Origin of the sequence: Mesorhizobium loti (assembly GCA_014189435.1) — a bacterium.
In the GTDB taxonomy this organism is placed as follows: Bacteria; Pseudomonadota; Alphaproteobacteria; order Rhizobiales; family Rhizobiaceae; genus Mesorhizobium; species Mesorhizobium loti_G.
On record CP050295.1, the window covers coordinates 288,357 to 346,027 of the forward strand.

Annotated in this window: 38 protein-coding genes and 17 pseudogenes (2 of these 55 cut by a window edge); 39 read left to right on the plus strand and 16 right to left on the minus strand. The window is 59.6% G+C overall.

Going from position 1 to position 57,671, the window contains the following annotated elements; genetic code table 11:
- From HB777_38315 to HB777_38340, 6 genes are all read left to right on the plus strand, one after another.
- A protein-coding gene (locus HB777_38315; protein QND69502.1) for a SycD/LcrH family type III secretion system chaperone crosses the window boundary here: on the plus strand, positions 1–389 show its 3' portion. The gene continues 148 nt to the left of window position 1, outside the view; the window shows 389 of its 537 coding nt (coding positions 149–537); its start codon lies beyond the left edge, outside the window; it ends in the stop codon at positions 387–389.
- Positions 382–1,401 carry a type III secretion system translocon subunit SctE gene (sctE, locus tag HB777_38320; GenBank protein ID QND69503.1) on the plus strand — a complete coding sequence of 340 codons (1,020 nt, stop codon included), beginning with the start codon at positions 382–384 and terminating at the stop codon, positions 1,399–1,401. The genes HB777_38315 and sctE overlap by 8 nt, the downstream gene beginning before the upstream one ends.
- A gap of 48 nt (positions 1,402–1,449) precedes the next feature.
- Entirely contained in the window at positions 1,450–2,565 is a 1,116-nt protein-coding gene (locus HB777_38325) for a hypothetical protein (protein QND69504.1), read from the plus strand.
- A gap of 41 nt (positions 2,566–2,606) precedes the next feature.
- On the plus strand, positions 2,607–3,137 hold the full coding sequence (locus tag HB777_38330) for a hypothetical protein (GenBank protein QND69505.1): 531 nt from the start codon (positions 2,607–2,609) through the stop codon (positions 3,135–3,137).
- Between the two features lie 304 nt (positions 3,138–3,441).
- Positions 3,442–5,310: a hypothetical protein gene (locus HB777_38335; GenBank protein ID QND69506.1), complete on the plus strand. Its 1,869-nt coding sequence runs from the start codon at positions 3,442–3,444 to the stop codon at positions 5,308–5,310.
- A 1,948-nt stretch (positions 5,311–7,258) separates the two neighbouring features.
- Positions 7,259–8,938 carry a trehalose-6-phosphate synthase gene (locus tag HB777_38340; GenBank protein QND69507.1) on the plus strand — a complete coding sequence of 560 codons (1,680 nt, stop codon included), beginning with the start codon at positions 7,259–7,261 and terminating at the stop codon, positions 8,936–8,938.
- Between the two features lie 263 nt (positions 8,939–9,201).
- Here HB777_38340 and HB777_38345 read toward each other — a convergent pair whose 3' ends face one another.
- Positions 9,202–10,542: an IS1380 family transposase gene (locus tag HB777_38345; GenBank protein ID QND69508.1), complete on the minus strand. Its 1,341-nt coding sequence runs from the start codon at positions 10,540–10,542 to the stop codon at positions 9,202–9,204.
- A 347-nt stretch (positions 10,543–10,889) separates the two neighbouring features.
- On the opposite strand from HB777_38345, the pseudogene HB777_38350 reads away from it, so the two are divergent.
- Positions 10,890–11,159: pseudogene (locus HB777_38350) on the plus strand (IS6 family transposase).
- A 102-nt stretch (positions 11,160–11,261) separates the two neighbouring features.
- Here the strand turns inward: HB777_38350 and HB777_38355 are convergent.
- The 3 genes and pseudogenes from HB777_38355 to HB777_38365 all read right to left on the minus strand — a co-directional run bounded on the left by HB777_38355 (position 11,262) and on the right by HB777_38365 (position 13,776).
- A pseudogene (locus tag HB777_38355) lies at positions 11,262–12,909 on the minus strand (IS66 family transposase).
- A gap of 64 nt (positions 12,910–12,973) precedes the next feature.
- Complete coding sequence (gene tnpB / locus HB777_38360; GenBank protein ID QND69509.1) at positions 12,974–13,327, minus strand: IS66 family insertion sequence element accessory protein TnpB; 354 nt, start codon at positions 13,325–13,327, stop codon at positions 12,974–12,976.
- Positions 13,324–13,776 (minus strand): transposase, encoded by a 453-nt coding sequence (locus HB777_38365; protein QND69510.1) that lies wholly within the window; start codon positions 13,774–13,776, stop codon positions 13,324–13,326. The genes tnpB and HB777_38365 overlap by 4 nt, the downstream gene beginning before the upstream one ends.
- 97 nt (positions 13,777–13,873) lie before the next feature.
- Here HB777_38365 and HB777_38370 point away from each other — a divergent pair.
- The 17 genes and pseudogenes from HB777_38370 to HB777_38450 all read left to right on the plus strand — a co-directional run bounded on the left by HB777_38370 (position 13,874) and on the right by HB777_38450 (position 28,422).
- Positions 13,874–14,302 (plus strand): annotated as a pseudogene (locus HB777_38370) (IS6 family transposase).
- Between the two features lie 907 nt (positions 14,303–15,209).
- Entirely contained in the window at positions 15,210–15,932 is a 723-nt protein-coding gene (sctQ, locus tag HB777_38375; protein QND69511.1) for a type III secretion system cytoplasmic ring protein SctQ, read from the plus strand.
- Positions 15,929–16,591: a type III secretion system export apparatus subunit SctR gene (gene sctR, locus HB777_38380; protein ID QND69512.1), complete on the plus strand. Its 663-nt coding sequence runs from the start codon at positions 15,929–15,931 to the stop codon at positions 16,589–16,591. The genes sctQ and sctR overlap by 4 nt, the downstream gene beginning before the upstream one ends.
- On the plus strand, positions 16,591–16,854 hold the full coding sequence (gene sctS, locus HB777_38385) for a type III secretion system export apparatus subunit SctS (GenBank protein ID QND69513.1): 264 nt from the start codon (positions 16,591–16,593) through the stop codon (positions 16,852–16,854). The genes sctR and sctS overlap by 1 nt, the downstream gene beginning before the upstream one ends.
- Before the next feature lie 103 nt (positions 16,855–16,957).
- Complete coding sequence (gene sctT, locus HB777_38390) at positions 16,958–17,755, plus strand: type III secretion system export apparatus subunit SctT (protein ID QND69514.1); 798 nt, start codon at positions 16,958–16,960, stop codon at positions 17,753–17,755.
- Positions 17,752–18,531, plus strand: coding sequence for an EscU/YscU/HrcU family type III secretion system export apparatus switch protein (locus HB777_38395; GenBank protein ID QND69515.1), 780 nt, complete (start codon positions 17,752–17,754; stop codon positions 18,529–18,531). The genes sctT and HB777_38395 overlap by 4 nt, the downstream gene beginning before the upstream one ends.
- Positions 18,532–19,229: 698 nt before the next feature.
- Positions 19,230–20,354, plus strand: coding sequence for a type III secretion system gatekeeper subunit SctW (gene sctW, locus HB777_38400; protein ID QND69516.1), 1,125 nt, complete (start codon positions 19,230–19,232; stop codon positions 20,352–20,354).
- Positions 20,351–20,713 (plus strand): hypothetical protein, encoded by a 363-nt coding sequence (locus HB777_38405; protein ID QND69517.1) that lies wholly within the window; start codon positions 20,351–20,353, stop codon positions 20,711–20,713. The genes sctW and HB777_38405 overlap by 4 nt, the downstream gene beginning before the upstream one ends.
- A gap of 147 nt (positions 20,714–20,860) precedes the next feature.
- Complete coding sequence (locus tag HB777_38410; protein ID QND69518.1) at positions 20,861–21,082, plus strand: hypothetical protein; 222 nt, start codon at positions 20,861–20,863, stop codon at positions 21,080–21,082.
- A 5-nt stretch (positions 21,083–21,087) separates the two neighbouring features.
- Positions 21,088–21,468 carry a hypothetical protein gene (locus tag HB777_38415; GenBank protein QND69519.1) on the plus strand — a complete coding sequence of 127 codons (381 nt, stop codon included), beginning with the start codon at positions 21,088–21,090 and terminating at the stop codon, positions 21,466–21,468.
- Positions 21,465–23,558 (plus strand): type III secretion system export apparatus subunit SctV, encoded by a 2,094-nt coding sequence (gene sctV, locus HB777_38420; protein QND69520.1) that lies wholly within the window; start codon positions 21,465–21,467, stop codon positions 23,556–23,558. Before HB777_38415 ends, sctV begins: the two co-directional genes overlap by 4 nt.
- An 8-nt stretch (positions 23,559–23,566) precedes the next feature.
- Positions 23,567–24,928 (plus strand): type III secretion system inner membrane ring subunit SctD, encoded by a 1,362-nt coding sequence (gene sctD / locus HB777_38425; GenBank protein ID QND69521.1) that lies wholly within the window; start codon positions 23,567–23,569, stop codon positions 24,926–24,928.
- Positions 24,925–25,179: a hypothetical protein gene (locus tag HB777_38430; protein ID QND69522.1), complete on the plus strand. Its 255-nt coding sequence runs from the start codon at positions 24,925–24,927 to the stop codon at positions 25,177–25,179. Before sctD ends, HB777_38430 begins: the two co-directional genes overlap by 4 nt.
- Before the next feature lie 2 nt (positions 25,180–25,181).
- Entirely contained in the window at positions 25,182–25,424 is a 243-nt protein-coding gene (locus tag HB777_38435) for a hypothetical protein (GenBank protein ID QND69523.1), read from the plus strand.
- A gap of 106 nt (positions 25,425–25,530) precedes the next feature.
- The gene (locus HB777_38440; protein ID QND69524.1) at positions 25,531–26,007 is read left to right on the plus strand and encodes a hypothetical protein; all 477 of its coding nucleotides are present in this window, start codon (positions 25,531–25,533) and stop codon (positions 26,005–26,007) included.
- A gap of 74 nt (positions 26,008–26,081) precedes the next feature.
- A complete protein-coding gene (locus tag HB777_38445; GenBank protein ID QND69525.1) occupies positions 26,082–27,107 on the plus strand; it encodes an IS110 family transposase in 1,026 nt (341 codons plus the stop codon).
- Positions 27,108–27,432: 325 nt separating this feature from the next.
- The gene (locus tag HB777_38450; protein QND69526.1) at positions 27,433–28,422 is read left to right on the plus strand and encodes an IS5 family transposase; all 990 of its coding nucleotides are present in this window, start codon (positions 27,433–27,435) and stop codon (positions 28,420–28,422) included.
- A 27-nt stretch (positions 28,423–28,449) separates the two neighbouring features.
- On the opposite strand, the pseudogene HB777_38455 reads toward HB777_38450, so the two are convergent.
- Positions 28,450–29,181: pseudogene (locus HB777_38455) on the minus strand (IS110 family transposase).
- A 91-nt stretch (positions 29,182–29,272) separates the two neighbouring features.
- Positions 29,273–30,960, minus strand: a pseudogene (locus HB777_38460) (IS1634 family transposase).
- 197 nt (positions 30,961–31,157) lie between these two features.
- Between HB777_38460 and HB777_38465 the strand changes: the two are divergent.
- Positions 31,158–32,789, plus strand: coding sequence for a transposase (locus HB777_38465; protein ID QND69527.1), 1,632 nt, complete (start codon positions 31,158–31,160; stop codon positions 32,787–32,789).
- A gap of 43 nt (positions 32,790–32,832) precedes the next feature.
- Here the strand turns inward: HB777_38465 and HB777_38470 are convergent, their stop codons facing one another.
- The 3 genes and pseudogenes from HB777_38470 to HB777_38480 all read right to left on the minus strand — a co-directional run bounded on the left by HB777_38470 (position 32,833) and on the right by HB777_38480 (position 34,711).
- Complete coding sequence (locus HB777_38470) at positions 32,833–33,084, minus strand: IS110 family transposase (GenBank protein QND69528.1); 252 nt, start codon at positions 33,082–33,084, stop codon at positions 32,833–32,835.
- A gap of 1,083 nt (positions 33,085–34,167) precedes the next feature.
- Positions 34,168–34,542, minus strand: a pseudogene (locus HB777_38475) (recombinase family protein).
- The gene (locus HB777_38480) at positions 34,529–34,711 is read right to left on the minus strand and encodes a hypothetical protein (GenBank protein ID QND69529.1); all 183 of its coding nucleotides are present in this window, start codon (positions 34,709–34,711) and stop codon (positions 34,529–34,531) included. Before HB777_38480 ends, HB777_38475 begins: the two are co-directional and overlap by 14 nt.
- A gap of 312 nt (positions 34,712–35,023) precedes the next feature.
- On the opposite strand from HB777_38480, the pseudogene HB777_38485 reads away from it, so the two are divergent.
- Together HB777_38485 and HB777_38490 are read left to right on the plus strand one after the other, a co-directional pair.
- Positions 35,024–35,225, plus strand: a pseudogene (locus HB777_38485) (IS66 family transposase).
- 47 nt (positions 35,226–35,272) lie between these two features.
- A pseudogene (locus tag HB777_38490) lies at positions 35,273–36,351 on the plus strand (IS5 family transposase).
- Between the two features lie 577 nt (positions 36,352–36,928).
- Here the strand turns inward: HB777_38490 and HB777_38495 are convergent.
- Both HB777_38495 and HB777_38500 read right to left on the minus strand, forming a co-directional pair.
- Positions 36,929–38,083, minus strand: a complete 1,155-nt coding sequence (locus HB777_38495) for a HAMP domain-containing histidine kinase (GenBank protein QND69530.1) — start codon at positions 38,081–38,083, stop codon at positions 36,929–36,931.
- Complete coding sequence (locus HB777_38500) at positions 38,080–38,736, minus strand: response regulator transcription factor (GenBank protein ID QND69751.1); 657 nt, start codon at positions 38,734–38,736, stop codon at positions 38,080–38,082. Before HB777_38500 ends, HB777_38495 begins: the two co-directional genes overlap by 4 nt.
- Before the next feature lie 162 nt (positions 38,737–38,898).
- Here HB777_38500 and HB777_38505 point away from each other — a divergent pair, with 162 nt between their 5' ends.
- The 5 genes and pseudogenes from HB777_38505 (at position 38,899) to HB777_38525 (ending at position 46,505) form a co-directional block, all read left to right on the plus strand.
- Complete coding sequence (locus HB777_38505; GenBank protein QND69531.1) at positions 38,899–39,405, plus strand: PepSY domain-containing protein; 507 nt, start codon at positions 38,899–38,901, stop codon at positions 39,403–39,405.
- Positions 39,406–39,987: 582 nt separating this feature from the next.
- Positions 39,988–41,142 carry an efflux RND transporter periplasmic adaptor subunit gene (locus HB777_38510; protein ID QND69532.1) on the plus strand — a complete coding sequence of 385 codons (1,155 nt, stop codon included), beginning with the start codon at positions 39,988–39,990 and terminating at the stop codon, positions 41,140–41,142.
- Positions 41,143–41,146: 4 nt separating this feature from the next.
- A pseudogene (macB, locus tag HB777_38515) lies at positions 41,147–43,094 on the plus strand (MacB family efflux pump subunit).
- 319 nt (positions 43,095–43,413) lie between these two features.
- Positions 43,414–44,775 carry a TolC family protein gene (locus HB777_38520; protein QND69533.1) on the plus strand — a complete coding sequence of 454 codons (1,362 nt, stop codon included), beginning with the start codon at positions 43,414–43,416 and terminating at the stop codon, positions 44,773–44,775.
- A gap of 566 nt (positions 44,776–45,341) precedes the next feature.
- Positions 45,342–46,505, plus strand: a complete 1,164-nt coding sequence (locus HB777_38525) for an IS110 family transposase (protein QND69534.1) — start codon at positions 45,342–45,344, stop codon at positions 46,503–46,505.
- Positions 46,506–46,802: 297 nt separating this feature from the next.
- Here HB777_38525 and HB777_38530 read toward each other — a convergent pair.
- Positions 46,803–46,877 (minus strand): annotated as a pseudogene (locus tag HB777_38530) (IS6 family transposase).
- Positions 46,878–46,951: 74 nt separating this feature from the next.
- On the opposite strand from HB777_38530, the pseudogene HB777_38535 reads away from it, so the two are divergent.
- Positions 46,952–47,117, plus strand: a pseudogene (locus HB777_38535) (transposase).
- A gap of 137 nt (positions 47,118–47,254) precedes the next feature.
- Here HB777_38535 and HB777_38540 read toward each other — a convergent pair.
- Together HB777_38540 and HB777_38545 are read right to left on the minus strand one after the other, a co-directional pair.
- Positions 47,255–47,849 (minus strand): annotated as a pseudogene (locus HB777_38540) (hypothetical protein).
- Positions 47,850–47,889: 40 nt separating this feature from the next.
- A pseudogene (locus HB777_38545) lies at positions 47,890–48,912 on the minus strand (LLM class flavin-dependent oxidoreductase).
- A gap of 200 nt (positions 48,913–49,112) precedes the next feature.
- On the opposite strand from HB777_38545, the gene HB777_38550 reads away from it, so the two are divergent.
- On the plus strand, positions 49,113–50,318 hold the full coding sequence (locus tag HB777_38550; GenBank protein ID QND69535.1) for an ROK family protein: 1,206 nt from the start codon (positions 49,113–49,115) through the stop codon (positions 50,316–50,318).
- 4 nt (positions 50,319–50,322) lie between these two features.
- Here HB777_38550 and HB777_38555 read toward each other — a convergent pair.
- Positions 50,323–51,017: pseudogene (locus HB777_38555) on the minus strand (family 20 glycosylhydrolase).
- Positions 51,018–51,223: 206 nt separating this feature from the next.
- Between HB777_38555 and HB777_38560 the strand changes: the two are divergent.
- Both HB777_38560 and HB777_38565 read left to right on the plus strand, forming a co-directional pair.
- A complete protein-coding gene (locus HB777_38560) occupies positions 51,224–51,478 on the plus strand; it encodes a hypothetical protein (protein ID QND69536.1) in 255 nt (84 codons plus the stop codon).
- Positions 51,479–51,496: 18 nt separating this feature from the next.
- Positions 51,497–52,021, plus strand: a pseudogene (locus HB777_38565) (IS110 family transposase).
- 291 nt (positions 52,022–52,312) lie between these two features.
- On the opposite strand, the pseudogene HB777_38570 reads toward HB777_38565, so the two are convergent.
- Positions 52,313–53,459 (minus strand): annotated as a pseudogene (locus tag HB777_38570) (IS1595 family transposase).
- Between the two features lie 1,197 nt (positions 53,460–54,656).
- On the opposite strand from HB777_38570, the gene HB777_38575 reads away from it, so the two are divergent.
- The 3 genes and pseudogenes from HB777_38575 to HB777_38585 form a co-directional block, all read left to right on the plus strand.
- The gene (locus HB777_38575) at positions 54,657–55,007 is read left to right on the plus strand and encodes a transposase (GenBank protein QND69537.1); all 351 of its coding nucleotides are present in this window, start codon (positions 54,657–54,659) and stop codon (positions 55,005–55,007) included.
- A gap of 57 nt (positions 55,008–55,064) precedes the next feature.
- Positions 55,065–56,323: pseudogene (locus HB777_38580) on the plus strand (DNA repair exonuclease).
- A protein-coding gene (locus HB777_38585) for an AAA family ATPase (protein QND69538.1) crosses the window boundary here: on the plus strand, positions 56,320–57,671 show its 5' portion. The gene runs 2,122 nt beyond the window's last position; the window shows 1,352 of its 3,474 coding nt (coding positions 1–1,352); its start codon is at positions 56,320–56,322; the stop codon falls past the right edge of the window. Before HB777_38580 ends, HB777_38585 begins: the two are co-directional and overlap by 4 nt.

Below are 57,671 nucleotides of genomic sequence, written 5' to 3' on the forward strand. Positions count from 1 at the left end.
CGGTCTACGCGCTCGGCCATCGTTTCTATTCCGCCGGTAGATACGGCGAGGCGCTGAGCTTCTTTCGTTTCCTGTGCATACACCGGTACATCGACCCGAGATTTTGGTTCGGATTCGGTGCTGCCAGTCAAATGTTGGGCGATTCAGCAAATGCCGTGCGTGCCTACGGACTGGCTGCGCTGCTGAACGACGAGGATCCGCAGATCCCGCTTCGCGCTGCGAAATGTCTCATCAAGCTCGATCAGCCGGCGGCAGCCGTGAGCGCGCTTGAGAGCGTTTTGGCGCTTAGCGGCGGGAACCCTGAGCATAGAGCTTTCGCTCAGCACGCGTCGCTGATGCTGCGCCAGCTCAGGCCCGAATCAGCATGTGAAAGAGGCAGCGATGCATAACGTAAGCATGACGGAAGCGATCGGTGGAATGCTACTTAAAGCCGGGGTGCTAACTCAGGTCGACGCTCCCCTCAGCAATTTTTCGGCTGGTTTTAGCAAGTCGGGCGCTGAACTTGCGCTACCACCGGTCTCTGGCGGCGCTCCGGCGTCGGATGCGGTCCCAATGCTACCCCCACCACGGGCTTTTGATGCGATGGAACTGGCTGCGAAGTTTCTAGCCCTCAAGATGAAGATGGCCGACGGCCAGGCTGCCGCGGGTATGGAGGATATACGGCACCGGGGTGAACTGCAGAAGCAGCAGAACGAGAAAATCGCCCGAAACATTATCGACGCGGCGGAGAAGTTGAGGGAAGCGAAGAAGAGTTCGAGCGCCGCGAGGATATTTGGATGGATTGCGGTCGCGCTGTCGGTGGTAGCGGCGGTGGTCACCGGCGGGATTTTCGCCTTTTCGGCCGCGGCAGTGGCAGTGGCAGTGGGGACCCTGACCGAGACGGGGGTCATCGAAAGGATGACGCAGGCCATTGCGAAGAGCCTCATCGAAGACCAGGGGATGGCGGAGGATTGCGCCGTGATTTGGGCCTCTATCATTACGGCTCTCATCATCCTTGCTTCTTCGGCGGCATGCATGGTGGGTGCCGGTGCCGTGTCTGGTGGGTGGAATGCGGTGACGAGCATTGCCACGAAGATCACAAGCCAGGGCGATAAGCTGGCGAAGATTGCTAATGTAAGTCAGCGGCTTGCGACCGCGGCTCTGGCGGGCGAAGGTACTGCTTCGGCAGCCGAGTCCTGCGCAGGGCTCGTGAGCGGAATCTTCAAGTATCAGGCGACGAACGCCCGGGTGGAGACGCTGGATATCAGGAAATTCCTCGGCAGGCTGGCCCAACTTCAAGAGGACGAAATGGCGCGCATCCAGGAATTGGTTGTCGGCATCAAGACCATGACGCAAAGAGTTGTCGATGCCATCGAGGCGCAGTGTCGATCCGCGTCAACCGTCATACGGCATATCGGCTGACGAGCGATAATAGCTGTCCAGACCTACCAGAACGCTAGGAGAGTATGCATGCTACACACTGTCGTACAAGCAAACGACAGTCGCGGCCCTCGTCTGCCGGGCGGGGATTTGGATGAACATTGGCCCTTTTTGCCTATGTCCGCGACGTCTAATGTCATGGGTGTGAGGTACGGCGAACTGATAACAACACCGGCCGATCTTTTCAAGTTGGCATCGGCCGGTTCGCCAACGCTGGCAGACATCGTCGTCCAAAACAAGGGTGCCGAAACCGGTCTGGGAGCACGGCTCGCCTCGGTCGATATATATGCAGTTGGTGCGTTGCTGCACAGCCTCAGTCTGAAGTTGCGGGAATCTGCAAGACTGGACCGGCAGGCCGCGCGTGACTGCGATATTGCCGCACAGGAAGCTGCTGCCAAGGCGCTTCGCGCTTCTGGGATATGTGAACTGGTCGGCACGCTCCTAACCTCGGCCTTCGCGATAGCCGGTGCGGGCGTCAGTATTATGGGCGCGAGCAAAGCACAGACTCGCTTCGATGCGAAGCTCAGCGGTTTGAACGGACCGGGTTTTCGGGCCGCAGAGCCATCTCCGAAGGCCAGCCAACCGCCCGCCGTTGACCAGAATAGGATCTACAGAGCGCTTCGCGCTTCTGGGATACGTGAGCTGGTCGGCACGCTCCTAACCTCCGCCTTCGCGATAGCCGGTGCGCGCGTGAGCACTAAGGGCGCGAGCAAAGCACGGACTCGCCTCGATGCGAAGCTCAGCGGTTCAAAGGAAGCGAGTTTCCGGGCTGACCTGCAGCAGCCTGAACCGAAGCTGGTCCCAGAGCCATCCCTACAGGCTAGCCAGCCGCCCCCCGTTGACCTGACTAGGATCTACAAAGCCCAGCAAGTCGCCCACGAGACGACCATGATCTGGAGCGGCCTCGCCACGGGCATGAACGAGGTCGGTAAGATCCCAGGTGCCGCATTCAAAATGGGGGCAACCGGTGAGCAGGAGAAAAAGGCAAAGCTGGAAGCGGAGGGTACCAAGATGCGCTCTCGCGCCGACGACGAGAGTGAATTCAAGTTAGCGTATGAAAAGATGATCCAGGATGTTCTGGAAAAGCTTTCCGAAGTGAGACGCGCGGACGCTGACACGAGGAGCAAGATCGTCAACATGGGGTGAGAGCAGGAACAAGGTAATCTGCGCAGGAAAGGCCAGTGGCAATGTCAAACGTGATCCCCCCAAATCAACTTTCTCGCGATGCGTCCAATATCCCCCGGGCCGGGGGCGACTTGAGCGCGTTGGCACTGCTAGTCCAGATAGAACGGTTTAGTCTTCTTGAGGATCAAGTTAGAGATGAATTCGACGACATGCAGAAGCGGAACGATTGGCTAAAGACCGCGAACTCCGCTCTGGCCGCGCTACGCGCTAACCGGCCTGACGACAAGGGAATACGGTCGTATGGCGAGTTTGTGGACGCGCACGGCGAGACCCAGAATACCCATCAGTGGATGCTCGCGAACGGCATCGCTATCGAGCAGAAAGCAGGCGATACCTCCGGTGTTCAGTCGGATTTCGATGCCGCTATCTCCAACCTGAAGGCGCGCATCGATACCGAAAATAGCGAATCGCAGATGGCGCTCATTCGCCTGCAGTCTCTATTGGACAAAGTAAATCGGTGTGTTGAACTCGCGACCAACTTGGTGGCCAAGGATGGCAAGGCCAAGGAGAATATCATCGCCAATATCAGGTAATGAGCGGATTGGTTGCCGAGGCGGACAGGATAAAAATCCCCGGTTCGCGAATCTAAGCTGAGAGAGCGGGGTGTGTGTACGGATGGCCATTACTGGCAGGGATACTGCATTACTTTGTCTCTCCTGTTTACTATTACCTCTATGGGGGTGCTACGGCGGTGGTACGATTGCCGAGCGTGGGATTTTGCTGAATTCGCCGTCCTTCGTCCCGTCCGATTCCGCTCATGTGCGAGAAACTAGCGGGCCTCAGAGTCGAGGCTTTGAAGTGCCCGGGCAGAGGCCGGCGCAGCCAGTCGCAGCCACAGTGGAACGGAAGCTGCCGGTGGTATCGGATAGCAGGCGCGTAAGCCTCGACTATTCCAATGCGGACATCCGCCAAGTCGCGCAGGATGTCGTACGCGACGTTATGGGCATGCCCGTTACCATCGATCCTGGAGTTGGAGGGAAAATGACCCTTCATACAGCCCGCCAGGTGCCCGCGAGTGAGGTGCCACGGCTGCTCGATAAAGCACTGGCGCCGCATGGCTATGGACTGGCTGCAGGAGATCAAGGAGTTCGGGTAGGGCGCTTGGTCGACCTCGCCGGCGGCGTGCAGAGCAACGTTCAAGTTATTCCTGTGCGGTATGTAGATCCGGCTGAGGTCATCGGGGTAATCCGACCGAACTTGGAGGAGGGTGTGCATCTTACGCCAGCGCCCGGAGGGAGGGGGATTGTTGTCAGTGGGCCGCCCGGATCCGTGAGTTCTGTGCGGGAACTGGTCGGCCTTTTTGACACCGACGCTATGCTTCACAAGTCATTCGCGCTGTATAAGCTGTCTCGAGCGAGCCCGGCCGACATTGAGCGAGAACTCAGTTTGCTGTTTACGAAGAATGGCCAGGACAGAGTCCTTGTCCAATTTGCGGCGTTAGAGCGACTGAATGGTATCCTTGTTGTGGCAGAAGATTCTGCAGCTCTCAAGCAGGTCCGCCGAGCGATCATCAAACTGGATAGTTCGTCGGAGGCGACGGCTAACATTCACGTGCGCCCACTGCTGTACCGGCGGGCTTCGGAAATGGCCCAGGTGCTGGCGCAAACGTTCGGCGCTGACGCGATCAGTGCCGTCTCGCGTGCACAGCCTGCGGGAAGGTTCGGGAACCTATCCGTGGGAAGTGGCGTATCCAATCAAGCAAGCCTGCCGGTAAATGTGCCAGGGTTGCCAGCCGAAATGCCCGATTCGAATGTCCCAAGTACACATCCGGTGGACGAAAGGGGGATGTCACCGAACCGCCTTGGCCTCTCGGCGCCGGTGCGTATCCAGGCGGACCAAGGACAGAACGCGCTGGTAGTGCTGGCAGCACCGCACGACTACAAGATCGTGGAGGCCGCGATCCGTCAGCTCGACGTCAAGCCTCGACAGGTTCTCATCCAAGCCATCATCGCCGAGGTGCGGCTGAACGATAGTCTGCGCTACGGGGTGGACTATCTTCTCTCCACCAGGAGCTTGGGAGCAGTTCCAAATGGTTTGTCGTATGTGTTTCCCAGCACGGACGTCAACATCGTGTTACATGGGTTAAGCGCGCTTGGGGAGGTTAAGGTTGTATCGGCTCCTCGCATTCTGGCGGTCGACAATCAAACCGCCACGATCCAGGTGGGCGATCAGGTCCCGATCCTCGTCCGATCATCGCAATCTAACATAGGCGAAAACTCACCCATCGTGAGCGATGTCGAGATGCGCGACACAGGGGTGATCTTGGCTGTTACGCCCAGAATTGGTGCCGGTGGTAGTATAACACTCGACACGTTTCAGGAGGTCAGCACCGGCAACAGGAACACGCTTACCAATGTTCAATCCCCGGTGATTTCGGTGCGCCGCCTCCAGAGTACCGTATCGATGCGAAACGGCGACACGATCGCTATCGGCGGATTGATGCAAGATAGCACTAACCAAGCCGATTCCGGGGTTCCTGTGCTGAAGGACATTCCGCTTTTAGGGGGACTGTTCCGCAGCACGGAATACGGCAAGGAACGGACTGAGCTCTTGATATTGCTCAACCCCCGCGTGGTTGACAGTGACGCCGACGCAAGAGCGCTGACGCAGGAGCTGCGTGAAAAGTTCGAGTTGCTGGCCCCCGACCTGGGCCGCCGGCTAACGCCGGCAGCTCAGCCGCAACGGCCGGTCCCAAGGCGACGGTGAAATGGGAGCAGCTGACCAACCGGCGGTGGTTTTTCTCACTGGCTCGGCTGCGGATTGGGGCGCGGGCTGTCCATGGGTCGCTCAACTCTGTGCTGCAGGGGTCGCTATGCGAGGCGAAGCCGCCGCGTCCTCTCAACGGAAATGCGCGCGTTCGACTCCCGGGCAGATCGACTACTTCAAATGGCTAAACTTTTATGCCGTGTTGCCGCAACTGATTTGGTGCAAGTGTAATGCGCCAAAAACAAGGTCTCGGCTAACCACAAGTCGCTTCCGTCAGACGAGTCGCACGAGCATGTGGACACCCAAAGCGTGACAATTCGGAAGGAATGACCGTGGTCAATTGCATTCTCGTTTGTACTTGTTTTGGAGTATGACGGGTATTGGTCGACTTGGCAGCTCGTACAGTTGGCAAGTCAGAGTCAGCGGCGCGGAGGACACAGCTGGGCCCCGCGATCCTGCCTCTGGAGAAGGTGGCCCACAGTTCAATTCGCTCATGGATCGGACGCGCTCGGACCTTGAAACTCCAGAGGGTGGACCCGTTCGCACCGGTAATATCGTGCACGACGCGTCTCCCGATCCCTCTGTTGGCGCACGTGGGAGGCGGCGTGGTTTGCGCAGGGAGGAAAGCTGCTCGCATTTCGGAGACAAACCCTGGCACGGCGATCAGGCGGCCGAGGGCTCGCAATCGGTCGTGCGCCCGCCCCAGCGACACGATCGTGGCGCACTCAATCGGGAAGAAGGCTCCTCGCGCTCCGGTGACGAGCATTGGCGCGGCGATCGGACGGCCGTAGCCGCGCCGAGTGTCCATGCAAGCTTTGAGCGACCTGCTCCACCCTATTCAGACGAGCTTCTTGCCGCACTAAGAGCAATTTATCAAGCGCGCAACATCTGTGGATTCTCGACAGAGGTAGTAAAGTGTTCCAACCGCCTGCGGATGCCGGATAAAACTACGTTTCTACAAAAGGCAGCCGTCGATTTTGACAGCAAATACCTCTTGCGGTTGGAGGACGATATCGTCGCGGGGCGGTCATGGGGATACGCCACCACATGCAACGCGGTGAGCAAGGATGCGGGAGGGCAGGCGGGAATAGAAGCTTGCAGGGCCCTTGCTGCTCGGATATCGGGGCTCGATCTCGCGCTGATGAGGCAGATCGAACCCAAAGCGCACTCACTCCTCGCATTGTCATTCGGTCGGGACCCATTGTCGACGAAATGTCGCGACGGAACGATCAGAATCGCTCAAATCTGTCACCAACAAAGCGGAGCACTTGGTGAGCTGAGTGGTCAAGATCTGTCGTTACGGGCAAATGGTTTCAGAAGGTGGCCGGAAGAGGCGCACTGTCGCCAAGCCACAGCCGCAATCGCAAATGAGATCGTTCGCCGCGGGACCCGGATCGCTGGGTTTATTCCGCAGGACCTATCGCATCTCGCAAATGGATTCAGCAACTGGCCGAAGGACGAAGGCTACTGCCAAGCCGCAGGCGCGATCGCCAGTGAGGTTGTTGTCCGCGCGAAACGCGCCCGTGGGCTCTCTCGCTTTTTTCCACTCGAGTTGGCGACCCTTGCGAACGGTTTCAGCAAGTGGCCCGAAGAGCCGAACATGCGTAGAGCTCGCCGTGGACGGGTCACGCAGGCACGTTTATTGCCGGAAGACCGCTACGGGGGAGCCAGGAGGGGGAGGCCACCCCGCAGATCGGGCGAGCCACTGATGCTGGTGCTCAACCCCGCAGCGATCCCGGTCCGTCGTCCTGCGTACGGGTGTAAAGCCCCGCTTGCGTATCAGGCAGGGGTGCTCGGCCGCTCATAGGGCCAATGAACGGGCCCATCAATGGCTCTCAGTCTCGTCAGCTTCTCGAAAGCTGACCTCCTAATGTGAGCTCAAAAGTCCGCGACTAGCTGCTGCAATCTCCAAGACTGCATCAACTCGAGATCTAGACGGAGATGTAAAATGGATAGAATCAATAACACTGTTTACGCGGCAGCCTCACCCATGCAGCATGCAGCCTTTGATCACCACATGCGCGAGGCAGCACAGCACCCAGCGCCGGCATCCAGCGCAGATCCTTCCCCTTGTGTTGGCTCTACCCAGCAAGAGGACCATCTCGGTGAGGCAGCCCAGCAACCAAAGCTTGTCGTCATCTCAAACCGCGTTTCGACATTTGACCCCCTGCAACCGAAGACGGGCGGCCTAGCCGCGGCCCTCGAGCCTGTCGTGGGATGTTTAGGCGCCCTCTGGATGGGGTCCTCGGGCAATTTGAGCGATGACAACGCCGCGACTGTGCAACTCATGCCACGTGGCGAGGGGCATGTGGCGAGGCTCGATCTGCCGAGCGCGCACTATCCTGGGTACTATGGAGGTTTTGCGAATTCGACATTGTGGCCGGCGTTTCACTCGCTGCCCGACCGAATTTCGGGTTCGCGGCAGCATTATGAAAGCTATTGCGAGATCAACGCCTTCATGGCTCGCGCGGCGTTCGACTTTAGGGATCGCGACGCATTCTGGGTGCATGATTATCACCTTATTCCGTTAGGCGCTGATCTGCATAGCCTCGGCATGGAGCGTCCGATCGGCTTCTTCCTACATACGCCATGGCCGGCGCCTGACATGGTGGAGCGAGTACCCAATCATCGTGAACTAATGCGATTGATGCTGGAGTACGATCTGCTCGGCTTTCAGACCAACTGTGATCTGAATAACTTCCTTGCCTGCCTACGTTCCCATCTTGGATTGGAGAGCAAGAACGGCATAGTGATCTCGGAGCGTGGTCGGACACGTTGCCAAAAATTTCCGATCGGTATCGATCCCAAGCAGTTCTCAGAATATGCTCCGAAGTCGCTCGTGGAGCACGAAAAGGATATCTCGGTTGTGCGGAAGAAGTGCGATGGCGCGAAGCTTGCCATCGCCGTTGATCGACTCGACTATACTAAGGGTATTGACAACCGGATCGAGGCCTTCAATCAGGTGTTCGCAGCCGAGCCGCGTAGCATTTCGCTCTTACAGATCGCCTTGCCCTCACGCGCCGACGTCCAAGGCTATGGAGAGTATCAGGAGAATGTCGACAGGTTGGTCGCCCAGGTCAATAGCGAGCATCGCATCGGCGAATGGGAGCCGATTCAATATCAAAAGGAACCTTTCTCCCAAGCTAAACTCGCGGGTTATTACCGCGCCGCGCACGTCGGGGTAGTGACACCCTTGCGTGACGGCATGAATCTGGTAGCGAAAGAATATGTCGCTTCGCAAGATCCGAGCGATCCCGGCGTTCTGGTCTTATCGAAGTTTGCAGGTGCGGCCGAAGACTTCAATCACAACGAAGCGCTGGTGGTGGATCCGAACCGCCCTGACGAGATCGCGACCGCGATTTCCAAAGCGGCCAACATGCCATGCGAAGAGCGCGTCCAACGCTGGCGGGGGATGATGGATAAACTTGAAGCATATACGATCCGCGATTGGTCGGCGGACTTCGTTCGGGAACTGGACAAAGGCCGGGTCACGGTGCCAGCGGATCACTTCCGAAATCTCGGCTTCGGCTGGATCAACGAGGCGCAATTGCCCTTGTACAGAACCGGCTCCGAGTTGGACGCCGCGCTGAAGCGCGCAATGGATAGACATTGGGTCCTGCCGACGTGAGCGTAGCAGACCATGTGTCGTGTTGCCTCACCTAATTTTGTTACCGAGTGCCTCATCAGGAATGTTATTCGCCTTCACGGGTAACATTTTAGCCGCCTTGATGCACGGCGATCGGCTTTCGGCGGCCTGCATCGGCGATCTGGCCGCCCTCGGGGTGCATTTTGATAAGCCTCGTCGGGCGCCGGCGATGATCCGTCGTGATGGCAGGCGGGGTTTGCAGGTTGCGGTCGGCGGGTTCGTTTCGGGGCGCCTGCGCCCCATCGTTATGTCGCGAGTTGGGGGATGCGATCGAGGACGATGCGCAGAATACGCTGGTCGGGGCAGGATGTCGGCAGGTGCAGGCGGATTTGCGTTTTCATCTCGACCACCCGCGCGGCGATTTTGATGAGGCGCAATCGCAGCGTGTCAAATTGGGCGACGGCAAAGCTCGAGCGCCTCGGCATCGCAGCGCGCAGGCTCCACATCAGCCAGTAGGCGCCGGCATGCAGGAAGAGCCGGAACTGGTTGGCCGTCGCTCTTGTGCAGGATGTGCGGTCGGCGGCAAGATGCGTCTTCCAGGACTTGATGTGGTTCTCGGCCGCGCCGCGCCGGCAGTAGAGGTCCTCGTAGAGCGCCTTGGCCTTGCCACTGGCCAGATTGGTGACGATGAAGCGGGTGTCGGCTCCTTTGGCGCCGACCTCGACCCGCGCGATGATGCGCTCCACGCGGCTCCAACTAGCGGCGCCGTCAAAGAACTCCTTGAAGCGGCGGACCTTGTTCGATTTCGCCGACGCCTCAAAACGCGCCAGCGTGGTGGCTTCCAGATGCGCGACATGCTCGCGCAGCGTCGTGGTGGGCGCCACGCCGAGGATGAAGTCTACACCGTTGGCGCGGCACCAGTCGATGACCTGCGGACCGCAGTAGTGGCTGTCGGCCCGGATCAGGATCCGTGTGTTCGGCCAATTGCTCCGGATCGCCCGCACCAGGCGGCGCAGATGGGGGCAGATCTCAGCCCCGCTCGGCCGCCTGGCCGGTCGCAGGATCGCGCTGACGAACCGGCCCGCACCGTCGAACACTACGATCGGCTGGAAGCCGTATTCGTCGTAATGCGCGTTGAACAGGCGCAATTGCTGGCCGCCATGTACGGCATCAAACGTGTCGTCGATGTCGAGCACAATCCGCTTCGGCACCTGCCGGAAGGAGGCGCAGTAAAGGTCGATCATCGCTCGCCCCATGGCGACCAGCTCCCGCACGCCGGGCAGGTTCTCCAGCCGGCAGATCGTCGATTGCGAGGCCAGATCCCGACCCGACGGCAGCGCATCCTGGGCCATCTTGAAGACCGGATCGGAGCGCAGCCGGTTGGCGTCATTGCCATCCTCATAGCCGGCGGCGATCATCTTCATGCGAAAGCCGATCATGTCCGCCAGGCTGTGGACGACCTGGTCCGGGCAGCGCGGATCATCGATGCAACGCGCCAGACGGTCGGCCACCCGCAGTCGTTTTTCCACCTCGGCCAGCACCAGAACGCCACAGTTGGAGGACAACATGCCGCCGTTGAAACGGGCGACGACGGACTTGCCGCCCACTGATGACAAACCGCTCAGCGGCAGGGTAAGATCATTCATGGCGGGTGTGGTCTCCGGGAAATGATTCGGATCGGCTTTAGCAACCAAATCCTACGTCATTTCAACGGCTTGCGCCACATCCGCCAACCCGCCGTGAATTTTTCGGGCTAGGTGAGGCAACCAAGCCGCGCGGTAACATTTTCCTTGAGGCAACGCGACAACCATGCGGGAAGCGTCTCTGAACAATCGATCAGGCATTTCCCAAGGGACAGCGGTTCGCGCCGCGGCGAAGCAAACCCGTCCAACAGAGGACGCCAAGCGGGGGCGTAAAGGCTAAGCTCCGAAAGATCGCCAGGGGTGCTGTCACATTGATTGAGGGGTAAGGAAATTGAGGTAGCAGCGCGCCCATGACCGTGAGTGCACCGACCTACAAGAACCACCGCTATCCGATCGAAATCGTGGCCCGTGCTGTCTGGCTCTACTTCCGCTTCAATCTGAGCCTGCGCGATGTCGAGGAAATGCTGCTCGATCGCGGGATCGTCGTTTCCTACGAGACCATCCGCCGATGGTGCCGAAAGCACGGCCCTGATTATGCGCGCCGCATACGCCGCAAGGCACCAACGAAAGACGATGTCTGGCATCTGGATGAAGTCGTGGTGCGCATCAACGGTCAGAAGTGCTGTATGCGGCGTCTCCGCCCCATTGATTTTCTTGTTGCAACGGTCAGGTGGAGCGCTTGCAGATGGTCCTATGAGCACGTTGGGGAATCCCGGACGTGCTCATTGTGATGCGCTGATCCGTTGCGCATAGGCCCAGGGCATGAGGGCGTCGATGTCTTTGGCGAGGTGGCCATTTGCGAGGCTGATGAAGAGATCGCGCAGGTAGGCGTATGGTTCAACGCGGTTCATCTTGCATGTGCCGATCAGGCTGGCGAAACGGGCCCAATTACGGCCGCCTTCATCATGGCCGGCAAAGAGAGCGTTGCGGCGGTTCATGGCCGGACTTCTGATCGCGTTTTCGACGAGATTGGAGTCGATGTCGACGCGGCCGTCGTCCAGGAACAGCCGGAAGCCGACCTGGCGTTTCAGCATATAGGCCATGGCCTCGCCGAGGTCGGACTTGCGCGATACGCGCGCGGCCTGAACTGTCAGCCAGGTGAAGAACTCGTCCACCAGGGGGCAGGACAGGTGCTGGCGGACAGCCCGGCGATGATCGGGGTCACAACCTCGGATGCTGTCCTCGATCTTGTAGAGGGCGGCGATGCGCAACAACGCCTCGTCGACGATGGGCGAACCCTTCTTCGGCTGGGACTTGATCAGTTTTCTGCGGCCATGCGCCCAGCAGAAGGCCAGCCTCAACGGATCGCCGCCCGTGCGTTTTGGCGTTGCGAGGTGGGAGTAGCCGCCATAGGCATCGACCTTGATCGTGCCGTTGAAGCCGTCGAGGATTTCTGCGGCATATTCACCTTTACGCCCAGGCCGATAATGGAACACCACGCCCGGCGGCGCAGATCCGTTCCAGCCGCGGTCGTCGCGCAGAATAGCCCAGAGATAGCCAGTTTTCGTCTTGCCGCGCCCGGGATCCAACACCGGAGCCGTGGTCTCGTCGACATATAGTCGTGAGCTACATCAGGATCATGGCCATGTGGTCTACCACCGGCGCGATCACGGCGCCCGTCCGACCCAGCCAGTCGGCCAGGACCGTGCGGTCGATCGGCACTCCGTGTCGGGCCATGACCGCGGCCTGCCGGTTCAGCGGCATGTGTTCGGAATGCTTGGACACGGCGATCTGCGCCAAGAGGGCTTCGGTCGGCCAGCTACCTTCCAGCAAATGCGCCGGCGCCCTGGCCCGAACCACTCCCGTGCGCCCCTTGGGGCAAGCATATTTCGGGCGGATCGCGACGATCACCTGATAGCGCGCCGGGATATGATCGAGCCGCTCCGTCCGGTCTTCGCCAATCCGGACCATGTTGCCGCAACCACAGGGGCAGGCAATGCTATCAGGCTCGATCACCTGTTCGACGCGCGGCAGGCTCTGGGGCAGAGCACGCGCCTTGCGTTGCCTGCGTGAAGCAGTCTTTTCGCAATTGGCTGTGCTGGCCGCGATCTTTTCCTCGACGAAGGCGATCTGGGCCTGTGTTTCGGCAATTGCCGTCTCCAGGTCCTCCAGCGCCAGTTCCATCTGCGTCGGATCGAGCTTTTCCGATTTCGGCCCGAACTTCGTGCGGCGGTAGTCCTGAACCTGGCTCTCCAGCTTCTCGATCAGTTCCTTCAACTCGGTGATGAAGGCGTCCTTTTCAGCCACCACCGCCTGCTCATGCTGACGGGCCGCACGCTCGACCGACAGCTCGAACTGTACGGCCGCAAAGGCGTTCACCACCTCTGCAGGCAGGTCCGGGAAGTGGCTGAGATCAATGGGCGCAGACATGCGCCTTCGTAGCAAATCGAAGCAAAAAAGCCCAATAAAACAACGCCAAAACCGAACGGGTGAGTCATCCTGCCGCAGCGGGCGGCGCTACCCGCTGCGCTACCACGCGTCGCCAGTCGAGACCTTCAAACAAAGCTTCATACTGCCCCCGCGACAGCCGCATCGTCCCATCCTGCACTTTGGGCCAGGCAAAGCTGCCCTGTTCCAGGATTTTGTAGGTCAGCACCATTCCGGTGCCATCCCACACCAGGATTTTTACACGATTCCCGCGCTTCGACCGGAAGATCACGGTGACCCCGGAATGCGGATCAAGCTTCAACTCGGTCTGCACCATCAATGCCAGCGCCTGATGGCCACAGCGGAAGTCCACCGGCCGCGTCGCGATCAGGATCGGCAATCGTTGGCCCGCGACGATCATGCCGTCCCGCGCATCGCACGCACCAAGGCCGCAACCCGGTCAACCGGCACATCGCCGGGAACCCTCACCACGAGGTCTGCGCCTATTTCCACGGTCATGATCCCCAAAATGATCTCGACCGGCTCCGGAACCGGCAAAGCATCGGCAGCCTCCTTCGGCTCCGTCGTAATCGCCAGGGGCACGAAGGCAGGCTCGAATGGGCCGCTATTCTCGCAAGGCACCGGCATCAGTTCCGCAGGCAGCGCCAAAAGACCCTGACGCGCCTGCCGTCGCCAGTCCGAAAGCTGATGCGCAATGAGATCATGACGACGCGCAACATCAACAACCCGCGCACCGCGTTGAAGGCTCTCCGCGACAATCCGCGCCTTCAGATCATTAGGCCATCGTCGGTTTCCACGACGAGGCTCGACAACTTCGCATCGCCCAACAAATCCCTCGCCATCCGCCATGCCAAATCTCCAGCTCCTGCCGAAAACCTTCTGGCAGAAACCTCAATGTTCAGAAACAAGCGAAATCAATGGGGTGTGGGCGGCGCATACGAAGTGCTGGTTGTGGAGAGCGGTTGATCAGGACGTATATGTGCTCGACGAGATTGTCCAGAAGCGTCGCAACACCAAGGCCGCCAGGCGCCTGCTGACGCGACTTCTGAAGAACAGGGTCTGCCGCCAAAGCGTATGATCACCGACAAACTGCGCTCCTACGGGGCGGCCCAACGCCAGCTCATGCCGAACGTGGAACACCGCTCGCATAAAGGCTTGAACAACCGGGCGGAGAATTCTCACCTGCCATTCCGAAAACGGGAACGAACGCGACAGGGTTTCCGGTCGGTCGGCTCATTGCAGCATTTCGTGTCGATCTTCTCCGCCGTCCGAAATCTCTTCGTCCCATCCCAGACCAACCGCTCCGCAGCACAAATTCGAACCCATCGCCCAGGCAATGGCCGCGTGGGAGGCCGTGAGTGCACGGCCTGCCTGAAAAGCGCGGTGTCGGCCTCACGCGGCCACAAACGTGACAACGCCGCCGCTGCCTATCAAGAGCACTCAGGGTGGATGCATATCAGGTCTCATTCATAAGAAGGGCAGATGATCCAATATCGACATAGTATTTGCTTCTGGCCCGCGTTGAGTAGATTGGAATGTGAAAGACAGCTCGACGATTGAGCGGGCGCCCCTTCCTGGCGAGCGGAGTGATTTCGGGATTCCGTCGCCATGACGGGGAATGATCATTGGACCGAAAATGACTTGAATCGACAGCCTGTCCGAACCGATCGAGTCCATTGCGACGGCCGTCCGCATCGTTAGTCATCGACGTGATGCGAGGGTGCTCGCTAGTAGGTATGCTGCGTTGGCGGCCGTCACGAAAAGTGACCGTTCCGCCCCACCCGCGGGGCGGGCTACCGCCTCGCTGTGCCCGCACTTTGGGAGGTCGAGTGGGGCTCGTAAACGCTCAAGAAGCGATGTGGGCCCTTGGAGGATGTCCCGGCAAGGGTCTCGGCAGTCACGAGCTTGAGATAAAGCAGCGACGAGGCGCGGACTAAAACTCCATTTCCTTGGCGGCCCAACCGACGGTCGCGCGGGCTCCAGCGAGTTCTTCACTATGTAGCCGAGAGGTGCACGTGATCGATCTGCCTTGCTATAGTTCACGAGAGGCCGCCGCCATTTCGCGTCTTGCAACTCGCTTGCCGGCCGCTTTCAGCCTCGCTGGCATCGACGTGGCAGCCGTCATGCCCGATTGGACACCTCCGCCTGTCCCGGCAGATTGCCGCCGGCTTATGGTACGCCTACACGGGCACAATTTCCGCATCGCGATCCACTCGACTCTCCTTCCGCCCGTAGCGGTGACACATTGGCCAGACATCACGACGCTGCCACTGGATCCCGGCTTGCGGGAAATCCTGTTCGACATCGTTCTACGCGAGGTGGCGATCCAGGTGGAACGATGGTGCGGTCAGCGGCCCATCTGGTCTTCGTCCGAGATCACCGAAGTGCTCCCCTACGCGATTGGGATTGTTCGCTTGGACGGTCCGGACAAACTCCTCGGGCTAGTAGAATTCGATGCCGACGGACTCGAATGGATCACCATCTGCTGCTGCGATCGGATGCCGGTCGTGTGCGCACTCCTCGACGATCTGGCGTTGTCTCTCGATCTAAGAGTCGCCCGTGTGAGCCTTAGCTTGGCGGAACTACAGGCACTGGCGCCGCGCGACGTCATCCTGCTCGACGCCTCACCGGTCGCTCGTGACGGCGCGATGACCGTTCTACTGTGCCTGTCTGGCAATGCACGATTTCGCGCCTCGATCCTGGATGGCCGCCTTGCAGTACTCTCAGCGGTGGATCACATGATGGGTAAATCAGACTCTCTCCCTTCGGAAACCTTCGACAGCATCGACCTAGTGGTCGATGTGGAGGTCGGACGCCTGACCATGTCTCTCAAGCAGCTTCGTGAACTCGCTGTGGGCCAGGTATTGGATCTCGGCTTCGACGCCACGACCAATATCACTTTGCGAGTCAATGGTCAGGTGGTCGCTGCGGGCGAGTTGGTGCGCATCGCCGATCGGACAGGTGTGCGTGTCGCAGACATCCGCCTAAAACGCGCCGAGTCATGAACACCGGGTTGCCTGATCCCGTTACAATGATCGCCTTGATCGGCGCGATCGCGGTCGTCCCGTTCCTTGCGATTACGGTTACGTCGTACGTCAAGCTCGTGGTCGTGTTCGGCCTGATCCGAAATGCCCTCGGCGTCCAAAACATCCCGCCGAACATGGCGATGAATGCGGTCGCCATCCTGCTCTCGGTATATATCATGCAGCCAGCGGCCAAGAACGCATATGAAGCAGTGCGGCACAAGGAGATCGTGTTCGAAGATCTCCGTGGGCTCGGCGAAACGATACCGCTTGCTGTAGAGCCCTTTCGCAATTTTCTCCTGAAGAACACGTCGCAACAGGAACGACAATTCTTCGCTAATGCGACCCGTGAATTGTGGAACGAACGGGACGCCGATGCGGTAAGCGATAGCGATTTTATGATTGTGATCCCGGCATTCATAACATCCGAGTTGGCGGACGCGTTCAAGATAGGTTTCCTGCTGTTCCTGCCCTTCATCGTCATCGACCTCGTGATTTCGAACATCCTTCTGGCGATGGGTATGATGATGGTTTCGCCGATGACGATCTCCCTGCCCTTCAAACTGTTCTTGTTCGTCTCTGTGAACGGATGGCAGCGCCTGATTCACGGTCTCGTCTTGTCCTATGCGGGACCATCGTGATGAGTACCGCCACTCTGGCCAACATGGCCGTCGACGCGCTGAAACTGACTCTGGTTTTGTCGATGCCCACGATCGTCGTTGCTACGGCGGTTGGGCTGGTCGTCAGCTTGGTGCAGGCCCTAACCCAGGTTAATGAGCAGACACTTCCGTTCGCGGTGAAATTGATATGCGTGAGCCTGGTTTTGATGACAACTGGGAGCTGGATCGGTGGGGAGCTCTACCAGTATACGCTAAACGTTTTCGACAATATCGGAGCCATGTAAGTGCAACGGTTCAAGAATAATCCCGACCGGTCTGCCCTCTCCCGCTGCAATTATGCGGGCGATCCTAGCGAGGCACTCTCGACCATCTTACCTGGTCCGTCTGATGTCGCCACTTGATCCATCTCTCTTGCACACTGCCCTTGTCGTCTTTGCGCTCGCGACGACTCGTACGACGGGCATGATGCTGATTATACCTATTCTAGGGCGCGGCATTATGACCGGACTGGCGCGAAACGGCACGATCACGGCATTAAGCTTCCCGGTGATGGCGCATGCTTGGGCAACTAGGCCTGCGAACCTCGACACCTGGGATCTGACGCTGGTCATGGGCCTAGTGCTGAAGGAACTCTTGCTCGGGCTGGTACTCGGCATGCCAATTGCCGCGACCATCTGGGGTGTTGAGGCGGCGGGCACCTTCATTGACAACCAAAGAGGCGCCGCGATGGCAAGCCTCTTGAATCCGGCGAGCGGCAATCAGGTTTCGCCGCTTGGAACGCTGTTCGCCCAGCTCTTCGTCACATGGCTGTTTGCCACTGGCGGCTTCTCCGCATTGATCGAAGCGCTCTACCGCTCCCATGAGGTCTGGCCTCTGTGGAGCTTGCAGCCGGCGTTCGGTCCGGCATTCCCAACGGGGGTTCTGCATCTCGCAGATGTCGTCATGCAACTGACTTTACTTCTCGCCGGTCCAGCCATCGTTGTTATGTTCCTCAGCGAATTGGCTCTTGCACTGATCGGCCGCTTTGCACCGCAACTGCAGGTCTTCTTTATCGCCATGTCGGTCAAGAGTGCGGTGGCCCTCCTGGTCTTGGTCCTTTCGCTCATGATCGTTCTGACGGAGGCCGATCAACGCGTGCCAACACAAGGCGCAATATTCAACCTCATCAGCACGTGGTTGTCATGAGCGGCGGGAAGACCGAAAAGCCTACCCCCAAAAGGCTGCGCGACCTGCGCAGGAAGGGACAGGTGGCGCGGAGCAATGAAGTCGTTTCCGCAGCACTGACCATCGCATTCTTCGCTCTGTTCTTCGCCTCCTTGTCCGGCATGATAGACCGCCTTGAGGCAATGATCCTGCTGCCTATACCGCTTCTCGAAGGCGACCTCCTGCGCGTCACTCAAAAGCTCCTACAGTCCTATATTGCCGAACTACAACATATGCTCGCGCCCTTCATCGGCATCGTTCTGGTGATCGGCGCGGGCGCCAACGTCTTACAGAATGGCCCGATGTTCACGCCCAAGGCGGCCGCCCCGGCGCTGACTAAGCTGAGCCCCAGTGAGAACGTCAAAAGGATGGTTTCGTTGGGGAATTTCATTGAATTGGCCAAATCGATCGGAAAGATCTTGGTACTCGGCTCGGTTCTGCTGCTCGTGCTGCGCGACGGTGTGCATGCGCTCGTCTGGACCCCGAGTTGCGGGATATCCTGCTTAAGAGTGGTGACTGGTAACCTGCTGCTCGGTATCGCCATCTATGCGGCATTGAGTTTTCTCACGGTGGCGATTGGGGACTTCGCATTCCAGCGTTGGCAATTCACGAAGAAAAACATGATGTCGAAGGAGGAGGTGAAGCGAGAATACAAGGAGAATAACGGTGCCCCCCTGGTCTTTGCAAAACGCAAACAACTCCACATGGAGTTGCTCACCAAAGGCATAACCAACCGGTCGCGCAGGGGACCGTCTTGATCAACAATCCGATGTATTTTTGCGTGGCGATTTATTGCGGATCGGAAGCGTACTCCCTTACCCCTGATCAGTGACATCGGTACCGATCTCATGGCGCAGCATAGGACCGGCGCCACGATGGCTACCGCTGTGCCGGTGATGTGACCATCCGCTGGCGCACGCGCTGCTGGATGACGGTCTAGTAGACGAATATATTCCATCACATCTACCTGTCGCGGAGGTTCTTCGAGCTCTTTGTAAAGCTGGAGACCGGGGCCGGCGATCGGTCGCGTCAATCACTGTTTCAGCTGGCCTACGGTTCAAGATTTCCTGCGGCTTCGGATTAATTGCTGAGTCCCATATTCATTTTGTATGTGCTCATAACGGCTTAATATTTGTTATGCATGTCATGACGTTATAGTAGATATGGACTGATATCTTTGGCGCGCCGAAAAGGGAATGAGCGCAGCCCACTGGCACAGTTCGCTTCGATGTGCGCTGCCCAGACGTAGCTTCGACAGGAGCGAGCACGGAGCCTTAAATGGTGGGGAACATGCGGATCCACCCAGCCTTGCACCACCCAGCCACGGAACGGCAAGTCGGCCAGCGAGCAAGCCCGTACCTCGGCAATTTGCAGTGCACTGCCGCCGGGACCCAGAAGTATAGAGGTTGGCGGGACGCCCAAGCGATCCGCCGTAAGACCGCGCGGAGCCGAAGTGATGTCTGATTGGACAGTATTCGAAACGGCCCCTTCACGCCTTTGCCCTGATCGGATGGCGATCGAGCCGATCCCGGTCCAGGTGGGCTCATGGCGCGGTGAAGCTGTTCGCCTGGCGGGGCCTACACACGCGACCCTCTTGGAACAGGCAAGGGAAGAACGCACTTTCGGTTTTTCCGAGGCGATCGAGTCAAAGGCGCTAACTGAGCGCAAAATCTCGGAGGGGCGCATAGCGGCGTCGCTCAGCGCGGTCCATGACATTGATGCCTATTTCGAACGTCTCCCGTATTTCGATCATACCGAGTTGCCGGGGCTGTTGCGCGATATCCGCAGCGACGATCCTGCCTTGCAGGACATACTCCGAAAAGTTCGCCAGCGGTTCGCTGACCCCTCTTATGCCTATGCGGCACTCGATCTGGCGGCACGAGAGTTGCGACGCGAGGGCCTCGACCAGCTTGCCGTACGGACGGATGGGGCCAAGGCCCAACTCATGGCCAAGCAGGGGGTGGCTATTCGTGCCGGCCTCAATGTTTCCGTGGCAGCGTCTGAAGTAGCGGCGGGTGATCAGAGGCTCGCTGCAGAGCTGCGTGATTTGTATCGGGCCACGGTCTCCGGCGATCCAGGACCGCTCCGGCTTTATAGGGAGATTCTCAGTAAGTTTGGAGTCGAGGGCTTTGCACGGCATGTCGCTTTTCTTACGCGTGCGCTCGGCGAGGACATCGCTTCGGCTGGGCCGTCGGTCGAGCCTGCTCGGCTATGGGAGATCCTCAGCGGATTATCGGCGCTGCGCGTGCTGGATACCGTGCACGAGTGCTGCCAAAAGATGGTAGAACGGATACGGCGGCGGCCAGATACCATCGACATCACCGCTACCGGCGTGATGCGGCAATTATTGCCGCTGGTGGAGAATACCGTTCCTGGTCCGTCGAAGATCATTCCCATTCCTGAACGGTTAGGAATCCCTCCCGTTCCCCTTGATCTGCAGATTGCCGTACTGCGCGAATGTCGAGATCTTCTCGCGATGATTCCGGTCGGAGTCTACCGCGATTTGGAGGCAAGAAAAACGACGTTGCGGGCAGTAGAGGAAGCGATGGACATTCGCATTGAACGGGAAGAGAGTGCATGAGCGCCCAGGCTTCTATTCAAGCGTTTTGCTCGTCGATGGGACTTCCACCTCAGCCGCCGCCATTAACGCTGCGTTTTGAACGTTCCGGCGATCTCCACATGGAGTGTCGCGATGGCTCTGTCGTAATGTACTTAACACGCGCCATGCCGCTTCACCGCAAGGGGATCGCCGCGGCAGCTCTCAAAGCGGTACACCCGGATCGTACGCTGCCGCACATTGTGAACGTCGCCTTTTATGGCAAGGCGCTGCTGGTCCTGCTCATCAGCATGGCTGAGAACCGCGCTGATCTTCCAACTCTAGAAACCGCGGCGCAGGTTCTCGTACGGCTCGTCGACGAAATTGATGCCGCGGCGCGGTGACATATGATTAGGATCGATTCCGGTAGCTTGAATTCTGCTCCAACCGTCTCTGGATCGGCGGAACTGCGGCGAACAGGCCTGATAGTCGATGCTCGGTCGGCTTTGCAATTCGATCTGCTATACGTCGCTCCCACCGTGGATGACCTGATGATGGCCGCCTTCGCGCCTCCGATCGCTAATCCCGGAATCCTTGAGCCGCCGACATACGCCGTGACCCTCAAAGCCGCACATGCATCGCTGGCTGATTTGGCTGCGCAAACTGGAGACCCAGATCGTGCCCTGCTCCGGGACGCGCTCTCGGTACTCGATCGGGCGCAGTTCGACCGTTTCCTTTTCGACGACGCTTGCCGTGCTTTGATGCGAGGATAGACCCGATGACTGAGCCGTTTATCAGTCCCGACAAGCGCGATGCGCTATCGGTGCTAGCGTATCTCTACATTAAGTTTGGCTTTCTTCACGATGCATCCAAGCTTCTGCTCGCCCTCGATCATGTTGACTCGGGATGGGGCTGGGCACGACATGCACGCTGTCTGGCATTGCTGCGAGCGGGAGACTGCGAGGAGGCCGCAGCCGAGGCTGGCCGGCTTCTGGTTCACGCGCTGAATGATGAGGAGCGATTCCGGATATTGCAGGTGCGGGTCAAGGCCTATTGGAAACTCGGCCTCAAATCGGAGGCGAGAGCATGTCAGCGAATGGTCACAGTCCTGCTGACACAGGCGGCTGAGCCGGATGCGTCGCTCGGAAGGATAGCGTGAATTTTCTCAACAAGGTCCTGGCAGTTGCTACTGGCCGAAACGACATTATTCTGGCGGGGCTACTAGTTGCGATCATCTTTATGATGATCATTCCACTGCCGGCGGTTCTGATGGATGTGCTGCAGGCTATCAATCTTGGGGTCTCCGCGCTGCTGCTGATGGTCGCGGTCTATATTAAGTCGCCCCTCGCGTTCGTCTCCTTCCCCTCGGTGCTTTTGCTGACAACGCTCTTTCGGTTGTCCCTCGGCATCGCTGCGACACGCATGATCTTACTGCACGCAGACGCTGGTCAGATCATCAAGGCTTTCGGCGATTTCGTGGTGGCCGGGAATCTCGTGGTGGGCGCAGTTACTTTCTTGATCATCACCATCGTGCAGTTCGTAGTCGTCACGAAGGGGTCCGAGCGCGTGGCTGAAGTCGCCGCACGCTTCTCGCTGGATGCGATGCCGGGCAAGCAGATGAGCATCGATGGCGACCTGCGTGCAGGCGCCATCAATATTCAGGAAGCCCGTCGGCGCCGCATCGCCATCGAGCGCGAAAGCCAGTTGTATGCCGCCATGGACGGTGCCATGAAGTTCATCAAAGGTGACGCAATCGCAGGCTTGATAAGCATCGTCGTGAACATCATTGGCGGCATAGCGGTTGGTGCTCTGCAAAAGGGCATGAGCCTGTACAAAGCGCTCGAGATTTACACCATCCTGACCATCGGCGACGGGCTCGTCGGTCAGATCCCGGCTCTCTTCACCTCAATCACGGCAGGCTTTATAGTCACGAGGATAAGCGACAAGGATACGGGCTCAGATCTAGGCAGTGAGATTGGGGACGAGATCACAGCCCAGCCACGTGCCCTGATCGCAGGATCCTTCATCCTACTTCTGTTCTCCTTGGTACCTGGCTTTCCTTTGGCAATTTTCGTGATATTGGCAGTATTGGCTGGAGGCGGTGGCTGGTTGTTGCAGCGCAGGCGGTCGCTTTCAGCGCCGTCGAGTTCCTACTCTGTCGCAGGCATCAGGGCACCCGTGTCGGCGTCGGACGGGCCGGCTGTACGGAGCGGCGAAGGCGGCAATGCAATCACGCTAACGGTTCCTCTGATGCTCGACATTAGTCGAGACGTTCAGACCATCTTCCGGCCAGACTGGCTGGACAAGGAGTTGGCCGCTGTGCGGCAGGCGCTTCTTCTCGATCTTGGCGTTCCCTTTCCAGGCATTAATCTGCGTGTCAGCGACAGCAACAAGGATGGCGCTTACACGATCATGGTAAATGAAATTCCATGTGGCGAAGGATTATTACGGGCGCATCACCTCCTGGCTCGTGATATCCCCGAGAACCTTGAAATCGTGGGCATTCCGTATCTGCTCGATAAGCCATTCCTGCCTCAGATCGAGACCACTTGGGTGGAGATGGCACATCGCGAGTCGTTGCAAGCCGCCAGCATCCCATTTTTGGAACCGGTTCAGATCCTCAGCTACCACATTGGCCATGTCCTGCGTCGGCAAGCAGATGAGTTTGTCGGAATCCAGGAAACAAAAAATCTGCTGAATCAGGTGGAAAGATCTTTTCCGGAACTCGTAAAAGAGGTGCTGCGGACCATTTCTCTGCAGACGATTTCTGAGATCTTGAAGCGACTGGTTTCCGAGGAGGTTTCGCTGCGCAACATGCGCACTATCCTCACCGCGCTGGTCGAATGGGGACAGAAGGAAAAAGACACAGTTCTGCTCACGGAGCATGTGCGCTGTGCATTGAAAAGGCAAATCTGTTTTCGGCATTCTGTCGGCAGGACCCTGTTGCCGGCCTACATACTTTCGCCGGAAGTGGAAGACACGGTGCGCAATGCCATTCGGCAGACTTCCGCGGGCAGTTATCTCGCCCTCGACCCTCGCACCACACGGCAAATCGTCGATAAGGTGCGGGATGCGATAGGCAATGTCGGCCAGCAGCCGCACAAGCCTGTGCTGCTGACCTCTATCGATATCCGCCGATTCATGCGCAAGATTATTGAAGTCGATCTCTACGAGCTACCCGTGCTCTCCTATCAGGAACTTACGCCCGATATCTCCGTACAGCCGTTGGCAAGGATATCGCTGTCGTGAGAAATACTATGGAAGAAGTGACTCTGGCTGGCGATGATGCCAAGCTGACCCTGCGTGTGCTGGCCGGTCCCAACCGGGGTGCAGAGACCCCGCTCGAGGAAGGCGTCTGGCTAATCGGTGCCAGTGACACCGATGACCTCACCTTCGCTGATCCGGAACTGGCTGCCACACATCTCCGCATTACTGTCGAGGCCGGACGCATCCACGTAGTTGCCCTGGCACCGGGTGTGCGCGTCGGGACCAAAGACCTTCCAGTGGGCGACTGGACGGTGCTCAATGCGCTGACACCGGTTCAGGTCGGGCGGACGATTTTTGGGATTGGTCCGGCCGGGAGCAGCTTTCCCCAGGCGGACGCCATGGGAGGCCTGGTGCCGGGCACTTCCGCGCAACTTTCGGCCCCTCCCGAACTGGCGTCGGCCTCGATGGGCCGACAGATGCATGTCATGGTAGGCGTGATACCGCGACAATTACGGCTCGGGGCGGTAGTTTGCACTCTCCTGATTATGCCGTTCGTCGTGTTTTGGGCTGCCATAGGGCGAGTTCCCCCCTCCGCCTCGGAAGCCTCTCCGGCCAATGACCCGCTGATGATGGTGCGAGACATCATTCGCGACTTAAACATCGCTCACAACGTCAACATCACCTCCGTTGATGACAAACTGGTCATTGAAGGAGACCTACGACCTGGAGACGATGCCAAGCTGAGAGCCGCCCTGAGCACGGCCGGCCTTGAGGCGGAAGTGTTATCCAAACGGCCGACCACTCTGTCGGATTCGCAGATCATCGATCTCGTAACGACGGTCATAAGCAGCTTCGGAATCGAGGGCAGCGTGCGGGTGATCGGCCCCGGAGAGATCACGATAACAGGATATGGACCTAGCGATGCGAAGGTCCAAGCGGCACTTCACCGCCTGCAGCAGGATATTCCAGGGCTAAGTGAAGTTGAAAACGCGATCGTGACACCCGACCGAGCTCGCGTTTTTCTAGAGACCGCGATAACGGACCAACTGCGTCGCTCCATTCACATCTTAACCAAGGCAGACGGCGTGCTCGTTTCAGGGACTCTGACTCCGATTGCTTTTGAAGCGTGGCAGAAGGTCGCTTCTCGCTTTCAGGAGAAGTTCGCACCCTACATTCCGCTTGAGACGCAGTTCACGCCGGTCATATTGCCGGCGCCGAGAGGTGTATACCTCGGCCGAACGCCGTTCATCGTTGTTGAGAATGGAACGCGCCTGAAGGTCGGAGACAGTCTCGAGAGCTTGGGCCAGATCGTTGACATAGATCGAGGCGGAATTTTTGTGCGCATCGGCGCCGATGAGGTGCATGTTTCTTACCCGAGCAAGCCGAGATGGATAGTCGAGGAAAAAGGATGAGCGACGTCATGGCCATGTTTGAATTGCAGAGGCAGTTGCTAAGGGATTTCGACGGTGCAAAAAGATCTGCCCTAGAGAGGGAATTCGATACCTGCCGGCAATCGTTGAAACGTGAAATGGATGTTGGCGTTTCGAGGCAGGAATTCGAGGTCTTGGCGGTCATGCTGGACGCGATAGATGCGGCCACAGAGATCATCAACTCGATTTGGAGTGAGTATCGTGATAAGGAACTACCCTTAGGTTGGAGATAATTATGTCGCGCATTTCTGGCCCTAACCTTAACGCCAGCAGCATCACTAGCAACATCGGCAGTGCCACTGTTTCAGCAGAAAGGAATTTTAGCAGCCTCATGACATCTATGGATCCGGATAACGCGTCAGATCTACTTAAAGTTCAATCCACCGGTCAGCAATGGGCCCTGAGTCTAGCTTTGGAATCAAGCGTGATCGGGATGATTTACAACGCTCTGAAGGGAGTAGTGCAGAAAATCGGCTGAACATTCGGCTAGATCGGAGGTGCGGTGCTACGAAGTCGAACGTGCCCGCCATAACCGGGCAGCGCCTAACTCAACCACGGGAAGAACCTAGCGAGGTTATCTAATCATGAATCCCGTCAGCTTGAAGCAAAATGCATATTTCCCAGCGCCAGCTTATTCCGGAGAAGCGGGAGAGTCTTCTAGTGATGAAGGGATTTTGTCATCAGCCTTCCAGCCTCATTTGCCATCACCGTCACAGATATCGGCTATAGGGAGCACCCAATCCGTTCTCAAGGATTTGGAAGCGGAAGAGTTCATCAATCCCGCCAATATTGCCGGGCAAGGTACTGCCACCCAAATTTTGGCCCTTAAACAGGCGGTCGCAGCAAGAAATCTATTGCAGGCCGATGAAGCATCTTCCAGCCGCTTCGCACGCCACTCCGATGACACTCCAGGCGGCAGGTCCGCGCGCGCCCCCGTTGGGCAACTACGACTTTTAGCTTCCGCATTACGCGGAGCGGGCGTGGCGCGGCGCCGTTTTTCGTCGGTGCGGGACGGTGAAGTAAGCCAGGAAAAAAGCGCTTTGCGTTCTGAGGGGCGTTGATGGTGTAGACGCCCGCGACGACCGCAGTGTGTGGCAAAGTGGAGTTGTTTAAACCACCATTGGAGATGGGCATCATGAGCGAAGTTCGTACGATCGGTTTGGATTTAGCCAAGAACGTGTTTCAGGTCCACGGGGCTGACGAAACAGGTGCTGTTGTGTTTCGCAAGCAATTGCGGCGCGGGCGGGTTTTGAAATTCTTTGGTGGCCTGCCACGGTGCCTGGTTGCGATGGAAGCCTGCGGAAGCTCGCATTTCTGGGCGCGTGAGATAGGGCATTTGGGACACGAAGTCCGTATGATCCCACCGGCCTACGTGAAGCCCTTTTTGAAGCGGCAGAAGAACGACATGGCTGATGCTGAGGCGATCTGCGAGGCGGCGCAACGACCAACGATGCGCTTTGTTGCCGTGAAGAGCGAAGAAAGACAAGCCGCAGCAGTGGTGTTGCGCACCCGCGATCTGCTGATCCGGCAGCGCACGCAGACCATCAATGCGCTGCGCGGCCACCTTGCGGAATTTGGTGAAGTCGTGCCGCAGGGTTTAAGCTTCGCTTCGAAACTGATTGCGATGATTGAGGATCCGCAAACGGCTCTTCCAGAAACTGCGCGGACTGCTCTGCGGTTTCTGACAGCAAGCTTGTCCCAACTGAATGATCAGATTCGCGTGCTGGATGCACAGATTGTGCGCCGGGCTCGTGAAGATGAGACCGCACGCCGGTTGATGACAGTTCCCGGAATTGGCCCATTGATTGCCACCGCACTGGTGGCTCTGGCGCCATCGCCTGAAACCTTCAAACGTGGGCGGGACTTCGCCGCATGGCTTGGGCTTGTGCCGCGACAACATTCGACAGGCGGCAAACAGCGTCTCGGCTCCACGACGAAGATGGGGGATCGATCTCTGCGGCGGCTCCTGATCATAGGGGCCAATAGCGAGCTTGTGTGGCGCGCCCGCAAGGGTGCAACACCAGGCACGTGGCTGGCCAAGATGCTGGCGCATAAACCACCGATGCTGGTGAGGGTGGCGCTTGCCAACAAGATGGCGCGAATGATCTGGGCTATCATGGCCAAGGGAGGAATATACAGAGCTCCGGTTGCTGCGGTCTAAAGCCAACGTAACCGAGGGGACGTCGCAGCGAGAGAGGTCATCGGAAGTATGGCGCAACGGTCGTGAGACGGGATCAGGAAAACCAGTGTCCACCAAAGTGTCTCAAGAGCACGCGGCGTTGATTTGGACCTGACCTGCGAACACCATAAGGGCCCGCGGCATGTGTGAAAGCCGCAACACAGGCCGGACACATGTCAGCACCCGACAACGCGCAATGCCAACTAAAGATTCCTCTTGCCAAACGGGCGTCTACACATGGTGCACGGATCGTTTATTGGTGTGGGTTTAGGCAAGCGGTCACCGCAATAGCCTTTGTAGCGTAGCCATGCCTTTCAAACACAATACCCGCCGCCGCCATCATATTGAGAAGATGAAGTTCAGGGTGACGAACTGGCCAGAATATGAGGCAGGACTTCGTCATCGCGGCAGTTTGACCCTGTGGGTGACACCGGAAGCCCTGTCCAGGTGGCAAGCGCCAAGACGCAAGACACGTGGCGGCCAGCACCGCTATTCTGATCTGGCGATCGAGACCACCTTGACGCTGGGCCTTGTGTTTGGCCTGCGGCTGCGCCAGGCAGAAGGCTTGCTGGAATCGGTGCTGCAACTGATGGGGCTGGCGCTCGCTGTCCCCGATCATACCACCCTGAGCCGTCGGGCGCGGACATGGCAATCGCCCAACAAACGGCATGATCGCCGGGTTGCGCCGGAGGGACCAGTGCATGTTCTTGTCGACAGCACCGGCCTGCAGGTCTACGGCGCGGGTCAGTGGCTGGAGGAGAAGCACGGCGCCAGATCCCGTCGCAGTTGGCGCAAGCTGCATCTGGCACTGGATGCCGACAGCGGCGAGATCATTGCCCATACCCTGACTGATCAGGACACTGGCGATGTGTCTCAAGTTGAGCCACTGCTCGACCAGATTGGCGGTCCGATCGGACAGTTTACTGCTGACGGCGCCTATGACGGAAAACCGACTTACGACGCAGTCATCGATCACAGCGCTGCCGCCGCAATCGTCATTCCGCCTCGCGTCAACGCGGTCGAACCATTCGACGATAGACCTGCCGGCCAAAGGGACCAGCATATCGCCGCAATCGGCAGAGACGGCCGGATGAAATGGCAGGTCTCCAACGGTTATGGCAAACGCTCGCTGGTCGAGACCGCCATAGGGCGATACAAGTCCACCATTGGGCGGCGTTTGCGGGCACGGTCGCTTCCCGTTCAGCAGACCGAAGTCGCCATCGGCTGCGCCGTCCTCAACCGCATGCTTGCCTGCGCACGCCCGAAATCAGCCCGCCGCAAGGCGGCCACGGCATAGTCTGCCGCTTCAAAGATCGACATCCGCTCAAGTCCGGACCCATGCACCAACGCCGACCCACATGCGATCGGCTTTGACGAGCGCATTGGCGGTGACGAGAAGCTTGCGCATAACCGCGACGATGGCGACTTTGGCGGGCTTGCCCGATGCAATGAGGTGCTGATATTTTTCCCTGAGGTCGGGGTTAAAGCGGGCAGCGACGAGAGCGGGCATGTAGAGTGCGCGTCTAACGTTGGCCCTTCCACCCTGGATGAAGCTTCTGCCTTTCCACTGTCCTGATTGGCGGGCGACGGGAGCGAGTCCTGCCAGGGATGCGGCCTGTTTGTTATCAAGTGATCCGAGCTCTGGCATAGTGGCGACCAACTGGTTGGCAGTGCGTGGGCCGAGGCCAGCTATGCTGGAGATAATTTTATGCCGACGGGCAAGCTGGGGATCGGCCGCAATGCGTGTTGCGAGCTCGGCATCGAGAGCGGTTATATGCTGATCGATCTGATTGAGGCGTTGCTTGTGCTGACGCTTTAGAAGCGGAATCGTCAGGTTTTTCTCCTGGTTTTTAAGCGCGGTTCTGTCGCGCATCAGACCATCGCGGGCGCTGATCAGTTCGGCCAACCTTGCCTGTTCGGGGTTTATAGCCGGGCGCACGGGTGGCTGCATTGTGCTAGCCATGCGGGCCAGCATCACTGCATCGATCCGGTCGGTCTTGGCCAGGGTTCCAGCTGCTTGGGCAAAGCGCCGCGCACGAGCGGGATTGAGCTTGACCCCACTTAAACACCGCCTGTAAGAATATGTAATTATATCAGCACGTTAGGCGCGCGCCGGCGCGTGTTACCACTACATTTTGGGGATGATCTCAGGCGAGTTGTTCGTCGAGGTTGTGTGGCAGAGCGATGCCAGATGCCTTGAAGACGTTGCCCACTTGGCCCGTAACGTGGGTTCTGGTGGTGACGATGCGACCATCCTTTTCGATGGTGGCTTCCTGGAGGCGGTCGAGATCGCGTAGAAGCGGCTGCCATTCGGGCGTCAGGCCTTTGGCCCGGCAGAGGCGGTACAGTTCCTTGCTGAGTACGAGCCCCAGGAACGAGCAAAACACATGCCCGCGGATGGCGGCATCGGATTGGTGGAAGATCGGCCGGGTATTGAAGGTTGCCTTGGCGGCGCGGAACAGGCTCTCGACCTCGAGCAAATCGCGATACCGCAGCACGGCCTGGAGCGGGGTCACCTTCGCGTTGGTCCGCACCACGGTGATGCCGTCGTAGCGGGCTTCCTCGGCAAGCTTGCCGACATCGATCTTGAAGTTCTTGCCGCTGGCCTTGAGGTAACGCCGGTAGGCCGAGTTGCCGACCAGTGCCTTGTCGCCCTTCTTGAGCTGTGCCTCGAGGCCGGCGATGATCGCCTGGCGGTCGGCCTTGTCCTTCTCGGCCTCGGCGTCATTGCGGCTGACGATATAGCGGTCTTTACCGACCTTGACCTCTTTGACCCACAACTGAGTTTCACCGCGCTGGCGCTCGAGAATGAGCGGAACCATCGGTGCCGCGTCATTGAGCACGACGTTGTGGATCACGCTGCTCGAGCGTTCGCGGGCCCCCAGAATGTATTCCATGCCAGCTTTTCGAGCGCGGCGATGGTATCGGCGCTGATCATGCCGCGATCGGCGACAACGCAGGCGCGTGTGACGCCGAAGCGCGTTCGCAGCCGATCGACCACCGGCAACAGGACGGTCACGTCAGCGGTGTTGCCGGGCACCATCTCGGTGCAGATCGGCCGGCCCTCGGCATCAACGACCAGCGCCAGGATCATTTGCGCCAGATCGGGGCGGAAGTCCTTGGAATGCCCGCGCTTGCCCAGCGTCTCGCCGCCCGCGCCGTAGAAGGACAACGAGGTGGTGTCCATGAATACAAGGCTGAGGTCGGTGAACAGGTCCTGCCGGCGCGCGAAGAGCTTTTCCTCGATCACGTCTTTCACGCAGCGCCCCACCAGCGCGCCTTGCGCCTTTTCGCCGAGTTCCTCGCCCAGCCACGCCATGGCCCGGTAAAAGTGATGGAGCGCCAGACCCTCGGCGCCCTCGATACCATAATCGGCCATCCAGTTCGCGCAGTCGCGGTCCGAGCCCGAGACGAACAGCCGATGCAGCGTGCCAACGAACACCGCCCGTTCCACCGCAAAGCCGAACTGGCGCCCTTCCAGCAGAACGGTTTTGCCGTCGCGGACACTTTCCACGAGGTAGAGATAGCGGTGGCCGCGGGCCACCTCTTCCAGCACATCGCCGATCCCGAGCCGCTGCCACAGCCGCCCGAACAACAGCGGACCGCCGATGCGGCGAGAGGCAATTCGCCCCGCGTCAATGTCGGACAGGATGAGGCTGCGTTCGCCATGGCGCGCAATCGAGGCCGCCAATCTGTCAAGTTCGCCGCTGGCAACCAGCGCATCCTTGCGGCCCAGCGCCTTTATCGTGCGCTGGCGAACGGTTTTGCCGTCGCGGACACTTTCCACGAGGTAAAGATAGCGGTGGCCGCGCGCGACTCTCTCAACGACAAACATGCCAGCGTTGTTAGCGAATAAATGCCATAAAATCCATACAACATACGGCTAGCAGATCAAATGTTGTTACCACACATTTTCGCGCCGAAAACTCAAGGCGAGTGAATTCAATAGCTTAACGGACAGCGTTCGTAACCGGGGCAGATTACCGGGCGGTGGGGGTTTGCAGGCGCGTGCTTTCGTGATTCACCGTTTGCGTGACGCTACCACCGACTGATTCGCTTGAAGGCCTGTCGCTCGCGGAACTCCGCGGGCTGGTTTCTGCGCTGATCGGCGAAGTGCGCGGTCTTCAAGGCCGGGTCGAGAGCCTTGAGATCGAGAACCAGGCGCTACGCGCCGAGAACCAGACCCTGAAGGATGAGATCGCCCGGCTGAAGGACCTGCCGCCGCGTCCCCCGGTCAAGCCGACCAAGCCATCGGGCATGGAGAAGGCGACGCAGCCGACATCTGGCAAGGGCAAGCGCCGCCGGCGCGGCGCCAAGCGCGACGGCGGTCGCGTGAGCCGCGAGGTGACGGTTGCGGTGAGCGCTCCTGCGGGCTCTCGCTTCAAGGGGTATGAGACGATCCTGGTGCGCGATCTGGCGTTGTCGGCCGAGGTGGTGCGCTATCGCCGCGAGCGCTGGGTGACACCGACCGGCGAAACGATGGTGGCGCCCTTGCCGGCGGGGATCATCGGCGGCTGGGGCGCGAACCTGCGCCGCTTCATTCTGGCCTGTCACATTCAAGGCCAGGTGACGACGGAGCGGTTGACGGCGTTGTTGACCGGGATCGGGGTCGACATTTCGAAGCGCCAGGTGGTGCGGCTGATTTCGGAGGGCCTGGAGGCCTTCGCGGCGGAGGACCGTGACGTGCTGCGCGCCGGGCTGGCTACGGCGCCCTGGATCACCGTCGATGATACGTCGGCGCGCCACGCCCACCAGGACGGCTACACCACCCAGATCGGCGATCGCCGCTTCACCGCGTTCCGCACCGGGCGATCGAAGTCACGGGAGGCGTTCCTGGCGACGCTGCGTGCCGGGCACAGCGATTACTTCATCAATGAAGAGGCCCTGGCCTATATGCGCGGCCGCAACCTCGCCGGTCCGGTGATCGCGCGGCTGGCGGCTGCGCCGCACAAGGCATTTGCCGACAGCGCCGCATGGCAGGCGCATCTGGCCGCACTCGGCCTCGACCAGCTCGCGGTTGAGCCCAACCCAGTCAGGATCGCCACCGAAGGGGCGATGTGGGGAGCGATCCGCCACCACGGCTTTCTTGGCGATACCGTGGTCGTGTCCGATGATGCCGGCCAGTTCCGCATCGGCGACCATGCTCTGTGCTGGGTCCACGCCGAGCGGCTCGTCCACAAATTGATACCCGTGACCCCGGATCAACGTCAGGCCGTCGACATCATGCGCCAGTTGATCTGGTGGTTCTATCGCGACCTCAAGAGCTACCAGCGTGCTCCTTGTCCGCGCCACGCGGCGGCCCTGCGCGCCCGCTTCGAGCGCCTGTTCAAACGACGAACCGGCTACGTCATGCTCGACCGGCTTCTTGCCAGGCTGCATCGCCGCAAGCATGAACTCCTGCGCGTTCTCGATCGTCCCGAGATCCCGCTCCACACCAATGGTTCGGAAAACGACATCCGCACCTTCGTCACCAAGCGCAAGATCTCCGGCGGAACCGTCAGCGAGGCAGGCAAGAACGCCCGCGACGTCCTGCTCGGCCTGATGAAGACCTGCATCAAGCTCGACGTCTCATTCTTCCGCTATCTCGGCGACCGCCTCGGCATACCAACACAAGAGTCGATTCCGCCGCTCCCGGATCTCGTTAGGCAAGCCGCTCAAGCCTGACTGCCCGGTAATCTGCCCCGGTTACACAGCGTTCGCCATCCGTTCACCTCCAACTGTTCAAGTCGGGCTTGACGCAAGGCAGATCAGCCAGAGCTTGCTCGAGTTCCCGGTGGTAAGCACCAGTCGCCTCATATGCCACGCGCTCGACTGACCATTGTCCCAGCCATGCAATTAAGGCTTTATGGCCACTGGCAGTATTGGCAAACTGCTGGTTGCTGCCTGCAGGATAGGCATGAGCATCGAGTGTTGCTTTTGAGATATCGATGCCGATGGTTTGTGGTAGGGTGTAACTCATCTTTTCCGCTATCCTATTCTTGTCATCCGGGCCCAAAGCCCCGGTTTCCGTTCAGGCCTGATGGAAAAGAAAGGGGTGATCACACTAATCGACGGTCCTCAACGACCTAGACAACTTCGATCCATCCCCTCCCGCCCGATCCGGAGTAGCCACCCCGGATCGGGCATCTCTTACTGGACCAAACGGCTTGGAAAGTCATAAGACAAGACAACCCCATCAGTCCCCGTCACTGGGGCATGCCGGTGCTCGCCGGCGGCATGAGCAAAAATTCACGACAGAAGATCGCGGGCCGCGTGGCTAGCGCCGGGCCCGCGCCCGTCGGCAGCGTCGCCGCGCATTGATCTTCAGCTGCGGCCCGACCGGGTTGCTGCGGGTCAAATCAGGACCCGCAGCAATCTCGATAGGTCTTACTCAGCCGGATCAACCGGCTGGTACCACCAATACGTGCACTCCCCATGATCCCAAATTTGACATATCAACAGGGAAGCGTCGGCCGGATCGCCTCGGTAAGTGTCGGCCGGGGCCGGAACGGTCGTCATCAGGCTAGCCGCAGTGCCAGCAAGTAGGGTGCGCAGCCAGGCGGACCGAAATTTCGTCGGCCGCTTCGGGGAGCCCAGGGCGATATCTTTTGATGAGAGGGTCATCGTACTCTTTCTCTTGTTTCATAACGTGTTTGCGGATGATCCGGCGTCGTTTGCCATTTGGCGATCGCGCCCGTCGGACGATGTTGATTAAGGTCTCCTAGTTCATAAGATCTCCTGACTGGTTGGCCCAACAACGACCTTCTGGCAGAGTTAGCTGACAGTAGCCTGAAAGGCACCAGAGTTTGCGCGACGGTGATCGTGCGTGGCCTCAGTTTCTAAAGGTGTCTGAACTAGTGATGGCAGCGGACGTTTCTCGCTCCTGGATCCGGCATCGAATCCGCAATGGCGTGATCAGTATCCACCAAAACGCCACTCACAAACGCGTTCTGTTTCCAGATGCCGCAGCAACAATCGCAGCAATACAAGAGCTCAAATCCGGCGTGCGGCAACACCTCGACTTTAACCCACCTGCTACCGAATAAGGGTATCAACATGATAGATCGTAAATGCCATCGATATCGATCACGCGCGCATCGACCTGACCGCAAAGCTCAAGCAGCCTGTGCCAGTCCGGACCATTGCGCGACAACCGAGAGGCCTCAAGACACAATACTGCGCCGACATGACCGGTGCACAGATCGTCGACGAGCCGCTCGAAACCCGGGCGCTCGACGGCGCCGCTCGCGCTGCGGCCCAGATCCTCGTCGATCACCTCGACATTGTGGAACCCCCAACGCCGCGCAACGTCGACCAGATCATATTGCCGGCGTTGACTCTCAAGGTTTGCATGAACCTGTTGGGCCGTCGACTGTCTGACGTAGACGACGGCCTTGCGCTTCAGGAGTGCCATGGGAAGAAGATTACCGCCCGTCATCGGTCATCTCCTTCTCCGCGACACCTGCAGCCGCCATCAGCAGCTTGGCGAGGCTCGCGACCGCGACCGCGCGTTGCGCTCTCGTCAGCCCGTCCAGGGCTCGGGAGTCGAGTGGCATGATCAACTGCCGTAGTGCTGGCAGCCGGCTTGGCGGGGGCAATGTCTTCATCGATAACCTCCTTAGCGTTCAAACCGCTCGCAAGGCCATTACGAAATCCCCGATGGATCAAGAGGTTGTGAAGGTCAGTCAGCGCATCCACGGTCACCCGAGGGCTGCCCAAGGTGAACGCTTCACAAACGTCGCGATCCAACATCCATGTGGGAACGACAATGACTTCGCCATGGCGCACGACAATGTGCGCGACTCTGCCGTTCGCCCGCTCCTCGGTATACTCGCATCGAACGGTCCGCTCGAAATACGGATGCCATCGATACCAAACGACAACCTCGCGCCCGACATGGGCAGAATGTCTGCGAGATGACGATCACGCGAAAGAATAGTCTATTCGCCGGCAGCCACGGCGGTGGACGAACCTGGGCGACGGTAGCCACCTTGCTTGCAAACCTGCAAAATGAACAGCGTCGATCCGCTCGACTGGCTCTCGCAGACCTTGACCCGCATCGCTCAAGGCTGGCCGGCATCCGAAATCGAAATGGACAGTTCGAAATACCTCGCCTTTTGAACCGGATTTTGATTCACTCGGCGCGTTGATTTGCGCGGAGGCAGTGGATGCGGGGACAGGCTGGTTTCTGGGACATTGACGAGCGATATGTGCGGCTGAGCGAGGCCGGCGATCCGCTGGAAAAGCTAAACTCGGTAGTGCCGTGGGAGGTTTTCCGCAAGCCGCTCGGCAAGGCGCTGAAGCGTTCCGATGGCGCGAAGGGTGGTCGGCCGCCTTACGATCCGGTGATGATGTTCAAGATCATGGTTCTGCAGGCGCTCTACGGCCTGTCTGACGACCAGGCCGAGTTCCAGATCCAGGACCGACTATCCTTCATGCGCTTCCTCGGGCTGGGTCTCGGAGACAGGGTGCCGGACGCCAAGACGATCTGGCTGTTCCGGGAGCATCTCACACATGCCGGCGCGGTGGATAACCTGTTCGCCCGTTTCGACAAGCACCTCGGCAAGGCCGGCTACCTGGCGATGGGGGGGCAGATCGTCGATGCCACCATCGTGGCGGCGCCCAAGCAGCGCAACACCGACGCCGAGAAGACTGACATCAAGGCGGGCAAGGTTCCGGACGAGTGGAAAGACAAGCCCGCCAAGCTGCGCCAGAAGGACCGGGACGCGCGTTGGACGGTGAAGTTCTCGAAGGCCAAGATGGCCGAGGATGGAAAGGTGCAGCAGCGCGACATCGCCATTCCCGCATTCGGCTACAAGAACCACGCCGCGATCGATCGTCGGCATGGCTTCATCCGCGGCTGGAACGTCACGAGCGCGGCGGCCTATGACGGCGCGCAGCTTCGCAATGTCCTCAACCGCGCCAACACCGGTTCGACTGTCTGGGCCGACACGGCCTATCGCTCGAAAAAGAACGAGGAGTGGCTGGAGAAGAACGGCTTACGTCTCTGACATCCACCAGAAGAAACCGAAGGGTCGGCAGATGAGCGAGGCGACGTCGCGGGCCAATGGGCGGAGATCGAACCCGCGCATTCGTCGAACACGTCTTCGCGCAGCAGAAATCCAGGATGGGCCTGTTCGTGCGCACCATCGGCATCGCCCGCGCCAGGACGAAGATCGGCATGGCCAACCTTGCCTACAATCTCACCCGCTTCGTGTGGCACGAGGGGCGAACTGCGTCCGCATAACGGGCGAATGCGGCGAAAACCGCCGACGCAACGCCGAAATCAATCAGCCATCTACCCAGGCAAGGGGCGAAAACCTTGTCATAAAGTCAGATTCGGCCAACCGCGCCGGTTTGTCCGCCTTGCCGTTCAAAAACCGCGGTAAATCGATCTGTCCAAATGCTCATGCCTTGGAACTTTAGGCCTGACGTTATCGGCTGACCGCTTACGAAATACGACTCATGAGTGCAGGCGTAATCGCCTCAAGCTTCTGCGAGCCGCGTATGCTTGTTCCGCGCATAGATTGGATGTGGTGTGCCGCGCGACAGCTGACTTCCTCTGGGGCGCGCGCCCGCCGCGGGTGGTCACCACCCCTGTTGACATTCTCGTTGCCTGCCAGCAGCGTGCAATGCTTCCTACGTCCAACCTGGTCGCTGCGGTCATCGAGGGATTCGAATAATCGCCTCAAAACCATCCTCGCGACCACGGGCAGGCGACGCAAGTGCAAGACTGCCACCTATCCCCTTGATCGCCTTACTAGCGATGTTTAGACCAAGGCCTGAGCCCGCCGCTGAGGTCGCACCACGCCTAAATCGTTTTGTTATCGCTTCAAGATCTTGGGGGGCACCACCGGTCCCGAGTTTGCAATGGCAATGGTTCCATCAGTTCCGACGGAAACTGTTATCGTAGTATCGGGCACTCCATGCGTGAGCGCATTCTCAATCAGGTTACGAAGGATGATGGCAAACGCATCGACGTCTACTTTGCGCATCAAAGTGGGGCAGCCGTCGACGTCAAGGATTAGCCGTCCGGCAAATCGCGGTTTTTTCTCAAAGTCATCAATTTCTAGCCGAACCACTCGGACAAGATCGATCGCGTGGTCTGCGATGCCGATCCCCGATTCGGCCCGCGCGAGTTGAAGCAGTTTTTCGGTAAGGTGGCCAAGCCTCGACAGCGATTTCTCGATGCCGCGCGCACGCGTTCTCGCCGAGCCCAGGGGAATTTCGGCCACTAACCTCTGCAGCTGAGCCAGCGAGCCTGCGATCGGCGTGCGCAGTTCATGTGCACAGTTTGCGGCGAACTCGCGTTCGGCATCCAGGGCCGCCCGTAGACGTTCGACAAGCCGATCGACGGAGGCCGCGATGGGGGCCAATTCTGCCGGGAGGCCGCTCGACCCCATCAGTGTGAGATTGCCGCCGTCGCGCAACCCGATCTCCTGTTTCAGTACTTCGATTGGCGCCAGCGACCGCCGGATTACCATCCAGCACACGGCTACGCTAAAGGGCAGGAAGACGATCATCGGAACGAAGACCTTAACTGCGGCCTTATTGACTTCGTGACGGCGGACCGAGAGCGGTTGGGCCGCCTGCGCAAACAGGTCGAGTGCTATTTTCTTCGTATAGATGCGGTCAGTAGCGGTTGTCGAAAAGCCTTCACGCAAGGGAGCAGATGGGAATGGCTTCGGCGGATTTTCGATCAAATCGAGGAGCACCTTCCCGTCACGCGTGCGAACTTGGAACTGAATAATCCAATCGTCGAAGCTGGGCGGCTCAGATACTTCAAACTTCTTCTTCGCCACATCGACGTACGCCGACGCCGCGACCTCGGCAGTTTGCTCCAGATAGTCGTCGCAGATGTCGTAGATAACGTCCTTTACCATGAGCGCAGCAATGGTGGGGACGAAAATCCAGACCAGGAGCGTTGCGCCCCCCAGCCTCAGTATCAGCCTGCGCGTCATGCTGTGCGGCTTCTTCATGTGACCATGAACCTGTACCCGAAGCAACGCACTGTCGCTATTCGGTCCCCGCCGATCTTCTTGCGGAGCCGGCTAACATAAACCTCCACGGTGTTGCTCTCAATCTCCGAACCCAAGGAAAAGAGTACGTCCTCGATCTTCGCCTTCGAAACTACCGTTGCGGGCCGGCGCAGAAGGCAGTCGAAAACTGTCCATTCGCGTGCAGTCAGGTAGACCGCCCGCCCGTCGCGCTCGCAGCGCCGCTCGGCCGAGTTTATTGACAGCGTCCCGACACAATATGGCTCCGGGAGCTTCCCATGACGACGCCCCACGGCATGAATGCGCGCGGAAAGTTCGCCGAGATCGAACGTCTTGACCAAATAGTCGTCGGCACCTGCGTTGAGCCCCTCGATTTTGTCCGAGACCTGATCGCGAGCTGTCACGATGATGACCGGTGTCGAATCAAGCCGCTTCCTCATCTCCCGCACGTAATCGATGCCGTTGCCATCTGGCAGGTGAATGTCGAGCAGGACAAGCTCGTAGGAGACCAAACTTGCTTTATCCCGCGCTTCGGACAGGTCCTTGGCCCAGTCGACCGCGTGGCCATCAGCCATCGTATGTTCGCGTACAGCACTGCCAAGGTCCTCGTCGTCTTCAATGAGTAGTATTCGTATCATGTGTGCCGGCTCCAGTTCGAGGGCAAGATCCTTGCCTTATTGACAGAACCTGACGCTACGCTGAACCCCCGTGGCGCGAATGTCCGGAGGCTTTCAGGCTCCTGTCAGCTATGGGTGTCAGAAGGGGCGTCATTGCAACAATCGATTAAAAGGCCAGTTATGAACGACATCCTGATCTCGGCACTTTTTATTAATGTGACCACCGTCGGCTCTGCACTGGCCGGCGGGAAATCCGACCTGGGAATCGCCGAATGGCAACCGCGCCAAGCCGTACTGATTAAGCTTGAAGCGGACCGAAGGCAGCTCCGTTCGATTAAAACGGACGACGGCTGGTCGGATGCCGTCGAGTCGAAGGGGCTCGAGGTCGAAACGCACTTCGACCTCAAAACTTGGCCCGTGTGGGTGGTGCCGGCGAAGGAGCTAAGGATAAACCGATGCGCCACCACCAGAGTGGAACCCCTGTCCACTGTAGCCTCGAGGCAAGCCTTGTGGCGTTATCCTTCGTCGACGAAGTATGATCGGCATGAGCCGGATGGCCATGCCGCCGCGGCCCTCATCATGGAAATGTCGCCTTATTCATTCGCCCGCGATGCGAAGGATGCACTGTCATATCCTGAGTGCATGATCTTCAAGCGTGAAGCGCGCTATCTGGGCCAAAACCCGTAGGGGAGCATCGAAGGTGATCCCTTGCTGACCTAGACGGCACTCACCGGCTGTCTACACGAGTGAGGCCTTTCGAGCATCCAATAGGGTCAAGGAGGGACGTGACGGCTTGCTGATCTCATGCCGCCTCAGCTCGCGCTTTATATCGGCGGTGCCCTCGGAAGCGTCAGTCACAGCGAGAACCTCGTTCGCGCCAATGACCACTCAGATGTATGCGCGCCCAAGCGCGCGTCGCTTGATAGGAAACTGTCTCCGGAATGCGACCAAAGCAAACGTCCAAAATCCGCAACTGCATCGGAAGGTGCGTTGTTCCGGTCAGCCTACTCTTCGGTCCCATCGCGTTAGCGCTGGGCTTGCTGCTGCTAACTGCCTCGGAAGGGGACAATGAATGCTCGCCCGGTGCTTCACTATCATCTTCATCGCCGCGTGTCCGCGTTCGCAATCATGCTTTCCGCGTCGGTTGCGACTTCTCAGCAGAAAAAGCTCTTGCCGGAGCCATTCTCGGTCCAGGTCGATGAGAGTCAATGCCGTTTCCGCCGCACGACAGGGCAAAACAATGTCCTCAGAGAGCGGAGGTGAGCGTTGATGAAGGGTAAAAGAAGGGTGCTTGTCTGGTGCCTAGGGATCGCCGCGGTGGTGTTTGCCATTGCATCCGCGACCGAAGGTTTCGAACACGAGACGCGCGATCCTGTCGTCACGCAGCGCGTGATACTCGGTTCGGTCGAGGAGACCGTTCTTGCGAACGGCGTTTTGGAGCCTGCCCGTACGGTTAGAGTTGGTGCCCAGGTATCGGGCCAACTGAAGACATTGTATGTAAAGCTCGGTCAAACGGTTAAGTCTGGTGACTTGATCGCCGAAATTGACCCTACGAAAGAGCAGCACAAACTACTCACTGCCCAAGCCAACCTCGCCAGTGCCAACGCGGATCGCAAGGAAGCAGGAATACGACTGAAAGAGGCCGAGATGGATTTCCGGAGAAAGAAGACACTGAGCCGGAACAAGGCAGCATCGGCCGCCGACCTGGAGAAAGCGCAAGCGACGTTTTTTGCGCAGGAGGCGAAAGTCGAGCAATGTGAAGCGCGGATCGAGGAGAAGACGCTCGCGGTTGAGGAGGCCCGCGCAATCCTCGACCATACGAAGCTCAGCGCGCCCATGGACGGCGTCGTTGTTGCTGTGCTGGTTAAAGAAGGTCAAACGTTGAACTCAAGCCAGGCCGTGCCGGGGATCGTGGTTCTTGCACAACTCGACGTCATGCGGGTGAAGGTGCAGATTTCGGAAATCGACATTGCCCGTGTAAAGCCAGGTCAGAACCTCCGCTTCACGCTCCTGGGGGACACTCGAGTCCCTATTTCAGGCGTACTGGAAGAGATAGAGCCCGCGCCTCCGTCGATTGCTGATGATCTCAGTGCGGAAACCCAGGCGTCAGCAGTCTACTACAACGGCCTCTTTTCCACATCGAACCCGGAAGGGCGGCTTCGGCCAAAGATGAACGCCTTGGTTAAGGTTGTTTCCGGCCAGGCCGAGAACGTACCGCTCGTAGCATGGTCAGCTCTGACGGAGCCAGATGCACATGGTCGCTACCGCGTGCAGATTCGCACGCCAAGCGGCGAACTCACGGAGCGCCTGGTGACAATAGGCTTGACCGACACGCTCAAGGCGCAGGTACTCGATGGCCTCTCTGTCGGTGATGAAGTTGTCATCCCTGCCGCTGGAAAGGGAACCAATGTTGGGCCGCGGTGATGAAATGAATGCACTCCTTGAAATCGAGAACGTTTCGCGGGTTTTCCACGCCGGAGACGAGACGATTATGGCGCTGGCCGGCGTCAGCCTTTCCATCGCGGGTGGCGAACTGGTGGCGATCGTCGGCGCAAGCGGCTCAGGCAAGACGACGCTAATGAACATCCTGGGTTGCTTGGACCAGCCGAGTTCTGGTGACTATCGCGTCGGCGGCCGCAGCGTTGCCGGCCTGACCGCGGACAATCTTGCGGCGTTGAGACGGGAACATTTCGGCTTCATCTTCCAACATTATCAGCTTCTCGGAACGCTGAGCGCGGCCGACAACGTGGCGATGCCCGCCGTCTATGCCGGCCTCGACGCCGGCTCACGCCGGGAAAGGTCGACATCTCTACTGCGCAGGCTAGGTCTCGGTGATCGTCTCGACCACCGTCCGAACCAGCTGTCCGGCGGCCAGCAACAGAGGGTTTCGATTGCCCGCGCGTTGATGAATGGCGGTCGCATCATCCTCGCGGACGAGCCGACAGGGGCGCTAGATAGGAAGAGCGGCGAAACCGTTCTCGATACCTTGAAGGCACTTCATGCCGACGGTCATACCATCATCATCGTGACTCACGACATGGAGATCGCAAGTCACGCTGACCGCATCATCGAAATCCGAGAAGGGGTCATCCTTTCCGACCGCCGGACGCGGGACCGGAAGACTGATGGGCCGCCGGCGTTACACGACAGCAGGCCCGTCGGTTCGCTCTCGGCGTTCAGGCGCCGCCTGGTAGAAGCCTTTCCGATGGCGATACGATCGATGGCAACCGATCGCGTGCGTACCTTCCTCACGATGCTCAGCATCATTATCGGCATTGCGGCAGTTGTGACGGCCTTCGGTTTCGGCGAGGGCGCCCGTCAGGAACTTCTGCGCCAGTTGGGAGGATTTGGAGCCAGCACTCTCGAGATCTCTCCCGGGCGCCATTTTGGTGACAAGGGTGCTTCGAGCATCAAGGCCCTGGTCGTCTCGGATGCCGATGCGCTCGCCGACCAGTCTTACGTCGACAGCGTGACCCCGGAAGTCCGGACATCCGCACAAATTCGTTTTGGGCACACTTCCGTCGCGGCGACAGTCACCGGCGTCGGCCAGGATTATCTTAAGGTCAACGCTCTCAAGTTGCTGAAGGGCTCATTCTTTTCAGCCGAGGCCATCACTGAGCGCAGCCAGGAAGCAGTGATCAATGACAGGATGGCCGCAACTCTCTTCCCTAACGACGAATCGCCGCTCGGAAACATCCTCCTGATCGGGCGTGTTCCCGTCGTCATTATTGGCGTCTTTGCGCCCCCCACCGGCGCTACGGTTTGACAGCTCGCCGAAGGTCTTACTTCCTTATACGGCCGTGAAGGGCAGACTTGAGGGTGCCGGTCCAAGTCTTCATGCCCTGACGGTGCGGGTCGCCGATTCTGTCGACACGACTGTCGCGGAGCGCGCCGTCGTCGGCCTGATGACTCGTCGGCACGGCACGAAGGACTTCACTGTTTTCAACCAAGATCAGTGGCGTAAGTCGGTTGAGCACACATCTCAGACGATGTGGCAACTGACCTCCTCCCTGGCTGCGATCTCGCTGGTTGTCGGAGGCATTGGTGTCATGAACATGATGCTGATCACCGTCACTGAACGGACCCGCGAGATCGGCTTGCGCATGGCTGTTGGAGCGCGCCGGATCGACATCATGCTTCAGTTCCTGATTGAGGCCGTCACAATGTGCATCGCCGGTTCAATTCTCGGCGTGGCACTCGCGCTCGGCATCGCAACCGTATTGGGCGAGCCGGGCAGCGAGTTTCCGATAATCATCTCGGTCAAAGCTATTGTCGCTGCCTGCGCAGTAGCGCTCTGGATCGGCCTGACCTTTGGCTTCCTTCCCGCCCGTAACGCATCCCGCCTGAATCCCGTAGATGCGCTGTCAAGAGACTGAAAAATGACGCTCATCAGACGGATCTTACCTTGTTCCTTTGTCTTGCTCGCGGGTTGCACCAGCCTGTCGAGCACATATCCTGGCCCCGAACTCCCTCCGGGGGCCCTGCTGGCCAACCGGCGCGGCAGCAAGTGCTAACCACGCCACGGCAGACACTGCTGGCTGACGTTCGAGCTGATCGGCGAGGTCATCAACGAAAACGACGATGTCCTCCTCGTGGCTGCTTGCGCTAATCACGCCTCTTATTAGCGCTCTGCATCCACCTGGTCTTCGGCTTTCCCGACCGTAACGCCTTGTGCCAGCCCTCAAGAGATTGAAAATGAAGCTCATCAGACTGATCGTACCCGGTTGCCTTGTCCTGCTCGCCGGTTGCAGCCTGTCGAGCACATATCTTCGCCCCGAACTTCCAGCCGGGCCCCACTGGTCGACCGCTGCGGTAGGGAGCGCTGTGCAGGCCAGCACAGACCGCTGGTGGCTGGCGTTCGGGAACGCCAATCTCGACAAGCTTGTCGGCGAGGTCATCGGCCGAAATAATGACGTCCTCATTGCGGCTGCTAACGCCTATCCCGCCCGACTTCAGGCAAATACAGCTGCGCAAGCCTTGCTCCCCCAGGTGAACGGCCAGGTCGGCGGGAGCGACACATCCATCAGTGTGTCTTATGAGATTGATCTGTGGGGCAAGCTAGCGGCAAAGAGGGACAAGGCGGATTTTGAGGCTTATGCGACAGCGGAAGATTACGAAAACGCGCGCCTCCTCGCTAGCGCAGGAACCGTCGAGGCGTATTTCAACATCGCGTACGCCAATCAGTCGCTCGCGTCGGCGGAAACCAGCCTTGCCCATGCCAAGCAGACTTTGGCGCTTGTGCGCGCCCAGCTTGCGGCCGGTGCGGTTTCCGATCTGGATCTCAGCAGGGCCGAGCAGCAGGTCGAGGAGCGGGCATTGACGGTTTCGAAGGGCAAGCAGTATCGCCTTGTACAGCGGAACGCCCTGGTTGTGCTCTTGAATGGCGCACCTAACCCTGTTCCAGAGCCGCAGCGCCTGCCGAGCAAGAAGCTACCCCCGATCCAGACTGGGTTGCCGGCCGACCTGCTCGCGCGTCGCCCAGACTTGCGAGCCGCAGAGGCCAGGCTCCGTGCCATGCTGAAGAACGTCGACGCAACTCAGGCCAGTTTCTACCCGGCGATTTCCCTCACCGGATCCCTCGGCACCGCCAGCGGGCAATTGCTCGCGTTCATCTCCAATCCCGTTGCGACGTTAGGTGCAAACGCTGCCTTGTCCCTCCTCAATTTCAAGGACATAACGCTGCAGGTTGCGGTTTCCAGGGCACAGTATGAAAAAGAGGTCCTCGGATTCCGCACTACTTTGCTCACTGCCTTCTCCGAAGTTGCCAATACACTCGGTGCACAGGCCGACTATGCCGAACAGGTCCGACGCCGCCGCCATGTCCTAGGGGCCGCCCAGGAAACCGAGAAGCTGCTCGAAGCCCGTTACCGGTCGGGTGCCATCAACCGCATTGACTGGCTCAATGCCCAGGAGAGCCGCTGCGCAGCCGAGATGGCGCTTGCCCACGCCCGCCACGACCAGTTGCTCAACGAATCGAAGCTGTACCGCAGTCTGGGCGGCAGTGCGGGCAGTGCGGGGCCGGATCGCCGGAGGAGCAATAGGGAGCAAAGGCCCTAAGGTGGGCTAGCTGAATGGCGTAGCGCCGAGACGGCAGCTATCTCGCGAACTGCCCTGTGAGTCTTGAGGGACTGTCCAACGAATGAACAGCCTTTAAAGAAAAAACCCTGGCAACAATGTTGTTGTCTATGGAATCGCAGACGCTGCTGGCTACGCGCAGGCGCGAATCCGATCGTGACACTGCAACCGTCCAGCTAAGGATGCCCCACCAAAGGCTGGGGTCAAACGTCCAGCTGATGCGCGAAGAAGAGTTCGCCTGTCGCCTCGGCGCCCTGCGGAACACTCTCGGCCGATTCCTTGCACCGGTCACCTAGACTAGTTTCCGTCCAGAAACGCCAACACATTGATATTATTACGTGAATCGGCACTTTGTGCAGGCAAGGCCCGGCGGGTTCAGATATACTTTGGTTTCATGCCACTGATTCCAAAGCACAATCTGAAACCGCCGGAGCCGACAATGCGCCAAGAACGCACCGTCCAAGCCAGATCCTATGAGGAGGGTGGATAGCGACCTGCGCTGTGGCAAAGTGAGGTCGCGTAATCAACACCTTATCCTGGAGGCAAGCATGCCCGTAGCAGCTCACCAACCCAAAGCGCCGACCGCTATCCGCACCGATCTTGGCGCGATTTTCGTCTCGTTGGAATTGAGTCGCTCGAAATGGTTGATCACCTCGCTGTCGCCGGGTGGCGGCGAGAAGATGTCGAAACATGCGGTGGCGGCCGGCGATGTCGCCGGCATGCTGGCGCGATTTGCCGAGCTCAACAGGATGGCGCAAGCGCGGACCGGGCGGCACTTTCCGATCATCGCGATCCAGGAGGCCGGGCTCGACGGCTTCTGGATCCATCGCGTGCTGCAGGCCGAAGGAATCGAAAGCCACGTCGTCGATGCGGCATCGATTGCAACCTCGCGCCGACGGCGCCGGGCCAAGACCGACAAGATCGACGGTGAGGCGCTGGTCAGGGCGTTGCTGGCCTACAAGCGAGGCGAGCCACGGGTGTGTGCGATGCTCCGGGTGCCGACGCCCGAGGAAGAAGACCGTCGCCGCATCTCGCGTGAGCGCAAGGCCTTGACGAACGAGCGCGTGCGACACGTCAATCTCGTCAAAGGCCTGTTGTTCGCCCAGGGCGTGTCCGGCTACGAGCCGCTGCGCCGCGACCGGCGGAAGAGATTGGAGGCGCTCAAGACCGGCGACGGCCGACCCTTGCCGGCCCATCTGCAGGCGCAGGTCGGCCGGGAACTCGACAGGCTCGAACTGCTGCTCGAGCAGATCAAGGCGGTCGAGACCGAGCGCGATGCCATGCTCGCGGCCACGCAGGTTGTCTCGCCGGCACCGGCGATGCTGCTCCACCTGAAGGGGATCGGGCCGGAGTTTGCCGCTGTCCTGTGGTCGGAGGGGCTGTCGCGTCACTTCGACAACCGACGACAGGTCGCCGCCTATGCCGGCGTGGCGGCGACCCCCTGGCAGAGCGGCTCGGTCGATCACGACCAGGGGGTATCGAAAGCCGGCAATCCAAGGCTGCGAACGACGCTGATCCAGACGGCCTGGCTCTGGCTGCGCCATCAACCGCGATCGGCGCTCACCTTGTGGTTCCAGGACCGGGTCAAACACAACGGCGGCCGTCTCAAGAAGGCGACGATTGTGGCGCTCGCCCGCAAGCTGCTCGTCGCGCTGTGGAAATACGTCAGCGCCGGCGTCGTCATCGAGGGTGCAGTCATGAAGACCGCCTGATGCGTTAGCCGAACTGAATTCTGCAAATCTTCCAGGACCCGATCAGTCCTGGCGGATCCAGTGGGACGAACCGAGAATATGCATGGCCGTGAAATGGCCGTAAGCCAGAATGGTCTCGTCCTCCTGAGCCCTTGTCCGCCGCAAGCGGGATATTGGTGCAGCCGTCCTGAACGGCGACCGCATGTGAGGTTGATCGCGCTCGGAGACGGCCGGTCATGCAATCGGGCTCAGACCTTGGATGCCGAAACAGTCCCGGAGTTCTGCTCATGCGTTGCTAATTTAACCCTTGACCCCAAGAAGCCCATGTGAGGCCAGGTACCAGCGCACGCAAAACAGGATCACAGATTGGTCGAACTGGCGGCCTTTGAACATCGCAATCCTCCGAAATGGTTGAAGGATCCCTTGCCACTCCCGAGTAACAAAAACGTTGCAACACATCCGCTGCCCTTGCACAGCTCTATTCGACGGTTCGGCTGTTCGTGAACTTCTTCCAACCTCTCCTTCAAGCTGGCCGGAAAGGAACGGGACGGCGCCCGCGTGCGCAAGCGCCACCCTGCGGCAACACCGTGCCAGCGACTGCTGGCAGATCCACGCACGCCTGAACCGGTTCGTGCCAGGCTTGCGCGGCTTCAAATTCCGATCGTAGATCTCGCTCGCCCAGGCGATCGGCCTCGATCCGAAATGGGCGTCGACGCCGACACACCGTGAAAGCCAAGCCCCGGAACGAACACACCCCGGTTCGTGAGGAAGACCGCGAACTCATCGGCATTGTGTCCGAGCGCACTGTAGAAGACCTTTCCAGCCCCATAGCGACGCTTCCAGACGACCGGCATGACGAGACCGCCTATCCCGGGGAAATGCGCGTCGGTGAAGGTGGTCGTGGCCAGCACCTCATTGCCCGGATCGACATGCATGTAATACTGCTCCGACCGATAGGCGAAATCACTGATGCCGCTGGTGATCGGATCATCCGGTCTGGTGACGGCGACCGTGTAGTCGATGATGTCGCCGGGATGGGCAACCCATTGGCCGCCGGTCATGAACTGATAATCGGTTTCGCTGCGGAAACTGTCGCACATCGTGCCATGAAAGCCGCCAAGCCCGCTGCCCTGGCGAACCGCGAGAACCAGGTTCTGAAGTTCGGCCTTCTCGATCGTCGACATCGTAATCACGGGCACGATGAAGATCGAAGGAAGCAAGCTTCGGATCGGCGAACATCCCCGTGCCCTCGCCGAGCGTGACGTCGAATCCGTTGCGTTCAAGCAGCGCGCGTACGATTTTCGCGCTCTGTTCCGGTGTGTGTCCTTGCCAGCCGCCCCAGGCAATCAAGGCCTTCTTCGGCATCTTGTCTCTCCCTGCACTATCCGCCCTGATCAATCCGAGTTCAGCGCCAGCCCAGCGCCGGAGCGACATGGGTCAGGATCGCCTCGATGACATGCGCGTTGTAATCGACGCCGAGCTGGTTGGGCACGGTCAGCAGCAGCGTGTCGGCCTCGGCGATCGCCTCGTCTTGCGCCAATTCCTTGACGAGCACATCCGGCTCGGCCGCATAGCTGCGCCCGAAGATCGCCCTGGTATTTTCCTCGATGAAGCCGATCTGGTCGCTGCTCTGGTTGCCGCGCCCGAAATAGGCCCGGTCGCGATCGTCGACCAGCGCGAAGCTACTGCGGCTGACAGAGACGCGCGGTTCGCGCTGATGCCCGGCCGCCTTCCAGGCCTCGCGGTAGATGCGGATCTGCTCGGCCTGCTGGACGTGGAACGGCTTGCCGCTCTCGTCGAATTTAAGCGTCGAGCTCTGCAGGTTCATGCCAAGCTTCGCTGCCCATTCCGAAGTGGCGTTGGTGGCAGCACCCCACCAGATCCGCTCGCGCAGGCCCTCGGAATGCGGCTCAAGGCGCAGCAGGCCGGGCGGGTTGGGGAACATCGGCCGTGGATTGGGCTGGCCAAAACCCTCGCCGCGCAGCGTGTCGAGGAAAACCTCGGCATGATGCCGCGCCATGTCGGCGTCGGTCTGGCCTTCCTGCGGCACGTAGCCGAAGTAGCGCCAGCCATCGATCACCTGCTCGGGCGAGCCGCGGCTGATGCCAAGCTGCAGCCGGCCGCCGGCAATGATGTCCGCTGCACAGGCGTCCTCTGCCATACAGAGCGGATTCTCGTAGCGCATGTCGATGACGGCGGTGTCGATCTCGATGCGGATGGTCTTTGCGCCGACAGCCGCCAGCGGCGGGAACGGCGACGCGAGCTGGCGAGCGAAATGACGGATGCGGAAATAGGCGCCGTCCGCGCCCAGTTGCTCGGCGGCGACGGCAAGGTCGATGGACTGCAGCAGCGCGTCCGATGCCGACCGCGTCTGGGATTGCTATGAGGGCGTCCAGTGCCCGAATGAAAGGAAGCCGATATTTTTCATGCCCGCGATAGGTTCGGGCTGATCAAATGCAAAGCCGTTTCACGCCGATCTGCCGACAGTGCGTTCATCAAATAAAACTGATGCGCGCCGTCATTGATGGCGCTCCATCAGCGAAACCGACTAGAAGTGGTAGCTACTATTGCCTACAAATAAATCAACTTGATTTGTTTTCTGCGGAAAGTTTTGTTGGTAATGCGCACATGACCCTCAGGAAAGCCATCGCTGGCACCAATCTCGAACAGGCCAAGTCCCACAATCGCCGCGTGGTGATCGAAGCGATCAGGACCAACGGTGCATTGTCTCGGGCGGCGATCGCGCGCCTGACGGCGCTGAGCACGCAGACCATCTCCAACATCGTCGAGGAACTCGAGCGCGAAGAACTGCTTCGCGCGCAAGCCACGCTGAAGGGCGCCCGCGGCCAGCCGGCGGTGCCCTATTCGATCAATCCCGACGGTGGCTATTCGATCGGCTTGCAGCTCGACCATCAGCTGGCGGTCGGCGTCATCACCGATCTCTCCGGCACGGTTCGCGCCCGCATCGAGCGCTCGGTCGACAGGCCGACGCCGGCGCAGGCAATGCCCTTGCTGGCCGCGATAGCCGGCAACCTGATGCGCAAGTTTCGCTTCGACCGCAATCGCTTGCTTGGCATCGGCATGGCTATGCCTGGCCCGTTCGACGTCGAGGGCATGACCTCGGTCGGGCCGACCGCACTGCCCGGCTGGCAGGATTTCCCCGTCGCCGAAGAATTGCAGCGGTTGACCGGCATTCCGGTGACGGTCGAGAACGACGCCACCGCCGCCGCCATCGGCGAGCGGCTCTACGGCGTTGCCCGCAACCTCAGCAGCTTCGTCTATCTGTTCATCGGCACCGGCCTTGGCGCCGGCTTGTTCCTGGACGGCCATCTCTACAAGGGCAGCCGCCACAATGCCGGCGAGATCGGCCACATGATCGTCAGGCCCGGCGGCCTCGAATGCGGCTGCGGCAAGCGCGGCTGTCTTGAGCGCTACGTCTCGTTGCGCGCCGCCTATGAGTGCCTGGATATCCCCCATCCCGATCATGCCTCGCCGGAATTGCTGGAAGCGTTGCTGGCCAATGGCGACAGTCTGGAAGCATGGGTCGCCCAGGCAATCGATCCGCTGCGCCAGGCGATCAACATGCTGGAACTCGCGCTCGATCCCGAAACCGTGGTCCTCGGCGGCTTCATGCCGGTCGGCGTCATCGAGCTTCTGGCGAGCCGGCTCGACCCCTTGTACCTCTCGGTCAGCTCGACCAGCGCCCGCACCGTGCCGCGGGTCCTTGTCGGCGCCGCCGGCAAGGACACTTCAGTTCTAGGCGCCGCAGCGCTGCCGATCTTCTCCGAGACCAATCCGCAATTCGACGTTCTGCAGAAGCCGCATTCCCGCTAAGTCTTTACGCCGGTCCGTAGAGAACCGGCATCAGCCCGGCCAGCGCCTTGAACCGCTCGCAGGATTTTCGCTCCGGCTGCGTCCAGCCGGTTTCCGCGAGCGCCGAGATGCGGGGAAACACCAGCCGGTCGAAGACGGCGCGATCGGTAATCGGCTCCGACCAGATACAGGCCTGGACGCCGAGCAGTTTGGTCTTCTGGGTATCCGTCCAGCCTCGACGGGATCGAAGCCGTGCAGCTTTTCCGGATCGGACCAGCCGGCCCACGCCGCACCCGGTTCCGACCAGTCCGGGCTGTTGGCCATGTCGAGACAATAGACCTGGCCGCGGCAGACCACCATCGCATAGCCTTCGCCCGCAAGGGCCGCCGAGGCTTCGACCGTTCGCCAGCCGCAGAGGTAGCTTCTCTGCTTGTCGATGACGTTGCCGTGCGCGGCCTCCTGCCAGCCGCCGGTGATGCATGCGCGGGACGCATGGAACGACTGAATGCGGCCGAGAAACTGGGCCTGCAGCACCGCTGGCTCCCGAGCCGTCGATCTCATCGGAGCCAATGCGTGTTGGTGGCCACGTTGAGACGCTCGGCATGCGCGGCCGCAAGCCCCTGCCCACCAACCTCAGTGAGCCGCGCCAGCGCCTGCGGCGAGCCTGACCAAGCGCCCATCGGCACCATCGTCGGCGCCGATGTGGATGGTCCTCGCCATAGCCTATGTGGCTTTCCTTGCCTGGGCGCGGCGCAAGGGCAGCTTGCCTGGCAGGCGTGTGGGCCTGGCAACCGCGGTGCTGCTGGGTGGCATTGTGCTGGCTTTTCCGCTGACGGGCGCCGGCGCGACCTCGGAAATACCGGCGCTGGCCGGACACGGCCTCCGCTGTCTATCAGACCTTTCCAGCAGTCGAGGCGCGTCGGATCTTGCGACGCCTGGAGTTCCACTACACACCCAGGCACGCCAGTTGGCTCAACATCGTCGAGATCGAAATCGGCGTTATGCGCCGCCAATGTCTTGATCGCCGCATCGCTAGCCGCGACCTCCTTGAAACAGAGATCCGGACCTGGGAACGCCGCCGCACCGAAAGTGGCGCCCGCATCCGCTGGATGTTCTCCACACAGCAGGCCCGAGCGAAGATGGCAAAATCCTATCCCACGCCATCTCTCAAAGAGTCATAATCACCGCGACGCGACACTAGTAACCTCCCCGATCTCGTACGCGAAGAGGGCCATGATCTCTTGGCACAAATCGGTGAAAAGACCGTCAGAATTGACAACAAGACCCAGAAGCTGGCCTCTCTCGCCAAGCAGACCGATATGGCGCGGCGTCTTCAGACTATGCCGGGTATCGGGCCGATGACCGCTGTGGCGGTCGAAGCTTTCGCGCCAACGATGGAAAACTTCAAATCGGGGCGCAACTTTGCCGTCTGGCTTGGCCTCGTGCCGCGACAGTTTTCGTCCGGCGGCAAGGAAAGACTGGGTAAGGTCTCGAGGGCCGGCCAGGTCGACATTCGTCGGCTGCTGATCATCGGTGCCATGGCTCGCGTAAATTGGGCGAGCCGCAAGGCAACATCCACTGATCCCTGGATGATGCGTATGCTTGGAAGAAAGCCCCGAATGCTGGTGGCGATCGCGCTGGCGAATAAGATGGCGCGTATGATCTGGGCGATGCTGATGTGGCAGGAAGATTATCGGAATCCGGGGTTGCCGGCGGCTGCATGAACGCAGCTATCGTCAATGTCGGCCAACAGGTGTGAGAAGTCGATGACCTGAATGGGCACAAGATCGAACGATCCGGCTCAGGAAAACCAGCACTGCTCTTCGAGCTCAGAGCTCGTGAACAAGATTTGGACCTGATCCGCTGATCACCATCCCGGCCAGCGGTCGCTGAAAACGCCGCAAATGAAGGCCTGACAGAAGACCGCATTCGATCACACGTTCAAAAGGTAAGAAACGACTTGCACAACGGGCGGCAACCACAGAAGAGCAGTGCGAAATCGTACGCGGCCTTTATCAACCAAAGACAGCGACGGCTGATTTGATGATGATGCCGCCATCCGGGCTTCGGCGCATCTGACGACCCGTGGCGGTGCGAAAAACATTCGTCAATTGCAGCGCAGGCGGCACGCGCGACCACAGGGTTCGCACACTCTCCCGGCCATGCCGGGTTTTGCGAATGACGTTTCCTGTGACGACGCGCTGCGACCATCGGAAGCCGATCTCGTGGAAATACAGGCCGGCATGCTGCGGGCTGATATGATGAAAGACGCCGGCGATGTTACGGCGGACGCGGGAGTTGAAGCCCTCCACCGAATTGACGTGGACGGCGTCGCGAACATACTCACCGCTGGAATGCTTCACTGTCTCATGCTTGGCAAAGCTCTCACCAATGGCCATGAATGCCTTCCACTCGTCGCTCATCAAATGAGCTCCCAATTCGATCTGCGCTTCAATGACGCGTTCGCTTGCTCGCGCCGAGAGACCGGTCACGACCGCAGCACGCGCGTCACCGGCCAGAGTGCCAGGCATGACGTCAGTCGGCCGCCGCACCATCGCCATGACTGGCGTTTTGTCCGTATTCGCCTGGCCTTTCCGGCCGCGGCCCGGAGGCGGGTCATCGGGATTCTTTCTGGGCCTTCCACCGAGATGGAAATGGTCGATCTCCCCGTGCCGACGAGCATGTTCTCCCGCGCCACCATGAGACGTAGTGCATGTCCCATCCTCCAGGCCGTTGGCTGGCTCACCCCGAGCGCCTCGGCCAGGCGCACCGACGACAAGCCCTTGTCGGATTGCAGTAACAGCCACATTGCCTTCAGCCAGGAAAGCGCTGCAAGTATTTCAGGCATCTCACCTCCTTCAGACCAGCCCGAAGAATCGCATGAAAAGCTATAGGTCACAAGGATATTGCGGTCTTTGGTAAACACGCTAGGGAAGCTTCGTGGAGTGCAGAGGCGTGTGTGTCGTTACCGTGAACTGGAACCGGCAATCGCCGCTGGAACATTGATAAAGACCTGGTCGGGCGCGCCGCTTGCCGGCATCGCGTCCGGCAAGCGCGATCGAGCGTTTGTATCCGCAGGCGGGGCAGATCCGGCCATCCGGCCACACCATGCTTTCCAGCAACCGACGGCAATGCTGCTCATCCCGGAAAGGCCGCGATCATTTCTTCAACAGTCCGAATGTTGTGATAAAGGCCGCGTACGATTTCGAACCCCTCTTGTTCCGACCCCAACAATTGCGGCAGCCCGTCGATCAACTCTCCATTACGGCCAAGCTGGCAGCGGGGAAAGCGTACGCCACGCTTCGCGCCCTCCAGGCCAAGAACTTCGCGACGCTTTCGCTTGCGATTGACGGTCTCACGGGTCGCGCCGATCTCCTCGGCAAATTCGTCAGCCGATATCATATCCGCGCCCTTCAGGATCTCGGCGACGCGCTCCGCGCCTCGTATCTTTGCCGTCTCGAAGGTCGAGTGCATCGGGCTGCGTTGGAGCCGCATCCTTGACTTCGATCTGCGGCTCTTCCCTGGCGGGATTAACGACAAAGGTCAGCCGCACCGTCCTGCCGGTTCTCTTCGCGCGTTTGACCGCATCCAGACAACCGGACATCCGCCGTCTCTTGGCAGTTTGTCAGATTGGCTTCACTGCCCTGCTAATCCTTCCAATCTCTAACTAGCTGAAAAACAGCCACAAATTTTATCCCTTATCTGTCTACTAGGGTGGCACGAGATTTACTTCATTAGCTAACAGGCATCGGACCCGTATTCATGTCGCGAGGCACAGCGAAGGAAGGAAACAACTTGCCAGATCTGCGACCGAAAAACACTTTATGTGGCCGGTAACATCATCAACGGCATTCTGAAACATGCCAACGCAGGCGGCGGTACCGCGCAGAAGTGGGAACATCACGGTAGTACGCCCGACCTCCACAAAGGCGCGCAGTGCGCGATGCAGTCCGACTGCCCTACGGCTAGCTTGAACAGGTACCCGCGAGCGGCTGCCGGTCGGTGCAGGGGCGTCCACGTCATCAAGGCTGTCTTTTGGAGGCAGCGTTGGGCGAGCGGATTGGGGTATCGGACGAGGAATGGGCACTGATCGGGCCGCTGCTGCCAGCAGAGCGGGGTCGAGGGTGCCGTCCGGCGCAGGAAAATCGGCGCTATTTCGAAGGCACGATATGGATAGCCCGAACCGGGCGCAATGGCGTCATCTGCCCGATGATATGGCAAATGGAACAGTGTCTTCCGCCGATACCGACGATGGGTCGCGATGGGGGTGTTCGATTCGTTGCTCGAAACGCTCGCCGAGATGGTGGAACGCGATGCCACCGCCGACATGATCGATAGCACCGTTGTCCGGGCACATCATTGTGCAGTCGGCATAAAAAGGGGACTCAGGAAACTGAGGCGCTTGGCCGATCGCGCGGCGGCTTCACCACCAAACTCCATGCGCGGTGCGACGGAAAAGGCCGACCTCTCGGCTTCGTCCTGACACCTGGCCAGGCGCATGATATTCAAGGCTTCGACCCGCTGTTTCGAATGATCGCCGACCGTATCGAGGCGCTCCTGGCGGACAAGAGTCATGACTCCGACGCTATCCGTGAAGAGATCGCCAAAGCCGGCGTGGCAACGGTACGGTCACCCGTTGCGGCCGGACGTCAGACTCGGTTGAGTTTCAACACTATCCAACGCGATAGAAGCCAATACAGCGTGTCGTGAAATTCCTCTATCGAGCCTCGGTCGATCACCGGTATGTTCGTGGGCGGAGACCGCTCGATGGCATTTCGATTCGTACACACGGCCGATATTCATCTCGACTCGCCACTGCGTTCGCTGGCGATGCGAAACCCCGACCTTGCCGAACTTCTCGGAGACGTCAGCCGTAAGGCATTTGTCTCGATCGTGGATCTCTGCCTTGCGGAACGTGTCGATGCCCTGGTCATTGCCGGCGATCTCTATGATGGCGATCAGACGTCGATGAAAACGGCGCGGTTTCTGGCCTCACAGATGACACGGCTTCACCAGGCCGGCATCAAGGTTTTCAAGATTCGTGGCAATCATGACGCAATGTCGCGGATATCGAAACAGCTCGTGTTCCCGGACACGGTCACGATCTTCGGAGGCCGTCCCCAGTCAGTGCCGCAGACAGCCGGGGGGGTCGACGTCATGTTCCATGGCTTGAGCTTTGCTAACCCCAAGGCGCCGGACAGTCTGCTTCCCAAGTATTCAGCTCCGCGTGAAGGCGCGGTCAATGTCGGCATCATGCATACGAGCCTGGCCGGATCGCCCGGCCACGACGTCTACGCTCCCTGCAGCGTCGCTGACCTGCACAGCCATGGCTTGGACTACTGGGCCCTTGGGCACATCCATGTCCGCCAAGTCCATCCCGGGGCGAGCACCGTGGTGATGCCAGGAATTCCACAGGGCAGGGACATCAACGAGGCAGGCGATAAATCCGTCACCCTGGTGACGATACGAGACGACCGCACCGTCGAGATCGAGGAACGGCCAACCAGTATCGCGCAATTCGAGCGGGTGAGCGTCGACGTGACCGCAACGGGGAATGGTCCGAAGTCGTCGGGCGAGTCCGCTCCGCGCTCGAAGATGTTCGTGCCTCTGTCAGGTCCCGTCATGCTGTGGTCCGTCTCGGCGTGACCGGGGCGTCACCTCTATCCTGGGCGCTGATCCGTGACCGCGACCTGCTGCTCGCAGAAGCCGAGCAGGTCGCGGAACAGACGGGAGACACCTGGGTGGAGAAGCTCGAGCTTAACGTTGCTCCATCCGCAGCCGAAACATCCGAGGGCGTCGCTGATCCGATTTTCGAACTCGCTCAATCCATGCGCGCCGATGCCAGCTCGGAAGCTTTCCGTGCCGAGGCGAGGGCGTTGGTCCAAAAGATGATCGCGGATCTTCCGCCTGACGGGCGCGATTTCGCCGGCAAAGACGAGGCTGAGCTGGAGTCGTTCCTCGACAGGGTGCTTGCCAACGGCGCCGACCTGGTCACCGCCCGCCTCAAGGCCGGTGGATCACAATGAGGCTCCGGCGACTTGATCTCATTCGCTATGGCAAGTTCACCGACAGGACGATCGACTTCGGGCCGAAACCGGAATCCGGTCCCGACCTGCATATCGTCTTCGGCCTGAACGAAGCCGGCAAGTCGACCGCGCTTTCCGGCTATCTCGATCTGCTGTTCGGCATCGAGGAACGCAGCCGTTACAATTTCCTGCACGAATACAGCGCAATGCGCATCGGCGGGGTACTCGAACTCGGCGGCGCGGAGCACACGTTCACACGCACGAAACAGCGCACCAACCCATTGTTGAACGCGAATGGCCAACCGGTCAGCGAAATGGCGATATCAGCACATCTCGCCGGGCTGTCTCGCGACGCATACGAGACCATGTTCTCGTTGGACGACGAAACGCTGGAAGCAGGTGGAAAATCAATCCTGGAATCGCGCGGCGACCTAGGCAAGCTGCTGTTCACGGCCAGCGCTGGCCTCGGGCACGCAAGCGATACATTGAGCGTGCTGGAGGCCGAAGCGGACAAGCTCTATCGCAAGCAGGCACACGGAACCGAGCTTGCGCTGCTCAAGAAGCGGCTTGCGGAACTGAAGTCCGGGAAGGAGGCAATCGACACCTTGGCGTCGACGTTCGAAACTCTCGAGACAGAGCGTCTGGACGCGACGGAAAAATACGACCGCAGCATCGCCGAACGGTCGGTGCTGTCGGCTCGGCTCGATACGATCGCGAAATATCTTCGCGCGATCCCGATCCTTGCTGATATCCGACGTAAGGAAGCCCAACTAGCCGAGTTGCCTGAGATCGCTTCACCGTTACGGACCTGGACGGGCAGCATCGCGGACATGATCGAGACCGACGCCAGTCTGAGAACGCGGCTATCCGCGAGTGGGGACGAGCTCGAGCGGGTGACGACGAAAATCGCCTCGGTCGATGTGGACGCGGTGATCCTTGCGATCTCCGAACGGGTTCGCGGCCTGGCCGACCGCAAGGTGCGCCACGTCTCGGCCGGTCTCGACCTGCCAAGTCGCAGGACGGAGCTGCAAATCCTCGACAATGCCGTGGCGACCTGCCTTGCCGCTCTTGGAAGGTCCTCCGAGCTACACCCTGCCAAACTGCTCTTGCCTGCTGCAACCATTGGCGCTGTGCGCACCATGGTCGAGCAGCGATCCGGGATCGTTACCAGCCTGCGCGTTGCGCGTGAGGAGGCCGCGGCAGCTGCTGATGCGCTCCAGGCGGCACGCGAGCGGGTCGGCGAAGAACGGGCCGTGCCGGAGCCTGCCAGGGCAAGGCTGGTTTCGGCTTTGTCTACGGCAAAGGCCAGCGGGTACATGAGGGAGACCAAGGCGGCACGCGAGGCCGC

Coding starts and splice junctions, on each gene's coding strand:
- HB777_38505 (QND69531.1), top strand. CDS start 38,899: ATGAACGACATCCTGATCTCGGCACTTTTTATTAATGTGACCACCGTC.
- HB777_38520 (QND69533.1), top strand. CDS start 43,414: ATGAAGCTCATCAGACTGATCGTACCCGGTTGCCTTGTCCTGCTCGCC.
- HB777_38345 (QND69508.1), bottom strand. CDS start 10,542: ATGAATGATCTTACCCTGCCGCTGAGCGGTTTGTCATCAGTGGGCGGC.
- HB777_38365 (QND69510.1), bottom strand. CDS start 13,776: ATGGCGGATGGCGAGGGATTTGTTGGGCGATGCGAAGTTGTCGAGCCT.
- HB777_38445 (QND69525.1), top strand. CDS start 26,082: ATGAGCGAAGTTCGTACGATCGGTTTGGATTTAGCCAAGAACGTGTTT.
- HB777_38510 (QND69532.1), top strand. CDS start 39,988: ATGAAGGGTAAAAGAAGGGTGCTTGTCTGGTGCCTAGGGATCGCCGCG.
- sctR (QND69512.1), top strand. CDS start 15,929: ATGAACACCGGGTTGCCTGATCCCGTTACAATGATCGCCTTGATCGGC.
- HB777_38480 (QND69529.1), bottom strand. CDS start 34,711: ATGAAGACATTGCCCCCGCCAAGCCGGCTGCCAGCACTACGGCAGTTG.
- HB777_38415 (QND69519.1), top strand. CDS start 21,088: ATGACTGAGCCGTTTATCAGTCCCGACAAGCGCGATGCGCTATCGGTG.
- HB777_38435 (QND69523.1), top strand. CDS start 25,182: ATGTCGCGCATTTCTGGCCCTAACCTTAACGCCAGCAGCATCACTAGC.
- HB777_38525 (QND69534.1), top strand. CDS start 45,342: ATGCCCGTAGCAGCTCACCAACCCAAAGCGCCGACCGCTATCCGCACC.
- sctW (QND69516.1), top strand. CDS start 19,230: ATGTCTGATTGGACAGTATTCGAAACGGCCCCTTCACGCCTTTGCCCT.
- sctD (QND69521.1), top strand. CDS start 23,567: ATGGAAGAAGTGACTCTGGCTGGCGATGATGCCAAGCTGACCCTGCGT.
- sctT (QND69514.1), top strand. CDS start 16,958: ATGTCGCCACTTGATCCATCTCTCTTGCACACTGCCCTTGTCGTCTTT.
- HB777_38405 (QND69517.1), top strand. CDS start 20,351: ATGAGCGCCCAGGCTTCTATTCAAGCGTTTTGCTCGTCGATGGGACTT.
- tnpB (QND69509.1), bottom strand. CDS start 13,327: ATGATCGTCGCGGGCCAACGATTGCCGATCCTGATCGCGACGCGGCCG.
- sctS (QND69513.1), top strand. CDS start 16,591: ATGAGTACCGCCACTCTGGCCAACATGGCCGTCGACGCGCTGAAACTG.
- HB777_38470 (QND69528.1), bottom strand. CDS start 33,084: ATGAGTTACACCCTACCACAAACCATCGGCATCGATATCTCAAAAGCA.
- HB777_38495 (QND69530.1), bottom strand. CDS start 38,083: ATGAAGAAGCCGCACAGCATGACGCGCAGGCTGATACTGAGGCTGGGG.
- HB777_38550 (QND69535.1), top strand. CDS start 49,113: ATGACCCTCAGGAAAGCCATCGCTGGCACCAATCTCGAACAGGCCAAG.
- HB777_38410 (QND69518.1), top strand. CDS start 20,861: ATGATGGCCGCCTTCGCGCCTCCGATCGCTAATCCCGGAATCCTTGAG.
- HB777_38340 (QND69507.1), top strand. CDS start 7,259: ATGGATAGAATCAATAACACTGTTTACGCGGCAGCCTCACCCATGCAG.
- HB777_38440 (QND69524.1), top strand. CDS start 25,531: ATGAATCCCGTCAGCTTGAAGCAAAATGCATATTTCCCAGCGCCAGCT.
- HB777_38450 (QND69526.1), top strand. CDS start 27,433: ATGCCTTTCAAACACAATACCCGCCGCCGCCATCATATTGAGAAGATG.
- HB777_38430 (QND69522.1), top strand. CDS start 24,925: ATGAGCGACGTCATGGCCATGTTTGAATTGCAGAGGCAGTTGCTAAGG.
- HB777_38330 (QND69505.1), top strand. CDS start 2,607: ATGTCAAACGTGATCCCCCCAAATCAACTTTCTCGCGATGCGTCCAAT.
- HB777_38395 (QND69515.1), top strand. CDS start 17,752: ATGAGCGGCGGGAAGACCGAAAAGCCTACCCCCAAAAGGCTGCGCGAC.
- sctE (QND69503.1), top strand. CDS start 382: ATGCATAACGTAAGCATGACGGAAGCGATCGGTGGAATGCTACTTAAA.
- HB777_38325 (QND69504.1), top strand. CDS start 1,450: ATGCTACACACTGTCGTACAAGCAAACGACAGTCGCGGCCCTCGTCTG.